General features: G+C 64.0%; 51 protein-coding genes (1 of these 51 only partly in view). 40 read left to right on the forward strand and 11 right to left on the reverse strand.

What is annotated here, in order from left to right:
* Positions 1-2 precede the first annotated feature (2 nt).
* The 8 genes from cysK to VGN72_13705 all read left to right on the forward strand — a co-directional run bounded on the left by cysK (position 3) and on the right by VGN72_13705 (position 8,892).
* On the forward strand, positions 3-968 hold the full coding sequence (gene cysK, locus VGN72_13670; GenBank protein HEV7300410.1) for a cysteine synthase A: 966 nt from the start codon (positions 3-5) through the stop codon (positions 966-968).
* Entirely contained in the window at positions 965-1,576 is a 612-nt protein-coding gene (cysC, locus tag VGN72_13675; GenBank protein ID HEV7300411.1) for an adenylyl-sulfate kinase, read from the forward strand. Before cysK ends, cysC begins: the two co-directional genes overlap by 4 nt.
* A 126-nt stretch (positions 1,577-1,702) precedes the next feature.
* Entirely contained in the window at positions 1,703-2,569 is an 867-nt protein-coding gene (locus tag VGN72_13680) for a PHP domain-containing protein (protein HEV7300412.1), read from the forward strand.
* A gap of 25 nt (positions 2,570-2,594) precedes the next feature.
* A complete protein-coding gene (locus VGN72_13685; GenBank protein HEV7300413.1) occupies positions 2,595-3,335 on the forward strand; it encodes a phosphoadenylyl-sulfate reductase in 741 nt (246 codons plus the stop codon).
* 415 nt (positions 3,336-3,750) lie between these two features.
* Entirely contained in the window at positions 3,751-4,221 is a 471-nt protein-coding gene (gene ndk / locus VGN72_13690) for a nucleoside-diphosphate kinase (GenBank protein HEV7300414.1), read from the forward strand.
* 314 nt (positions 4,222-4,535) lie between these two features.
* On the forward strand, positions 4,536-6,629 hold the full coding sequence (locus VGN72_13695) for a hypothetical protein (GenBank protein HEV7300415.1): 2,094 nt from the start codon (positions 4,536-4,538) through the stop codon (positions 6,627-6,629).
* Between the two features lie 161 nt (positions 6,630-6,790).
* The gene (gene ccsA, locus VGN72_13700; GenBank protein HEV7300416.1) at positions 6,791-8,656 is read left to right on the forward strand and encodes a cytochrome c biogenesis protein CcsA; all 1,866 of its coding nucleotides are present in this window, start codon (positions 6,791-6,793) and stop codon (positions 8,654-8,656) included.
* Between the two features lie 35 nt (positions 8,657-8,691).
* A complete protein-coding gene (locus tag VGN72_13705) occupies positions 8,692-8,892 on the forward strand; it encodes a zinc-ribbon domain-containing protein (protein ID HEV7300417.1) in 201 nt (66 codons plus the stop codon).
* Between the two features lie 10 nt (positions 8,893-8,902).
* On the opposite strand, the gene VGN72_13710 is transcribed toward VGN72_13705, so the two are convergent.
* The gene (locus VGN72_13710) at positions 8,903-9,490 is read right to left on the reverse strand and encodes a TetR/AcrR family transcriptional regulator (GenBank protein HEV7300418.1); all 588 of its coding nucleotides are present in this window, start codon (positions 9,488-9,490) and stop codon (positions 8,903-8,905) included.
* 153 nt (positions 9,491-9,643) lie between these two features.
* Here VGN72_13710 and trpS point away from each other — a divergent pair, with 153 nt between their 5' ends.
* The 3 genes from trpS (at position 9,644) to VGN72_13725 (ending at position 12,103) form a co-directional block, all read left to right on the forward strand.
* A complete protein-coding gene (gene trpS / locus VGN72_13715) occupies positions 9,644-10,735 on the forward strand; it encodes a tryptophan--tRNA ligase (GenBank protein HEV7300419.1) in 1,092 nt (363 codons plus the stop codon).
* A gap of 477 nt (positions 10,736-11,212) precedes the next feature.
* Positions 11,213-11,665: a hypothetical protein gene (locus VGN72_13720; GenBank protein ID HEV7300420.1), complete on the forward strand. Its 453-nt coding sequence runs from the start codon at positions 11,213-11,215 to the stop codon at positions 11,663-11,665.
* Between the two features lie 165 nt (positions 11,666-11,830).
* Complete coding sequence (locus tag VGN72_13725) at positions 11,831-12,103, forward strand: hypothetical protein (GenBank protein ID HEV7300421.1); 273 nt, start codon at positions 11,831-11,833, stop codon at positions 12,101-12,103.
* A 263-nt stretch (positions 12,104-12,366) separates the two neighbouring features.
* Here VGN72_13725 and VGN72_13730 read toward each other — a convergent pair whose 3' ends face one another.
* From VGN72_13730 to VGN72_13745, 4 genes are all read right to left on the reverse strand, one after another.
* Entirely contained in the window at positions 12,367-13,257 is an 891-nt protein-coding gene (locus tag VGN72_13730) for an HAD family hydrolase (protein HEV7300422.1), read from the reverse strand.
* A 246-nt stretch (positions 13,258-13,503) separates the two neighbouring features.
* Positions 13,504-14,322, reverse strand: coding sequence for a phytanoyl-CoA dioxygenase family protein (locus VGN72_13735; GenBank protein ID HEV7300423.1), 819 nt, complete (start codon positions 14,320-14,322; stop codon positions 13,504-13,506).
* Positions 14,323-14,455: 133 nt separating this feature from the next.
* The gene (locus tag VGN72_13740; GenBank protein HEV7300424.1) at positions 14,456-15,382 is read right to left on the reverse strand and encodes an AraC family transcriptional regulator; all 927 of its coding nucleotides are present in this window, start codon (positions 15,380-15,382) and stop codon (positions 14,456-14,458) included.
* A gap of 55 nt (positions 15,383-15,437) precedes the next feature.
* Positions 15,438-15,833, reverse strand: a complete 396-nt coding sequence (locus tag VGN72_13745; GenBank protein ID HEV7300425.1) for a response regulator — start codon at positions 15,831-15,833, stop codon at positions 15,438-15,440.
* Positions 15,834-15,932: 99 nt separating this feature from the next.
* On the opposite strand from VGN72_13745, the gene murI reads away from it, so the two are divergent.
* From murI to VGN72_13775, 6 genes are all read left to right on the forward strand, one after another.
* Positions 15,933-16,823: a glutamate racemase gene (gene murI / locus VGN72_13750; GenBank protein HEV7300426.1), complete on the forward strand. Its 891-nt coding sequence runs from the start codon at positions 15,933-15,935 to the stop codon at positions 16,821-16,823.
* A gap of 173 nt (positions 16,824-16,996) precedes the next feature.
* Positions 16,997-17,773: a HEAT repeat domain-containing protein gene (locus tag VGN72_13755; GenBank protein ID HEV7300427.1), complete on the forward strand. Its 777-nt coding sequence runs from the start codon at positions 16,997-16,999 to the stop codon at positions 17,771-17,773.
* A 124-nt stretch (positions 17,774-17,897) separates the two neighbouring features.
* Positions 17,898-18,854 (forward strand): alcohol dehydrogenase catalytic domain-containing protein, encoded by a 957-nt coding sequence (locus VGN72_13760; protein HEV7300428.1) that lies wholly within the window; start codon positions 17,898-17,900, stop codon positions 18,852-18,854.
* Positions 18,855-18,913: 59 nt separating this feature from the next.
* Entirely contained in the window at positions 18,914-19,570 is a 657-nt protein-coding gene (locus tag VGN72_13765) for a 7-cyano-7-deazaguanine synthase (GenBank protein HEV7300429.1), read from the forward strand.
* Between the two features lie 267 nt (positions 19,571-19,837).
* Positions 19,838-21,337, forward strand: a complete 1,500-nt coding sequence (locus VGN72_13770; protein ID HEV7300430.1) for a GGDEF domain-containing protein — start codon at positions 19,838-19,840, stop codon at positions 21,335-21,337.
* A gap of 562 nt (positions 21,338-21,899) precedes the next feature.
* On the forward strand, positions 21,900-23,690 hold the full coding sequence (locus VGN72_13775) for a SulP family inorganic anion transporter (GenBank protein HEV7300431.1): 1,791 nt from the start codon (positions 21,900-21,902) through the stop codon (positions 23,688-23,690).
* A 295-nt stretch (positions 23,691-23,985) separates the two neighbouring features.
* Here the strand turns inward: VGN72_13775 and VGN72_13780 are convergent, their stop codons facing one another.
* Positions 23,986-25,323 (reverse strand): tetratricopeptide repeat protein, encoded by a 1,338-nt coding sequence (locus VGN72_13780; GenBank protein ID HEV7300432.1) that lies wholly within the window; start codon positions 25,321-25,323, stop codon positions 23,986-23,988.
* A 369-nt stretch (positions 25,324-25,692) separates the two neighbouring features.
* The gene (locus tag VGN72_13785; GenBank protein HEV7300433.1) at positions 25,693-26,610 is read right to left on the reverse strand and encodes a hypothetical protein; all 918 of its coding nucleotides are present in this window, start codon (positions 26,608-26,610) and stop codon (positions 25,693-25,695) included.
* 259 nt (positions 26,611-26,869) lie between these two features.
* Here VGN72_13785 and VGN72_13790 point away from each other — a divergent pair, with 259 nt between their 5' ends.
* Entirely contained in the window at positions 26,870-27,895 is a 1,026-nt protein-coding gene (locus VGN72_13790) for a prolyl oligopeptidase family serine peptidase (GenBank protein HEV7300434.1), read from the forward strand.
* A gap of 126 nt (positions 27,896-28,021) precedes the next feature.
* On the opposite strand, the gene VGN72_13795 is transcribed toward VGN72_13790, so the two are convergent.
* On the reverse strand, positions 28,022-29,539 hold the full coding sequence (locus VGN72_13795) for a hypothetical protein (GenBank protein ID HEV7300435.1): 1,518 nt from the start codon (positions 29,537-29,539) through the stop codon (positions 28,022-28,024).
* Positions 29,540-29,775: 236 nt separating this feature from the next.
* Between VGN72_13795 and VGN72_13800 the strand changes: the two genes are divergently transcribed.
* From VGN72_13800 to VGN72_13825, 6 genes are all read left to right on the forward strand, one after another.
* Positions 29,776-30,462 (forward strand): PEP-CTERM sorting domain-containing protein, encoded by a 687-nt coding sequence (locus tag VGN72_13800; protein HEV7300436.1) that lies wholly within the window; start codon positions 29,776-29,778, stop codon positions 30,460-30,462.
* Positions 30,463-30,550: 88 nt separating this feature from the next.
* Entirely contained in the window at positions 30,551-31,474 is a 924-nt protein-coding gene (locus tag VGN72_13805) for a type II secretion system protein (GenBank protein ID HEV7300437.1), read from the forward strand.
* Between the two features lie 71 nt (positions 31,475-31,545).
* On the forward strand, positions 31,546-32,067 hold the full coding sequence (locus tag VGN72_13810; GenBank protein HEV7300438.1) for a ChuX/HutX family heme-like substrate-binding protein: 522 nt from the start codon (positions 31,546-31,548) through the stop codon (positions 32,065-32,067).
* Between the two features lie 169 nt (positions 32,068-32,236).
* On the forward strand, positions 32,237-33,460 hold the full coding sequence (locus VGN72_13815; protein ID HEV7300439.1) for an energy-coupling factor transporter transmembrane component T: 1,224 nt from the start codon (positions 32,237-32,239) through the stop codon (positions 33,458-33,460).
* Positions 33,461-33,735: 275 nt separating this feature from the next.
* Positions 33,736-34,965 carry a hypothetical protein gene (locus tag VGN72_13820; GenBank protein HEV7300440.1) on the forward strand — a complete coding sequence of 410 codons (1,230 nt, stop codon included), beginning with the start codon at positions 33,736-33,738 and terminating at the stop codon, positions 34,963-34,965.
* The gene (locus VGN72_13825) at positions 34,965-35,450 is read left to right on the forward strand and encodes a hypothetical protein (GenBank protein HEV7300441.1); all 486 of its coding nucleotides are present in this window, start codon (positions 34,965-34,967) and stop codon (positions 35,448-35,450) included. The genes VGN72_13820 and VGN72_13825 overlap by 1 nt, the downstream gene beginning before the upstream one ends.
* A gap of 27 nt (positions 35,451-35,477) precedes the next feature.
* On the opposite strand, the gene VGN72_13830 is transcribed toward VGN72_13825, so the two are convergent.
* The gene (locus tag VGN72_13830) at positions 35,478-36,521 is read right to left on the reverse strand and encodes a deiodinase-like protein (protein HEV7300442.1); all 1,044 of its coding nucleotides are present in this window, start codon (positions 36,519-36,521) and stop codon (positions 35,478-35,480) included.
* Between the two features lie 330 nt (positions 36,522-36,851).
* Here VGN72_13830 and VGN72_13835 point away from each other — a divergent pair, with 330 nt between their 5' ends.
* Both VGN72_13835 and purH read left to right on the forward strand, forming a co-directional pair.
* Positions 36,852-38,048, forward strand: coding sequence for a PQQ-binding-like beta-propeller repeat protein (locus VGN72_13835; protein ID HEV7300443.1), 1,197 nt, complete (start codon positions 36,852-36,854; stop codon positions 38,046-38,048).
* A 376-nt stretch (positions 38,049-38,424) separates the two neighbouring features.
* Complete coding sequence (purH, locus tag VGN72_13840) at positions 38,425-40,032, forward strand: bifunctional phosphoribosylaminoimidazolecarboxamide formyltransferase/IMP cyclohydrolase (protein ID HEV7300444.1); 1,608 nt, start codon at positions 38,425-38,427, stop codon at positions 40,030-40,032.
* A 706-nt stretch (positions 40,033-40,738) separates the two neighbouring features.
* On the opposite strand, the gene VGN72_13845 is transcribed toward purH, so the two are convergent.
* Together VGN72_13845 and VGN72_13850 are read right to left on the reverse strand one after the other, a co-directional pair.
* Positions 40,739-42,178 (reverse strand): hemolysin family protein, encoded by a 1,440-nt coding sequence (locus tag VGN72_13845; GenBank protein ID HEV7300445.1) that lies wholly within the window; start codon positions 42,176-42,178, stop codon positions 40,739-40,741.
* A 246-nt stretch (positions 42,179-42,424) separates the two neighbouring features.
* Positions 42,425-44,125: an ATP-binding protein gene (locus VGN72_13850; protein ID HEV7300446.1), complete on the reverse strand. Its 1,701-nt coding sequence runs from the start codon at positions 44,123-44,125 to the stop codon at positions 42,425-42,427.
* A 323-nt stretch (positions 44,126-44,448) separates the two neighbouring features.
* On the opposite strand from VGN72_13850, the gene VGN72_13855 reads away from it, so the two are divergent.
* The 14 genes from VGN72_13855 to VGN72_13920 form a co-directional block, all read left to right on the forward strand.
* Positions 44,449-46,797 carry a tetratricopeptide repeat protein gene (locus VGN72_13855; protein ID HEV7300447.1) on the forward strand — a complete coding sequence of 783 codons (2,349 nt, stop codon included), beginning with the start codon at positions 44,449-44,451 and terminating at the stop codon, positions 46,795-46,797.
* A 52-nt stretch (positions 46,798-46,849) separates the two neighbouring features.
* Positions 46,850-47,350: a hypothetical protein gene (locus VGN72_13860; GenBank protein ID HEV7300448.1), complete on the forward strand. Its 501-nt coding sequence runs from the start codon at positions 46,850-46,852 to the stop codon at positions 47,348-47,350.
* Between the two features lie 16 nt (positions 47,351-47,366).
* Positions 47,367-48,230 carry an ATP-binding protein gene (locus VGN72_13865; GenBank protein ID HEV7300449.1) on the forward strand — a complete coding sequence of 288 codons (864 nt, stop codon included), beginning with the start codon at positions 47,367-47,369 and terminating at the stop codon, positions 48,228-48,230.
* 12 nt (positions 48,231-48,242) lie between these two features.
* A complete protein-coding gene (locus VGN72_13870; protein ID HEV7300450.1) occupies positions 48,243-49,613 on the forward strand; it encodes a sigma-54 dependent transcriptional regulator in 1,371 nt (456 codons plus the stop codon).
* Between the two features lie 126 nt (positions 49,614-49,739).
* Positions 49,740-50,141: a hypothetical protein gene (locus tag VGN72_13875; GenBank protein ID HEV7300451.1), complete on the forward strand. Its 402-nt coding sequence runs from the start codon at positions 49,740-49,742 to the stop codon at positions 50,139-50,141.
* A 32-nt stretch (positions 50,142-50,173) separates the two neighbouring features.
* Positions 50,174-50,578 (forward strand): flagellar basal body rod protein FlgC, encoded by a 405-nt coding sequence (gene flgC, locus VGN72_13880; GenBank protein ID HEV7300452.1) that lies wholly within the window; start codon positions 50,174-50,176, stop codon positions 50,576-50,578.
* Positions 50,579-50,687: 109 nt separating this feature from the next.
* On the forward strand, positions 50,688-50,996 hold the full coding sequence (gene fliE / locus VGN72_13885) for a flagellar hook-basal body complex protein FliE (GenBank protein ID HEV7300453.1): 309 nt from the start codon (positions 50,688-50,690) through the stop codon (positions 50,994-50,996).
* Between the two features lie 231 nt (positions 50,997-51,227).
* Positions 51,228-52,877, forward strand: a complete 1,650-nt coding sequence (locus tag VGN72_13890; GenBank protein HEV7300454.1) for a hypothetical protein — start codon at positions 51,228-51,230, stop codon at positions 52,875-52,877.
* 87 nt (positions 52,878-52,964) lie between these two features.
* Positions 52,965-53,978 carry a flagellar motor switch protein FliG gene (gene fliG / locus VGN72_13895; GenBank protein HEV7300455.1) on the forward strand — a complete coding sequence of 338 codons (1,014 nt, stop codon included), beginning with the start codon at positions 52,965-52,967 and terminating at the stop codon, positions 53,976-53,978.
* A gap of 95 nt (positions 53,979-54,073) precedes the next feature.
* Complete coding sequence (locus VGN72_13900; GenBank protein HEV7300456.1) at positions 54,074-54,802, forward strand: FliH/SctL family protein; 729 nt, start codon at positions 54,074-54,076, stop codon at positions 54,800-54,802.
* Positions 54,799-56,172 carry a FliI/YscN family ATPase gene (locus tag VGN72_13905; GenBank protein HEV7300457.1) on the forward strand — a complete coding sequence of 458 codons (1,374 nt, stop codon included), beginning with the start codon at positions 54,799-54,801 and terminating at the stop codon, positions 56,170-56,172. The genes VGN72_13900 and VGN72_13905 overlap by 4 nt, the downstream gene beginning before the upstream one ends.
* A 69-nt stretch (positions 56,173-56,241) precedes the next feature.
* Complete coding sequence (fliJ, locus tag VGN72_13910; GenBank protein HEV7300458.1) at positions 56,242-56,712, forward strand: flagellar export protein FliJ; 471 nt, start codon at positions 56,242-56,244, stop codon at positions 56,710-56,712.
* Positions 56,709-57,374 (forward strand): hypothetical protein, encoded by a 666-nt coding sequence (locus VGN72_13915; protein ID HEV7300459.1) that lies wholly within the window; start codon positions 56,709-56,711, stop codon positions 57,372-57,374. Before fliJ ends, VGN72_13915 begins: the two co-directional genes overlap by 4 nt.
* A gap of 6 nt (positions 57,375-57,380) precedes the next feature.
* Positions 57,381-57,671, forward strand: the 5' portion of a protein-coding gene (locus VGN72_13920) for a flagellar hook-length control protein FliK (protein HEV7300460.1). Its footprint extends 1,113 nt past the window's final position; 291 of the gene's 1,404 nt are visible here — the first part of the coding sequence; the start codon lies at positions 57,381-57,383; its stop codon lies beyond the right edge, outside the window.

Below are 57,671 nucleotides of genomic sequence, written 5' to 3' on the forward strand. Positions count from 1 at the left end.
GTATGCCCCTGAAACCCCAAGGCCGTATCTTCAACGACATCACCGAAACGATCGGCGGCACGCCGCTGGTGCGCATCAACCGGTTGATCCCGAAAGACCACGCGACCGTGCTGGCCAAGTGCGAGTTTTTCAACCCGTTGGCGAGCGTGAAGGACCGCATCGGCCTGGCGATGATCAGTGCCGCCGAGCGCGACGGAAAAATCGACCACGACAGCACGATCATCGAGCCGACCAGCGGCAACACCGGCATTGCGCTCGCCTTCGTGTGCGCAGCCAAGGGGTACAAGCTGGTGCTGACGATGCCCGAGAGCATGTCGATCGAACGCCGGCGGCTGCTGAAGGCGCTGGGGGCGCAGGTCGTGCTAACGCCCGCCGCCGACGGCATGCGCGGGGCGATCGCCAAGGCCGAGGAACTGGCCAGCCAGAACCCCAAGGCGTTCATCCCGCAGCAGTTCATGAACCCGGCCAACCCGGAAATTCACCGGCAGACGACCGCCGAGGAGATCTGGCAGGACACGAACGGCACGGTCGACATCATGGTGTCGGGCGTGGGCACGGGTGGGTCGATCACCGGTGTGTCGGAGGTCATCAAGAAGCGGAAGCCCGAGTTTAAGGCGATCGCCGTCGAGCCAGTGGCGTCGCCGGTCATCACGCAGACGATGTCGGGCCAGCCGTTGAAGCCGGGCAAGCACAAGGTGCAGGGCATCGGTGCGGGGTTCGTTCCGAAGAACCTGAACACTGGCATTGTGGATGAAGTGGTGCAGATCACCGACGAGGAAGCCTTCGAATGGGCCCGCCGGCTTGCGAAGGAAGAGGGCATCTTCGGTGGCATCAGCAGCGGCGGCAACATGGCCGCCGCCGCCAAGGTTGCGGCGCGACCGGAGAACAAGGGCAAGGTCATCGTCACGATCATGTGCAGCTTCGGCGAGCGCTACCTCAGCACGCCGCTGTTCGAGGACGCCGAGTGAGCGCCGACCGCGTCGCCACCAACATCACGTGGCACGGCGGGGCCGTCACGCGCGACGACCGCCATCGCCTGCTCGGTCAGCAGGGCGTCACGCTCTGGCTGACGGGTTTGTCCGCCGCGGGCAAGTCGACGATCGCGGTGCTGCTCGAGCAGATGCTGATCGCGCGTGGCCGGCTGGCGTACCGGCTGGATGGCGACAACATCCGCCATGGGTTGAACAAGAACCTCGGTTTTTCCGCCGACGATCGAACCGAGAACATCCGCCGAATTGGCGAGGTGGCCAAGCTGTTTGCCGATGCGGGCGTGATCACGATCGCCAGCTTCATCAGCCCGTATCGTGTTGATCGCGCCGCGGTGCGGGCGTTGCATGGTGAGGGCGACTTCCTCGAGATCTACATCAAGGTCTCCGTGGCCGCGGCCGAGCGGCGCGACCCGAAGGGGCTGTACAAGAAGGCCCGAGCTGGCGAGATCAAAGGGTTCACGGGAATCGATGATCCGTACGAGGAGCCGGTTGAGTCGGAGTTGGTGATCGATACGGAATCGTCAACGCCCGAGCAATCCGCGGCGCGGATTATGACGATGCTGGTGGAACGCAACTACGTTACTTGAAGCCCATATAGCCGCCGGCTTGCCGGTGGTCCTTCTGACTTGCCTTCAGTCGGAGAGAAAATCACCGGCAAGCCGGCGGCTATATGGGGAGCGTCACGACGCACTCGATCGTCCTACAATCCTTCAATGGAAGCATCCTTCGTCGATCTTCATTGCCACTCCACCGCGTCGGACGGGACGATGCCGCCGCGCGAGGTGGTGCGGGCTGCGCACACCGCGGGGCTGACCGGTCTTTCGCTGACCGATCATGACACGATCGCCGGCTGCGCCGACGCGGCCGACGAGGCTGCCAAGCTCGGCATCGATTTTATTCCGGGCATCGAGATCTCCTGTGAGTATCCGAGGCCCGGCACCATGCATTTGCTGGGGTACGGCATCGATCCGCAGTCGCCCATCCTGCACGACCTGACGCGCCGGTTGATCGACGGCCGCAGCCAGCGCAACGTGAAGATCATCGAATCGCTGCGCGCGCAGAACGTCGCGATCACACTCGACGAAGTGCTGGAACAGGCCAAGGGTGGCACGGTTGGCCGGCCGCACTTTGCGGCCATCCTGGTGCGCAAGGGGTACGTGCGGACGGTCCAAGACGCGTTCAACAAGTACCTCGGCCAGAGCGGCAGCACTTACGTCGACAAGGAGACCGTCAGTCCCAAGCGAGCGATCGAGATGATCCGCGAGTCTGGCGGCCTGCCCGTGCTGGCCCACCCGGTGCAGCTAAAGAGGGAGAACTTCGCCCAACTGGAAAACACGGTCAAGGAGCTAGCCGACTACGGCTTGGCGGGCGTCGAGACGATCCACAGCGACCACCGCGAGATTCTGATCGAAGAACTGTTCGACCTCGCGCGGCGGTACAATCTCATCCCGACCGGTGGCAGCGATTTTCACGGCTCCAGCAAGCCGCACATTCGTCTGGGCCAGGCTGGGCCGCGCAAGGTGCCGCGCGAGCTGTTCGACCGGTTGCAGGCGTCGATCGAAACGTTGCAGGCACAATAACACCGACCGCGAAGCGAATTAATCCATGTCTACCGTTCAAGAACAACTCGACCTCGACGCGCTCAACACGATGTTCGAGTCGGCCGACCACGTGAAGATCGTCGAATGGTCGGCGGCGCAGTTCGGCGACGAGCTGGTGATGTCTTCGTCGTTCGGGGCCGAGTCGGCGATGCTCATCCACATGGCGATACAGCATCGGCCGAGCATCCGCATCATCTTCACGGACACCGGCTATCTGTTCCCGCAGACGTTCGCGCATCTGGAAGCGCTGCGCAAGCGGTTCAATTTGAACGTCTGGACCTACCGCACGCACAACGATCCGATCGCCTACCTGCAGGCCGCCGGCGAGACGGACTTCACCTGGCGCAAGGACATCGACGCCTGCTGCGCCGTCAATAAGAACGAACCGTTCGACCGGGCGATGAAGGAACTGGCCCCGAAGGCGTGGCTGCGCGGCATTCGGCGGAACCAGGCCGACACGCGCAAGGCCCGGCAGTTCATCGAATGGAGCCCGCGCTACAACTGCCACGCGATCAGCCCGCTGTTGAACTGGTCGACGAGGGACATCTACGGCTATATGAAGCGGCACGACCTGCCGTACCACCCACTGTACGAAGAAGGGTACCTGTCGATCGGCTGCAACCCGCTCAGCTGCACGCGACCCGTGATGGCCGGTGACGACCCGCGGTCGGGCCGCTGGGCCGGTTCGGGCAAGGTCGAGTGCGGTCTGAACGTCGACGTGACGCCACCGGCGGCGCGGCCGTGAGGGGGCTGGTCCCTCTCCAGTGTACCCGTGGTATCCTAGACCGTGTCATCCCGATGGGAGCCTCGACGACCTGGGGGATCTCGAATGGCCGAGAGTCGCCAGGACGGTCGAGATCCCTCCCGTCGCCTTGGGCTCTGCTCGGGATGACAACCGTGGGTGCATGGGCACTTGTTCTGGATCGTTCCAAGTTCCGTCTGAAAGCCCGCGCGTAGGGGCCGGCCTCCGTGCCTGCCCTCTTTGTTGCGTGGAAATGCGGAAGAGGGCAGGCACGGAGGCCTGCCCCTACGTGGCCTTTTCAGACAGGACCTAGCCCTTCCCGGCATACCGGGGTGGGTCGGTTATCCTCCCGCGCAATTTGTGCCCGCGCGCACGTGCGGGTATAACCCCACGCCCTGAATTGGAGAGGAACAACAATATGGAACGCACGCTCATCATCCTGAAGCCCGACGCCGTCCAACGTGGTTTGATCGGCGAGATCATCACACGGTTCGAGAAGAAGGGCCTCGTCGTCGTCGGCCTGAAGTTCACGAAGATCCCGCAACAGCTGGCCGAGACGCACTACGAGGCCCACAAGGCTCGCCCGTTCTACGCGGGCCTGGTGGCGTTCATGACGAGCTCGCCGGTGGTTATCGTGGCGCTGGAAGGCAAGGACGCGATCACGATCTCCCGCAAGATGATGGGCGCCACGTTCGGCTCCAAGGCTGAGCCCGGTACGATCCGCGGGGATTACGGCGTGTCGAACGCCTTCAACCTCATCCACGGTTCCGACTCGCCAGAAGCCGCCCAGCGCGAACTGGGCCTGTTCTTCAACACCGGCGAACTTGTGGATTGGACGCCGGACGGGCTGAAGTGGGTGTACGACTACGCGAAAGGGTCGCCGGAATAGGCTCCGGTTTCCCGGTTCCAAGACTCCAAGAACTGGCATGTCTCTTCCAAGCGAGCGTGCCAGAACTCCTCGTGTCATCCCGAGGGGAGCGGTAGCGACCCGAGGGATCTCGACTTACGGACATCGCTCGGCAGTGGTAGATCCCTCAGGTCGCTACCGCTCCCATTCGGGATGAAACCCGCTTCGTCGCGCTCTCTTCTATTCCCTCCCACCACGCCTGCTTTCATAATCTGTGAAGCGCTCACGATTCACTGTTAATCGCGGGGGCGTGCCGTACAATTCGTCGTCTCTTTCCAGAGGACGAACCCCGGGCCATGCAGATTCTGAAAACGCTTTTCAATAAGACGATCAACAACGTGATCTTCGGCATCACGCTGATGGTGTTGGTGGCCGGTTACATCGCGATCGGTTCGGGGATTCCCGAGGTGCGCGAGCACTTCGAGATGAACGAGCTGCAGTTCTTCGCGGCGTGGCCGATCAAGGTGCTGATGGTGCTGCTGGTGATCAACCTGCTGACCGTCACCTGGACGCGCATCCCGCTCACGCCGCCGCGCTACGGCGTGTGGTGCATCCATCTCGGCATCATCACGTTGATCTTCGGTTTGGCCGGCTACTACGCCAACAAGATCGAAGGCCAGGTCCGCATTCCGCTGGGCGCGAAGGTCGATCACTTTTACGACAACTTCGAGCGTGCGCTCTACGTGAAGCTGAACGGCGAGTGGAGCGACACCTTGCCACTGCACAACCTGCCGCGCTTCAACGAGTATGGCGAGGAACACCGCAACGTCGCGTCGCTGAACAAGTCCGGCCTGCGCGACATCGTGCTTGGATCCATGATGCGCGACGGTGACACCGGTGAAGTGAAGCGCGTGCCGTTCCACGAGGCGTACGGGTGGAAGAACGAGCTGAAGGTCGACATCGTCGGCTATTGGCCGTACGCCAGCGTCGCGACGTCGTTTGCGACCGATCCGGAGTCGAAGGACGTCGGCCTGCGACTGGCCATGGTCGAGCCGCACAGCAACCAGCCGCAGGAAACGTGGCTCATGGGCTCCGACGCCCGCCACCGCCAGCGCACGCTGGGCGACGGGGCGGTCGAGGTGGAGCATCGCCACCAGGAAGACGAGAACATCGTCGAGGGGCTGAAGAACGCCGCCAGTCAGGTGCTGCAGGTCACCTTCAACGTTGGCGACAAGAAGGGGGACACGTTCGTCGAGGTGGGCAAGACCTACCCGCTGGGCGACACGGGCTACGCCGTTCAGGTGGAAAGCTACAACCCGTCGTGGCCGATGTTCGGCACGAACGAGATGGTGCGGGCGATGACGTTCATGGTGATGTCGCCGACTGCCAAGTACCGCCGTATGGTGCTGGAGGGCAAGCCGGTTCAGACCGACTTCAAGCTCGACGAGCCCGGCGGCGGCCCGATGGGCAAGCGACAGACGGAACCGCTCGATAAGGCGCTCACGCTGGGCTTCGCCGTCACCGATCCGTTCCGCCTGATGCCGCGCGAGGCGACGAAGAAGCACACGTTCATCACCACCGGAGACGGCAAGATGTTCGACGTCGCCGTCGCGGCCGATGGACCGTCCAAGATCACCGAGATCCCCGGCGGCCGAGGCACGGTCGACGTCACGATCGACCACAGCGGTCGCGGGCCGTTCCAACCGCCACCGGAACCGGGCACTTCTGATAGCGGCCACATGCACACGCTGCCGCTGAGCGTGGCGCGGGTCGACCAGATCGTCAAGGATGACATGATCATCCCGGTGCCGAGCGCCCAGCGCCAGCGCGACCTCGGCGCCGCCGGCCTCGTGCAGGTGGTGCGGGCGAAGCTGTCGATGGGGCAGTGGTCGAAGACCGTGCTCGTCCCGTTCATGCCCGACGCCGGCGAGAACATGGACTGGAACGCGCCGATCATCAACCTGCCCGAAGGCGGCGCCACCGTGCAGCTGACGCTGTGCAACAGCCGCCTGCGCCTGCCGGCCGAGCTGACGCTGGAACACTTTGAACTGGTCCCCTATCCCGGTGGCGATGCGAACGCACCCAACGCGCTCATCCGCGACTTCCGCTCGACGCTGATCGTGAACGACCCGAACACGAAGGTGACGACGACCGCGGTGGCGCACATGAACAACCCGGTCTACTTCGACAGTGGCCGATGGCTGTTCTTCCAGGCGGCGTACGACGGTGATGGCAAGCAGTGGACGATCCTCGGCGTCGGCAACCGGCCCGGCGTGTGGGTGATGACGATCGGCTGCGTGATGATCTTCGTCGGGCTGATGTACGCGTTCTACCTGAAGCCGATCATCATCCGCCGAATGAAGGCCAACGCGATCGCTGAGGCCGCCGACCGAAAAGCCAAGGCCGCCAAGGCGCAGCAGGTCGCCGAGCCGGAGTTGGTCGCGACGTAACGTCTGGTTCCCTCTCCCGGTACGCCGGGAGAGGGTTAGGGTTAGGGTGAGGGTGATTTCGTGCTCCTGACGGCTCTCGAGAGAACAAATCACCCTCACCCAGCCTCTCCCGGAGTACCGGGAGAGGGGTAAGCAGGAAAATCACCGAGTCCCCAATGTGCATGTTCCGTTACATCGTTCCCACGCTCCTGGTCCTGCTCGCGATCGTTCGTCCCGCGCTGGCCGACGACTTTGCTAAGCAGTTGAAGCTCGACGAGATCCGCAAGATCACTGTCCAAGACCGCCAGACGCTGAAAACGCTCGACACGTTCGCGCGGCAAGCGCTGTCGACGATCACGGGCAAGTCGAAGCTGGACGGCCAGGACGCGGTCTACACGGTTCTGGACATGGCCAGCCGCCCCGAGCTGTACACGGGCCGCAACCTGATCAAGATCAAGAACGTCCCGCTGCGACAGGACTTCATGCGGCTGAAGAACCTGCCGGCGGACGAACGCCAGCGCATCGTCGAAGAGGGCACGATCTCGCTCGAATTCTGGACCAGCGCCGAGGTGGGGCAGCTCATGCGGTCGCTTCAGTCAGAGGCGATCTTCAAAGCCAACGCGATCGGGCAGGTAAACCAGGCCGCCGGCACGCTGCAGAACCTCACGCAGAACATCGCGGTCATCGGGTTGATCCCACCACCGCCCGGCGCTGCGGGTGATAAGAAGTGGCGCGGGTTCGGTGAGGTGTCGGGCAATGTCGCGGTGTGGAACGAGCTTGCCAAAGCCGATGGTCGCACGGCACCGCCGGCTGTGGCGGGGTACGACGATCAACTCGTCGGCGAGGCTGCGATGCGCCTCGTGCGCGTGCTGGTGATGTGGCAGAAGCAGGACGCAGCGGCCGTCAACGAAGAGTTCGGTCACCTGGCCGAGGTGTTGCCTGCCATCAATCCAACTGCTTATCCGTCGCCGCTGAACCGCAAGGTCGAGATCGTCTACAACAAGCTGGCCAAGCTGACGATTCCCGGCGCGTTCCTCTACTTCGGCGCGTTCGTCTGCTTCCTGGTGTCGGCCCGATCTGGGTTGAACGGCGTGCGCCTGTGGGGGCTGCGGTTGTTCCTGCTGGCGTTCGCCGTGCACACGGTCGGCATCGGCATCCGCTGGTGGCTGGTGGCGTCGCAGCATGGCAGCTGGTTCGACGGCATACCGATCAAGAACCAGTTCGAAAGCGTGCTGTTCAGCGCCTGGTTCGGTGCACTCATTGGCCTCTACTTCGAGATGCGCCGAAGCCGGGCGATCTTCGGCGCCGCTGCCAGCTTTGTCGGTTGGTTGTCGCTGGTCGCGATCTTCGCCACGCCGTACGTGACGGGCGTCGAGATCGGTGGCGAGATCGGCCACGTCGCCGGCGTGCTGATGAGCTACTGGCTCTACCTGCACGTCACGCTCGTCGTCGCCAGCTACGCGCTGATCGCGATGGGCTTTGCGCTCAGCATCTGGTGGCTGGTCGGCTACTACCGCAACTACGGCACGCTCAACCGCGAGCCCGCCCGTCGGCTGTCGGCCGACGTGGTGGACCTGGACGATCTGCCCGTCATGGGCGCAAGCGGTGGGGCGATGCAGCTCGGCTTCGCCCGCACGCTGGCGATGATGCTGTTCGTCCCCGGCGCTCGACCTGCCGCCACCCGATCGCAGGCAGCGGTGGTGACGACTGAAGATGTCGAATCCCCCAGTGCCGGCGCCAAGTTCTTAGCGACGCTCGACGCGTGCAACCTCGTCATCCTTCAGCTGGCGTTCTGGGTGTTGGGCGTCGGCATCATTCTCGGTGCCGTGTGGGCTGACCAATCCTGGGGCCGGCCATGGGGCTGGGACCCGAAGGAGACGTTCGCGCTCGTCACTTGGATCGTCTACCTCGTCGTCGTCCACGTACGCGTCGCGACCGTCCACAAGGCCTGGTGGACGGCCATCCTCAGCATCGTCGGGTTCTTCGTGATGCTGTTTAACTGGATCGGCGTGAACTTCTTCCTCGTCGGATTGCACAGCTACGCGTAAGCTAGCACTGGTTCGAGGATGAGGAGGGCGCGCCAATGATCCTGCTGGACACCATCGCACAACACGGGCGAGGCACTTCGTGGTTTGCGATCCTTTGCGTGGCGCTGATCGTCGTATTCCTCGTTCGCTTGGCGATCCCGCGTCGTTCCACCTATGCCGGCCAATGCGATATGTGCGGCGCTGAGAACCCCCACATTGCGAAGTTCTGCAGGCAATGCGGTCAGCGCGTGCGTTAACACTGATCGTTCACTCCTTCAGGCAATCCAGGATCAAATCGATCATCGCTTCCGGCTCGATCGACCCATACAGCCCGGGCAGGTTCAGCCAGATCATCGCGTACCCGATGCCGAGGTTGATGATCTCCCACGCGGGCAGGTTGGGGTCCAGGTCTTTGCGAACATGCCCGGCCTCTTGCCCGGTGCGGATGATCTTGGCGAAGAAGGCCTGCTTCACCTTGTAGTGTTCCCGAACGACCGCCAGCACCTGCTCGTTGCTGCTGCTGGCCAGCGCGCCGTGCAGCACGTGGTAGGCGTCGCTGAGGTGTTCGATCTGCTCGGGAAACTGCCGCGCGATCCTGCGAATCTGTTCCATCGGGTCGGACGTGCCCTCGATCAGCACCTCCCAATGACGGATCGTCTTCTCGCTCATCGCCTGCACGATCGAGACGAACAACGCCTGCTTCCCCTGAAAGTGACGATACAGGATGGGCTCGGTTACACCAGCGGCCTCGGCAATCGCAGCGGTCGTGGCGCCGTCGTACCCATGTGAGGCAAACAGCTTCGTCGCGACGGCCAAGATTTGATCGCGCCGTTGCGGCGCCTTAAGACGTGCCATAACCACTAACATAGACCATTCTCGATAGTCGGGCGACCCCAATTTTGCGATATCCCCTGTCGGGCTCGCGACTTCAGGCCTTAGATGATCGATCCCCACAGGCACCGCCTCCACCTCCTCGAACATCCGCGCCCGTTCAGCTATAAATCCCGCATGAGCCAAAAGCAGCGCATCCTGACCGGCGACACGCCCACCGGGCGCCTCCATTTGGGCCACTACGTCGGCAGCGTCGAAAACCGCCTGGCGCTGCAGGATGCGTACGACTGCTACTTCATCATCGCCAACAAGCACGCCTTCACCACCCGCGCCGATCGACCGGCGGACATCCGCCAGAGCGTGCTCGATATCGCCACCGATTACCTGGCCGCCGGCATCGATCCCACCCGCTCGACGATGTTCATACAGAGCGAGGTGCCCGCGATCGATGAGCTGACGTTCTTCTTCTCCATGCTCATCCCGTTCAACCGCGTGATGCGCAACCCCACGCTCACGCAGGAGATCAAGGACAAAGACCTCGGCGACCACTACCCCTTCGGCTTCCCGCTGTACGCCGTCGGGCAGTGCGCCGACATCCTCGCCTTCCGGCCGGAACTGGTGCCGGTGGGGGAAGACCAGTTGCCGCACCTGGAACTCACGCGCGAGGTCGCCCGCCGGTTCGACCAGCTCTACTGCGGTGTGGATTCGCACACGTTAGATAAGGACTACGTCGCCGCCGGCGGCATCTTCCCGATCATCCAGCCGAAACTTGGCCGGGTGAAGCGCCTCGTCGGCCTCGGCGCGCCAAGTCCCGATGGCACGCTGCTGAAGATGAGCAAGTCGCTCAACAACGCCATCTTCCTCTCCGATGATTCCGACACCGTTCAGAAGAAGGTGATGGGGATGTACACCGACCCCAAGCGTCTCCGCGTCACCGACCCCGGCGAGACCGATCCCACGAAGAACCCCCTCTGGGCCTTTCACGAGACCTTCAACCCCGACACCGCCTGGGTCGACGAGCAACGCGACGCCTACCAGAACGGCAAGGTGGGCGACGTCGTCATCAAGCGCAAGCTGGTCGAGATCCTGAACACGCTCATCGCCCCCATCCGCGACCGCCGAAAAGCCTTCGAAGCCCGCCCGGATGACGTGATCGACGCCCTCCGCGTCGGCACGCAACGGGCGAACGTCGTGGCGGAGGAAACGCTCGCGATGGCGAAAAAGGCGATGAAGCAGGACTTCTTCCCGCGCAAACTGACGGTGGGGTGAGCGGTGGGGTGATGTTCTGTACACCTCTTCTGTAGGACAGGCATTCCTGCCTGTCTCTCCCCCCGTATTCCTCTCTCCCTGTCTTCTGTCTTTATCTTCTGTGGCACAGACATTCTTGTCTGTGTCTCCCCCCGTCTTTGAAAACAAAATCTAGGCCCCAATGCGCAAATGACCAAATCCCAATCAGAGGATGCTTCTCTGTGCTCTCTGTGGTTCATGTCCCTTCTTCGCGTCCGTCTTCGCAACCTTCGCGCCTTCGCGTTCTCTTGGCTTCTGCCTGCCACAACATGCCAAGGTAATAGGAAAACAGGGGGGAGACAAAGACAAGAATGTCTGTGCCACAGAAGAGAGTGGAGAAGACACCAGACGGGGGGAGAGACAGGCAGGAATGAGCATTCTGCGCCTGCCGGTTAAAGGCTTGCGCCAAAAGCAGTTGGCCTCCATGATTGAACTTACTCTTGCGAAGGGTTCAATACGATGGAGGCCAAACTGTTCGCCCACGTGTACCAACTGATCTTCTCGCTCGCCCACCCGCCGAGGCGGCGTCACCAGTTTGCCGATCAGTGGATCGTGCTGATCTACCTGTGGGCCACGCTGCACGACCGTCCGGTCGTCTGGGCCTGCGACGCTCGGAACTGGCCCGGCACGATGGAGGCGTCGCTGCCGGTCGACAGCACGGTGTCGCGCCGGCTGCGCACGGTCGGCGTGCTGCAGCTGCTCGAGCGTGCCATGGCCCGTGCCGCCGACCTGTTCGGGCCGCCGCCGCTGGTCAAGCAGCTCGACTCCAAGCCGCTGTTCGTCGGCGCGTGCAGCGGCGACCGCGACGCCAAGCGCGGCCGCGTCGCCAACGGCATCATGGCCCGCGGGTACCGCCTGCACTCGCTGAACCACGGGCGGGTCGTGCGCGCCTGGACGCGCTGGACACGATGAGCGCGCACGACAGCCGGAGCGGCGCGACGCTGCTGGGCCGCAGCCTCGACGGCGGCGGCGGGTACGTCGTGGCCGACAACGCCTACGACACCAACGACCTGCACGCCCTGGCGCAGGGCGGGCGGGCACCAGCTGATCGCGCCGCCCAAGGCGTCGGAGCGACACGTGCGGGACGCCGGCTACAACAACGTCCACCGGCTGCGCGCGTTGGACGCGCTGGCCAGCCCGCTGGAGTTCGCCGGGCAACCGGGCCGGTTCGGCGTGAGCCTGTACGGCCAGCGCGGGGCGATCGAGTCGTGCTACGGGGAACTGACGACGATGGGCCTGCACTACTTGCCCGCCTGGTCGCGCGGCCCCCGCCGCGTCGCCCTATGGACCGCCGCCAAGGTCCTGCTTTACCAGTGCCGGTGTGCCATACGCAAAGGACTTATGGCGTAGATGCAGAATGCTCAGGAATGCCTGTCCTACAGAAGAGCCAGGTGCGCGCGGCGAGAAGTCACGCACCTGCCCCCCACAACGAAAACGGCCGGCACGCTCCTAGCGTGCCGGCCGTTTAGAGCCTGCGATTCCTTTCGCACCTTCCCTGAACCACTCTGGCCGCCCTTAGCAGGGGGAGCGGCACCATTCTCACGCGCGTCGCTTGTCCAACCCAACCTTGCGATTGGCCCGGTAGCCCACCGGCAAGCGTCGCGTGGCGTCTCTCAAACGTTCGTCTCGCCGCCGTCCACTTCGGACAGGGGCTGCACCGTGTGGTGCGTCACCAGTTCGTCCAGGAACGCGGCCAATCCTTCCTCGCGATTCGAGCCGATCACGCGCTTGGCGACGGCCTTCGCTTCGGGTCGGGCGTTGCCCATCGCCACGCCCAGGCCGGCCTCGCGCAGCATGGGCAAATCGTTCATGTCATCGCCGATCGCGATGATCTCGCTCGCTAGAATGTTGTGCCGTTCGGCGACCTTTAATATGCCTTGCCACTTGTTCACCGCGGGGTCGAAGACCTCGACGATGTTCACGTTGCCGCTCGCGACGTAAATGCTGTGCGTCACGATGCGTTGCCCGAAGTGCTCGACCATCTCGGCGGCCACGGTGTCGGTCACGTCCCGGTCGCCCACGATGCTCACGCGGGCCGTGTGCTCGTGACCGAACTCGCTCAGCCGCGGGAAGCGTTCCACCTTGATCTTCGCGTGGCTGATCCAGTATTCGGTCGACGGGTGGAGCGGCGCGTCACCGCTGATCACGTAGTCGATGCCGCCGCTGGTGGTGACGTCCTGCACCGCCATCACACCCTGCCCGCGATCCTCAAAAAACCCGCTCACCTCGCGGGCCAGGGCTGGGTCCATCAACATGCGATGCAGCGCGACCTCGTTCTTCGTGTCCACCACCATCGCGCCGCCCACGAACACGGCACAGTCGTAGTGGGCCACTGCGTCGAGGATCGGCTTGCTCTCGGTCCAGTTCCGACCCGTCGCAAAACAGATCAGGATGCCGGCATCCAGCGCCCGTCGCACGGCAACTCGCGACCGCTCCGACACGTTGCTCGACGGGTCGAGCAAGGTGCCATCGAGGTCGATTGCTACCATTTTGAACTGCCGCATGGGGTGTCACCAACCTCGTGTGTGAAAATAGCGAACCTATTCCTGTCGTGCAACAACAACATTCGCAAGTGACGAGATATCCACACAACCTGTAGGTGCGGCTTGGTAGAAGGTAACTATCGGTGGATAGCGGCTGCTCCTCAGGATGACCGGCTATCCGAGTGGCTTATCGCCAGTCCAATGAAGAAAACCACCGGCGGCAAGCCGGTGGTCTTGTTAGGAGTAGAAGCGCATCGGAAGTCAGCGTCACACGCCGACCGCGTCGGGTTGGGGAGCTTTCCAAACGATGGGGAAGGCGTCGCCGGTCAGTTCTTCACCATCCCGTGCCGAGACGAACTGCTTCATCAGGTGCGTTCCACCGGCGAGGTAGCGGGTTTTTTCGGTCATGTAGTGCAGCGCGATTGCCCGCCGGGGGCGCTGGCTCAGGTTGCGGTTGCTGCCGTGCCACGTCAGCGAGTGGTGGTAGTGGACGTGGCCCTTCTTCACGGGGCAGGTGACGACATCGACTTTGTGCCCGTTGAAGTCCTTTACGGCCTCCATGTCCTCGAACGTCTTGAGCGTGTGGAGGAAGTCGATCGCGTTGCCCCACAGGTGCGATCGCGGCACCATGCGCATGCAGCCGTTGTCGGTGTCGACGTCGTCCAGTGCGACCCACGCCGTCACTTGCGCGTGCTTGGGCGTTAAAATGCCCCAGTAGGGCGAATCCTGATGCCACATGTTCACGCCACCCCCGGCCGCGGGCTTGAACTGGATCTGGTCGTGCCAGATGCGCAGGTGTTCGGCCCCCTCGTGTAGCTGCGCGACCTCTTCGCAGATCGTGGGACTGGCGATCAGATTGTAGAAGCCGTTGCTGGCCATCCACGTGTTCACGATTTGCCAGATCGGCGCTTCGGCCGATCCCATGTTGTGGACCAGCACGGGCTGCTTCACGGCCCTGTTCTCGCGGTCGGCGATCACGCGCAGGACCTCGGCCCGCAGTTCGTCCACCTGAGCGTCCTCCAACACGCGCCCGCCAAGCACGTAGCCGTTCTCATTCCAAAACGCGATCTGTTGTTCGTTCAGCATTGCGCGATCTCCTGTTCGTGTCTGTCGTACGTTCGACTTCGAAACAACAATGCCTCACGAATGGGCCGCCGCCCATGGCGGCGAGGCCGATGTCATGTCGAAAACAACTGCCGACGGAGTTGAGGCGGTTCCTTTACGAACGCCGGCCGGCGAGCAGGGCCTCGCGGAAGTGCGTGGGAGGCAGGCCATCGACGGCCCGGAAAACCTTGCTGAAGTGGAAGGGATCGGCGAAGCCAAGCTGGTGGGCAATTTGCTTGATCGACAGGTTAACGTTTGCCAACAGCCGCCTGGCTTCGGCGACGCGGGCCCGGCGGACGTACTCCATCGGCGCCACACCGGTGCGCCCGCGAAACAGGACGTTGAACCGGCTGGTGCTGAGGCCCGCGACGCCCGCGAGCTGTTCGACCGACATTGCTCTGGCAAGGTCGGCCAGCACGAAGGCAATCGCGCGGTCGATCCGCGCATTTGCCACGGGGTCGTCCTGCGTTTCGGGCATGGGTCGCAGCAATCGTGCGAGCAGGACGATGAGCTCGGCCGATGCCTCTACGGGACCGAGGATGGGGTCACCGGCGTAGGCCTTCACGATGCGAAGCAGGCGCGGTTCGGCCTCGTTCGCGGGGTTGGCGTACGCGACGCGCGGCACGGCGAGGCCGCCGGTCAATCGCACCGTGTAAGGGGTGCGGTCGCGCAATCCATGCTGGGGCGGCGGCACGTCGGGCGCGAGGTCGAAGTGAACGGCGACGTGTTCGACCACGTCGCTTCCAAGCTCGAACCGATGGGGGGCGAAGGGTGGGATGAACAGCAGCGTTCGTGCGGCACCGTCGTAGGAGATCGACTCGTCGCGAAAGACGAGCCGACCGCGGCCACGGAGGATGAGCACGAGTTCGTGATCGCGGATAATGCGTTCGTCGAGCGCCAGTCGCCCGATGACGCGATGGGCGATGCGAATGACGGGGCTCAGCCTGCCGGGCGACAGCGTCAGCAAGCGCGGGTGGCCCATCTTCGCAAATGGGGCCGACCGCTGTACGTCCACCGCGGCGGCGGCGGCGGTGTTGCGCAACCTTACTTGGGAAGAACTTCGCGGCATTCTCAGGCGTACCGCCAGTGCGAGCCCGTTACGCCGCCGGGGCGGCCAGCAGTTTCTCGGCGGTGGCGATCAGCTTGTCGAGCTTCACGGGCTTGTTGAAGTACTCGCTGACACCGAGGCTCTCGGCGTACATCTTGTGGCGGGCGCCCTGGTTGCCCGTGATCATGATGATGAACGGCTTGGCGTTCTTCGGCTTCTTGGCCTTGATCTTTTCGAGGACGAGGAAGCCGCTTCGACCGGGGAGCATCATGTCGAGGATGACCAGGTCGGGCGTGTTGCGCTCGGCCAGCTCGACCGCCTTGTTGCCGTTGCTGGCGGTCTCGATGGAGGCGCCGGTCGGTTCGAAGGCAGCCTGGATGGAAGCGAGGATGTCGCTGTCGTCGTCGACGAGCAGCACGCGTTTGCCTTCTAAATTCGTGGCCATGTTAGTGAGTGTCAGCCTGCTTGCGCGGATTGTCAAGGTAGACTCCCGCAACACCCGATAAAAGGCTCTGGAACCCCCGTACTTTTCACAGGGACAAGGATGTCCGTTCACGCGTCTAGCCATTCACCCCTCGGTTCGCCGATCGTCGTGCTCGATAGCGGGCTCGGCGGTTTGACGGTCGTGCGCGCCTTGAGGGCGGCGCTGCCGTTGGAACAGATCGTCTACTTCGGCGACACCGCGCGCCTGCCCTATGGTTCGAAGACCGCCGGCACGGTGCAGACGTTCGTGAAGCAGATCGTCGCCCACCTGCTGCCGTTGAACCCCAAGCACGTCGTCATCGCCTGCAACACCGCCACCGCTCTGGCCTTGCCGGCGGTTCGCGCGGAGTTTCCGACGTTGTCCATCAGTGGCGTGATCGACCCTGGCGCAAAGGCCGCGGTGATGGCAGCGGGGGCCAAGGCGGTGCCGGTGATCGGCGTGATGGCGACCGAAGCGACGGTGAAGTCGAAGGCCTACGAGCGGGCGATCCATCGCAGGCGCAGTCACGCGAAGCTGTTGCTGCGTCCCGCGCCGTTGCTGGTGCCGATTATCGAGGAAGGCCGGTTGCGCGAGGACCCCTTGGTGCGGCTTGCACTACGGCAGTACCTGAAACCCCTGATGGACCGCGGGCTGGACGTGCTCGTGCTGGGGTGCACGCATTATCCGATCCTGAAAGATGAGATCACGGCGATCGTGGGGCCATCGGTGCGCGTGATCGATTCAGCCGAGCAGTGCGCTGCCGACGTTGCCCGGCGGTTGCAAGCGCGCGGCCTGCGCCGCGCGGAAGAACCCGCGGGCGTGCCGTTCAAATGCTTCGTGACGGATGACCCCGACCGGTTCGCACGGTTGGGATCGCGATTCTTAGGCGTGCAGATCGAGCCGCCGACGCTCGTGAGTCCGGACGATCTGTACGCGACGCCGGGTTTGGCGCCGGTTCGGGTCGCGGGATAGTTGGACGCGCCCACATAGCCCCGGCTTGCCGGGGTTCTTCCTCCCAATCGAACGGAAAACCCCCAGCAAGCCGGGGGCTATATGGAGAGGTACCCACACACGAACCCATCCCGACGGAAATCACCTCGTCGGACGCTTGCGATTTGATCGCGTTCCGCCGACAACAAGGCTTGATGCGACGGACGAAACTACGACTGATCCTCCTTCCCACGCTACTGGCGGTTGGTTGCGCAACGCGATCACCCGACCAGTTGGACCCCATCGTCTACTACACGCAAAAGGACGCCGCCGAAGCGAAGGTGCAGGAGCGTCGCGCCACCGACGCGGCGGAGGACGACAGCAACCTGTTCGGCGCGATCGGCAGGCAGTTTTCACTGCTAAGCGAGCGGATGAACTCGCGCACGCCGATCGAGCTGGTGCGCAAGATGGAGAACGCCGAGTCGCCGCAACAGCGGTGGCAAGCGATCGACGAGCTGGTGGAGCGGGAGTTCGCCAAACGCGCGCCCTACACCGACCGGTATGCCGAGATCGCGATGGACGATCCGGACTATCTGGTGCGGGCCGTCGCGATTCGCGCGCTGAACCGATCCCGACAGGCCGGCAAGACGGACGTCTTCATCCGTGGCTTAAACGAACGCAGCGACGTGGTGCGCCTGGAGGCCGCAAAAGCGTTGAACAACCTGCCCGACCCAGCAGCGGCGCCGCCGTTGGTGGCACTGCTGACGAGCGACACGGAGATCGCGGACGTCCGCATCGCGGCAGCCGAGGCGTTGCGACATTACAAGCGCATCGAAGTGGCCCGCGCGCTGATCGCCGCGCTGACCGACCGCGACTTCGGTGTCGCCTGGCAGGCCCGCCGAAGCCTGCACCGGCTGATGGAGACGGACCTTGGGTACGATCAAGGCAAATGGCTGGCGTACATCACCGGCCCGGCGAAACCGTTCGGATGATCGGGTAGACGTCGATAGTTAGACCCCGTCATTCTGAGGTACGCCGAAGGATCTCCCCCCGTATTCGCTTTGGGAAGAAGAGATCCACCGGCGTCCCTCCGGATGACGATGAACCGATAACGCCATGCGCGCCCTCGTCTTCAACAACACCCTCGCCTACCAACCGCGTCACCCGGAACCGGCAGCAACGCTCGGCGATACCCTCGTGCGCGTGCGTCAGGCGGGCATCTGCGCGACGGATCTGGAGATCACCCGCGGCTACATGAACTTCACCGGCGTGCTCGGTCACGAGTTCGTCGGCGAGGTGGTGTCGTCGCCGCAGAAGGAACTGGTGGGCCAGCGCGTGGTCGGCGAGATCAACGTCGTCTGCGGACGGTGTGACCTGTGCCAGTCGGGATTATCGAGCCATTGTCGCAATCGATCAGTGCTGGGGATCGCTAAGCATGATGGTGCGTTCGCCGAACTGGTGCGTTTGCCCGCGATGAACCTGCATGTGGTGCCGAAGGGCGTCGATGATGACGCCGCGGTGTTCGTCGAACCCTTGGCAGCGGCGTTTCAGGTGTTGAAGCAGGTGAAACTGGATGGCCGCAAGTGGGTGACGGTGCTCGGCGACGGGCGTTTGGGACTACTGGTGGCCCAGGTGCTGCGGAACGCGGGTTGTCCGGTGCGCGTGATCGGCAAACATGCTGACAAACTGGCGATCTGCGAGAAGTGGGGCATCCGCAGTCGACCACTCGCTGACATCGTCGGTCGGCACGACCAGGACGTGGTCGTCGACTGCACCGGTAGCGCCAGCGGCTTTGAGATGGCGATGCAGATGGTTCGCCCGCGCGGCACGATCGTGCTGAAGAGCACCGTGGCGCAGGGCAAACCGTTGAACCTGGCGCCGCTGGTGATCGACGAGATCAACGTCGTCGGCAGTCGCTGTGGCCCGTTCCGCGAAGCACTGGCGGCATTGGCGGAAAAGAGCGTCGACGTGACGGGTTTGATCAGCCGGCGCATGCGGCTGGAGAACGGTGTCGAAGCGATGGACTACGCTGGGCGACCGGGCGTGCTGAAGGTGCTGTTGACGGTCGACTAGATCGATGAATCTGAACGGGACCATCAACGGCAGGTGAGGCTGATCTCACGGTTACCATTATGGCCAAAGAACTCGCGATCATCCTCAACAGTGGCAGTTTGAACAGCGCGGTCGTCACGGCGCTGGCGGTGCAGAAGTATCGGCCGATCATGCTGCACTGCGACGCGCTGGGGCGCAACGGCCCGCGGTTGCGGGTGGCGTACGACCAGCAGGTGGCGCACTTCAAGCCGTACCGTGAACATGCGCTGGCGATGCCGTTCCTGTCGACCTTCGAGCCCACCAGTAAGACGCCCACCGGTGTCGCCGACCCGCGCCAGCAGGCCGCGGTGGCGCCCACGGTGCTGCAAATGCTCCCCCTGATGGCGGCCGCGGTGCGGTTCGCGGCGCATTACCAGGCGGCGGCGATCTTCGTCGGGCTGCGCGTGGGCAGTGAATCGGACGGTCTGGCGCAAGCCAGCGAGTACATCCAGATCTGGAACGAGATGATCAACCAGCCGCTGGCCAACCCGGATCTGGAGGTCCAGGCTCCGCTGTTGGAACTGGAACCCTGGCAGGTGATCGACATCGGCGTGAACGTCAGCGCCCCCTTGGAGCGCGGCTGGAGCTGTCTGGAAGATGCCGACCAACCGTGCGGCGCCTGCCGTGGCTGCCGCGTTCGCGAACTGGCCTTCCAACAGTCCGGTAAAGCCGATCCCGCGATCGCGGTGCGCAAGTAGTGCGAGCGACCGTCTCGTCACGTCCGGTAAGCTCGTGCGTCCACGTCTACCAGAACCAATATCGCTCCATCCGTCACCCGCTTCACTCCATTGGCAGCCGTCTTCCAGTTGCTTCCCGCACGAATCGCACGCCTCTCGAACGGCCGCAAATTTTACGTGAGGAACGTTGCTGAGGCGTAAGTGGTCGGCCCAAATAGTCGATACATCTTCTGAGCGAGACCACCTCCAGCGATGGTGCTGCGGCAGGTCCGGACGGGCACAATCCTGATGAACGCAGCACTAATCGAGAAGATCCGCCAGTGTCCCAACCTGCCGTCGTTGCCGACGATCGCGATGCAGGTGCTGAACCTCGCGCAGCGGGCCGACGTCGACATCGCCGAGATCGCGCGCATCATCTCCAAGGATCCCGCGCTCAGCGGCAAGATCCTCCGCACGGTCAACAGCAGTTTCTACGGGCGCAGCCAGCACGTCAGCACGATCAGCCAATCGCTTGTGATCCTGGGCCTGCAGAGCGTGAAGACGCTGGTGCTGGGCTTCTCGCTGGTCACGAACCTTGCCAAGAGCAAGAGCAAGGGCTTTAAGCATTTAACCTACTGGAAGCGCAGCGTGTACGCGGCGACGGCGTCGCGCACGATCGCGGCGAAGATCAACCTGGTGCAGCAGGAAGAGGTCTTCCTGATCGCGCTGTTGATGGACATCGGCATGCTCGTGCTGGACCAGGTGATCGGCGAGGAGTACGGCGAGATCCACGCGGGCCTCACGTCGCACGGTGGCCTGTCTGCCGCCGAGCATGCGGCCCTGGGCCTCACGCACGCCGACGTCAGCGGCATGATCGCCGAGCAGTGGAAGCTGCCACCGATCCTGACCGAACCGATGGCCAAGCACCACACGCCCGAGCGGGTCGAGGACCCGGCGTTGCGTAAGCTGACCGAGGTGGTGGAGGCCGCCAGCCGCTGCGCCGACGTCTTCGTCGACGACTCCGCCGCCGGCGCCATCGCCGACGTGCGGGCGCGCTGCATGTCGCAGTGGTCGATGACCGAGGCCGATGCCGACGCGCTGCTGAACGAGATCGGCACGCGCACGAAGGAGGTCGCGTCGCTGTTCGACATCAACATCGGCACCGCCGCGTCGTACGAGGCCATTTTGAAGCGCGCCAACGAGGCGCTGGTCGAGATCACGCTGGCCAGCCAGCAGCAGGTCAGCACGCTGGCCGAGCAGAACGTGAAGCTGAAGAAGGCCGCTACGACCGACGCCCTGACCGGGCTGGCCAACCGCGCGACGTTCGACGAGTTCCTCGCGACGCGCTTCCAGGAAGCGATGGCGGGCGGCGCGCCGATCTCGCTGTTGATGCTGGACATCGACAAGTTCAAATCGGTGAACGATCGCTTTGGCCACCCGACCGGTGACGCCGTCATTCGCCACGTCAGCAAGCTGCTGCAGAGCGCGGCTCGGGCGACGGACCTTGCGGCCCGGTACGGCGGCGAGGAGATGACGCTCGTGTTGCCCGGCACGCCGCGCGGCGTGGCGACCGGCATCGCCGAGAGCATTCGCCGTGCGATCGCGGCCAACCCGTCGAACGTGGACTCGGGCAAACTACCGGTGACCGCCAGCATTGGCGTCGCGACGTTCGAACCCAGCGGACCGCTAAAGTCACCCGCGCACCTCATCAAGGCCGCCGATCTTGCCGTGTATGCCGCCAAGAAGGGCGGGCGCAACTGCGTGAAGGTCTTCTCGGTGCCCGCCCCCGCCGCCAAGCCGGCGGCGTAGTTTGGGGCTGACAAGTCAGGGAATCGACGCCAAATGACCTCACGGGTTGTTTAGAGCTTCTCAATTAACCTGACACGTCATCCTGAGGTACTCCGAAGGACCTCATTGATTCCGCGGGTACCAAGAGATCCTTCGGAGTACCTCCGTATGACGGTCCGGCGGTATTTTAGAAGTTCCTATTAGGGCCGGTCCCTCTCCCATGTACTCATGGGAGAGGTTAGGTGAGGGTGATTGGTTCTTTCGAGAGTCGGCAGCAGTTCGAAATCACCCCCACCCAACCTACCCCGGAGTACCGGGAGAGGGGCCGGAGTGAGCCTGTTATGACTACGGGCACGACTCTGTACGCTCAATCATCCGTTCGTTTGCGGTCGCCCGCCTCTTCGCGTACCCTCCCTGGCCCATGAACTCCGCGATCGTTTTCATCACACCACCGTGATAGGCTATACAGCCGTTTTGCCCGTGCGCCAGTGTCCGCTGCTGCGCATCTCCCGTTATTCCAGTGCTCACCATCGTCCCCGGCCCAACGGTCGCGGGATTGCTTTTCCCCATCGGATGCTCACCCATGCTCAATTTTTTCCGTTTCCGGCAGGGCAATGTTAAAGACGATGTCCTCTCCGGCCTCACCGTAGCGTTGGCCCTGGTGCCCGAGGCGGTCGCGTTCGCGTTTGTCGCAGGGGTGTCGCCGATCATCGGGTTGTACTCGGCGTTCTTCCTTGGGTTCATCACCGCGATCGTGGGTGGCCGTCCAGGCATGATCAGTGGGGCGACCGGCGCGATGGCGGTGGTGATCGTCGGGCTCGTGGCGACGCACGGGATCGAATACATGTTCCCGGCCGTCCTCCTCTGCGGATTGTTTCAGTTGGGCGCCGGCATCGCGCGGCTTGGGAAGTTCATCCGCATGGTGCCTTACCCGGTCGTCCTTGGTTTCGTGAACGGCTTGGCGATCGTGATCGGCATGGCGCAGCTGGGCAGCTTTAAGACCGTTAACCCGATCGGCGAGTTAACGTACCTGAACGGCCCCCCACTCTGGATCATGCTGGCGCTGATGGCGCTAACGATGGCCATCATCTGGCGGCTGCCGAAGCTCACGCGCGCCGTGCCCGCGTCGTTGGCGGCCATCCTGATCGTCTCGGGCATCGCGGTGGCAATCAATAAGACGGCCGGGCCATCGCTGAAGCCGCAGGGGAGCGATAATGCGGTGCTTACCGTCGGCGACATGCTGGTGAGCAACGCCAAGGCCAAGGCCGTTGCCGACCTGAAGGGCACGACGCTGCTGGCCGAGGGGCAAACGCCTGCCGGCCCGGGCGGCGCGATGACGCGCAACAAGCCGGTCGCCGCGATTACCGGCACGAATCAACCGGTCGATGAAGCGCCCGTTCCCAGCGAGGCGGTCGTGGCGGCGATGAACAGCGTAACGAAGGAGTCGGCCGGCATCGCGGCAGGCCTGCCACGCCCGTTCTTCATGCAGTACGCGTTGCCGCCGATCACGCTGGAGACGCTCTGGATCATCCTGCCGTTCGCGCTCGTGCTGGCGGGGGTGGGGCTGATCGAGTCGCTGATGACGCTCACGCTGATCGACGAGATCACCGAAACGCGCGGCCAGGGCAACCGCGAGTGCATTGGCCAAGGCACCGCCAACCTCGTCTGCGGTTTGTTCGGTGGCATGGGTGGCTGCGCGATGATCGGCCAATCGCTGATCAACGTGAACTCCGGTGGCCGGGGGCGCCTGTCGGGCATCACGGCGGCGGTCTGTTTGCTGGCGTTCGTGCTCTTCCTGTCGCCGTGGATCGAGATGATCCCGATGGCGGCGCTGGTGGGCGTGATGTTCATGGTCGTCATCGGCACGTTCGAATGGGCGTCGCTGCGCATGTTCGGCAAGGTGCCGGCGAGCGATCTGCTCGTCATCTGGCTGGTCGCCGGCTACACCGTCGTCATGCACGATCTGGCGACGGCGGTCATCCTCGGCGTGGTGGTGTCGGCGCTGGTCTTCGCGTGGCAGCACGCGACCCACATCGGCGCGGAAGTGAAGATCGACCCCGCGACGGGCCGCAAGACGTACCAACTGCATGGGCCGTTGTTCTTCGCGTCGACGCAGTCGTTCAAGGAGATCTTCGACCCCAAGAGCGACCCGGACGACGTCGTGATCGACTTCTACTACACGCGCGTCTACGACCAGTCTGGCATCGAAGCGATCAACTTCCTTACCGAGAAGTACACGCAGGCGGGCAAGCGCCTTCACCTGACGCACCTCAGCTCCGAGTGCCGCCAACTGCTGACCCGGGCGGGTGATCTGGTCGAGGTGAATTATTCGGAAGACCCGCAGTACCACGTGGCGACGGACAGGCTGGGGTGAAAGGCGAGTCGCGCTCCGGTCCCTCTCTCATGTACTCATGGGAGAGGGTAGATGAGGGTGAATTTCGAGATGCGAATGACCAATGCCCAAACCAGAATGACCAATGAAATCCCAATCACCAATGTCCAAACGGCACCGGCGCAAGTAATAGTCTTCGTTGGACATTGGTGCTTGGACATTCATTGGTCATTCGGATTTGGTCATTGTTTTTTCTCACCCGTTCGTCATTCGAAATCACCCCTTCCCTAACCTCTCCCAGAGCATGCGGGAGAGGGACCGGAGGGACGCCGGGCCGTTACGCCTTCCAGAACAGCAACTTTCGACCGGCGCGGAGGACGTTCGAGCGGATCTTCAGGACGCGCACGCGAAGCTCGAGCTTTTGCAGCGCGAGGTCTTCGGGGACGATTTGCAGCGCGGTGTGGACGGCCGAAAGCGCGTCATCGTGGCGGCCGAGGCGTTCGAGGGCGATGGCGAGGTTGTAGTGCGAGCTGATGTTCGACGGCTCCAGTTCGATCGCCTTCTGGCAGCTCTCGATGCCGTCGGTGAACTGGCGGCGCATGAATTGCGCGATCGCCAGGTTCTGCCAGCCGCTGACGCGGTTCGGTTCCTGCTGCACCAACCGGCGCAGGCAGGCGACGGCGGCGCGGGGTTGGCCGGCGTCCATCAGCAGGTTGCCCAGCTCAAGCAGCGTGGTGGGATCGGTCGGCCGAAGCAGGATCTCGGCCCGCAGGTGCTTGCGGGCGGTTCGGCGGTTGCCCCAGGCGTGGTACACCTCCGCCAGCCGTAGGTGGGCGGCGGGATAGGTGGGGTCCAAACGCAACGTCTGTTCGAACGCGGCCGCGGCATCGTCGTGCCAGCCTTTGCGCGCCAACCAGCGGCCAAGGCAGTAGTGGGCCGATGGATCTTCCGGTGACAGCTCGATCGCCCGGCGAAACTTCTCACCGGCCTCGTCCAGCCGATCCATGTCGATCAGCAGTTCGCCGAGGTCCAGCAGCGTCTCGGTGTCGCCGGGGTTCCGCCGCAGGCTTTGCAGGTAGAACTGGCGGGCCTGCTCGAACTCGCCCTTGTTCCAAAGCGCTTCAGCGATGCAGACGCGCACGTGCGGGTGGTTGTCGTCCAGCTCCAGCGCGCGGCGCCAGCACCAGATGGCCTTGTCGAACAAATTGCGGTCGGACAGCGAGCAACCGATGTTGTAGAAGCAGTGCGGGCACTCGTCCTTGATCTGCCGCGCGAGGTAGAACATCTCCTCGGCCTTCTCGTGGTCGCCGAGCTCGGTGTAGGTGATGATGCGGTTGCAGTAGCTCAGTTCAAAGTTCGGGTCGACCTGCTCGATCTTCTCGAACGACGCGAGCGCGTCCTGATGCTTGCCGACACGTGTGAGGTCGACGCCGAGATGATTGAGCGATTGCAGGTCGTTGGCGTCGATCTCGATCGCCTCACGGTAGGCCTCGATCGCCTCGTCGTACCGCTGCATCTCGTCGAGCGTGAGGCCGACATTGAACAGCCAGGACCCGTTGTAGGGGTTGATCGCGATGGCCGCGCGTAGGTGGTCCAACGCCTCCTGCCAGCGCTGTTGTTCAAACAGCTCCTGGGCCTTCTCCACCCGGCGCTCGGCGTCATCCCAATCGTTCATAGGCACGTCATCAGATGGGCATTAATCTCTGCCTGATGTCCGATAATGTAACGGGCGATGCGCCGGAATGGCAAGCGCTATGGGCAAGGCATTTCCGGCCCCTCGTTGGGTGTGCCGGGAGCAGAGTTCGTCAGGGTTCCGTCGAACTGGCGACAATGACCAATGACCAATGACCAATGACCAATGACCAAACCCGGATGACCCATCAAAACTCAATGACCAACAACCAATGACCAGGAAGAAGCCTCTTCATTGGACATGGGGACTTGGTCGTTCATTGGTCATTCGGGTTTGGTCATTAGTCATTTCAAAATCTCCCGCTCCAAGCGTCACGAGGAGAACGGTCGAACGCGGATTGAAATTCCACGCCTACCGTGCCGGTTCGGCGCCGCGCCACTTGTAGGCGCCGGGCGCGAACTGTTTGAACTTGCTCTTGCCGGCGAACTTGGCGCTGACGAGATCGATCGACTTGATGTAGCGGTCGAACTCGGGGTTGTTGCGGATGCGGTCGAAGCCCTTCGTGCCGACCACGCTGAACCACGTCTTGGTGCCAGCCCAGTTGGGCAGCCCACGGATGACGGTGGCCTCGATGTTGTTGTCGGCGAGCTTCTCGACGGCGGCCATGGCGTCGTCGGCGTTGGGGTAGCTTTGGATGACGACGTAGTTGTAGCCAATGACGCGGGCCTTATCCTGCACGATCGAGGTCGCTGGCGTCCGACCGTTCAGCGCCGCCGTCGCGTCGACCTTCGGCGCCGTGAACGCCGATGCGTTGGCCGCGACGTTGGCGACGGCGGGTGACGATCCGTCGTCCTCGTTGCCGTGCGCGGGGGTCAGGGGGCTGGCGCTGGCCAGGTCCAGCACGTCGGGCCGGGCCTGGCTGGAGAGCAGGTCGGCCGACGATTCCTCAGCGATCACCGGTGACGGGTGCAGCTGAAACCGCTGGCCGGTGACGAACCCCACCCCGAACACCGCCATGAACATCAAGCCGAACGCGACCGTGTGCGATGAGGGCAGCACGAGCTTGAACGCGCTCAGGCCGCCGGACGGCGACCCGCCGCCATCGTCGCGCGGGCTGGGCGCGACCGAGACGGGCGCGTCGGAAAAGCGTGGCGTGGGGGCAGCCATCGCGCGGGGCGCGGAGGCCTCCATCAGCGACGACAGGCCGCCGTCGCGCTTCTTCGACTTGAACCACCATCGGGGGGTATCAAGCTTAGATTCCTTGGATTTTTCACGGTTTTTACCGTGAATTACCTCAAACAGCGCCGCTGCCTGCTTGCCTCTGGCCATCCTTGACCTCGCAGAAGTATCGGCAGCGCTCCGCGCTACCGGGTGAAGCGGAACTTCACCTTTGCCCCAAGTTACTCGTCAATCGACCTCAAGCCCCACAGCATCGTTACGACCGCACCGCCTTGCCCGTTCGTTGCAATCGTTATCGAGTGACAAAGCGAGGGTACGGTGCGCGCGAATCTGGGTCAAGGGAACGGGCTCGGCTGGCAAAACAATCGTACGGTTGGCGCAGCGGTTCGCGAAAACGGAAAGAGGAGCCATGCAACGACCCGTGATGAACCCCAACTATCTGGACGACGCCGCCCAGATTGCGCCACCGAAGCGAAACCGCGCACTGGGCCTGTTATGGCGCGGCGTGCGGTTGGCGTGGCGGTTCCTGATGAGCCGTCCGTTGGCCAGGCGGTCGCGCGGGATGAACCCGGACGACGCCCAGCGACCGATCTGGCGGCTGGCGTGGGGGCTGATGTACCGCGTCGCGTTCCTGCCGTTCGCCGCCGCGGTCGTCGCGGCGCTGACGGTGTACGCCGGCACGCACCCGACGGTCCCCCCGATCGAGCGCGACCCGATCACGGTCGGCGTCTACTACGACCCGGTGGTCTTCGTCACGCGCGACGACCACCGGCTGGAAGGATGGCTGGCGCCTGTGCTCGATGCCCGCACGGTCCTCGAACAGAAGGAAAAGGTCTTCGGCTCGAAGTACCCGGCCGTCGTGCTGGTGCACGATCATGGCAACTCGCGCGAGCAGATGTTGCCGCTCGTGCGCCCGCTGCACGAGGCGGGCTACGTGGTGCTGACGATCGGTCTGCGCGGTGACGGCGCGCTAAGCGATAGCGGCAGCACGTTCGGCCTGAACGAGTCGCTGGACGTCGCCGCGGCGGTCGAACTGTTGCGCCGCCGACCGTTCGTCGACCCGTCGCGCATCGGGGTGATCGGCGTCGGCACCGGCGCGCTCGCCGCGACCTTGGCGACCACACAGGACCCGAACGTGCGAACGTTGATCGCGCTGCGGCCGCCGGCAAGCCTGGACGACCTGCTGTACGACCACGTGGTGCCCGAGCGGCTGCCGTGGATTGGCTCGCTGTGCCGCTGGACGTTCGAGATCGCCTACGGCGTCAACACCGGCGACGCCGCCAGCGACCGCCTGGCCGCTACGCTCGACCGTCCGAGCACGCTCGTGCTGCGCAAGGTGGGTGGCATGGATGATACGACGCTGAACGAGAAGATCATCGACCACCTGTTCCACCACCTGCACAAGCCGCAGACCGCCATGGTGAGTGAGAAATGAATTGATGTCGGGAAACTGGGCCCCCTTCCAACATATAGCCACCGGCTTGCCGGTGGTCTTTCTTTCAATCCAACAGAAGACCACCGGCAAGCCGGCGGCTATGTGAGGGGGAGGCCAGATTCCGCATCACCCGAAGGCCATGCCCGCAACGCGATGCCCGGCTTGCGCCGCGACGTTGATCTCGGCGATCGGCGCGCTGCCAGCGGCGGCGTGCCAGAGGACGAGGCGCTGGCGGTCGGCGGTAATGGCGGCGACGTGCGTGGCACTGGCAGCCACGGCGCGCAGGCCGACGTGCCGGCTGACGTATCGCGTGACGAGCGTGTCGTCGAGGCCCAGGCAATCGATGCCGCCGTCGCGCCGCGCCAGCAACAGCCGCGAGCCACCCAGCCAGGGCAGCGTCGCCGCGGCCGCGATGGGGCCACCGGTGGGGCGGGTGTCGGTCGCGCGGAACGTGCCGACGGCCAGCAGGATCAACAGGCCACCATCGGTCAGCACGAGCAACCGGTCACCGTCCGGCAAAAGGTCGGCGATCGCGTCGCCGGCGTCGTACGCCTCGCGCAACCCAGCGGGGCTGGCAACGTAAACGCGCGAGCCGGCGAAGAAGGCGTGCGTGCCGTCGCTTAGTCGCGATAGTCCCCCGGCACCGGCGTACTCACCGTGCCGCACCACCGGTGCCGTAAGTTCACTGTTGCGCCAGCAGACGAGGCCGGCCTGCGAATGCGTGGCCCACAGTTCCTGCGTCTCGGGAAACTGCGCGATCGCGTTGAAACCCAGCGGCGACGTGGACTGCGGGTCGCTATAGATATCGACCGTTGAATCAGCGGATATGTCGGAGAAGCATTCAACACCGCGCTGGCCACCCAGCGCAAAGCGGTCGCCATCGATGCGTTGCACGCATCGCAGCGCGCCGATCGCCTCGTCTGCTTCCCGAACGAGCTTGACGGCGTTCGCCGCGTCGTTGGTAAGGTCGACCTGAAGCAGTTTTCGACCCGCCACAATGTGCAACGGCGTTCTGGCGCGCCCTTGTCCCCCAGCCCCGAGGGCGGCGGCCAACGCCGTCGGGCGGTCATGCGGCGCGATGGACTGCAGAAACGCCGGTGGCAGGGCGGTCGCGCTCGCCATCACGCTGGCCAACTCGGTCGCGCGGCGGAGGTGCTCGGCCCGCTCGGTGGCGTCGGTCTCGGCACGCGATCGCTCGGCGGCCCGTTGATTGGCCAGCTCCAGCGTGGTGCTGCGCAGTCGCAGGTCGAACGGTGGCAGTACCTCTAAGCCGCTGGCGAACGCCATTTTCTCGCACGCCTTTGCCAAAGCCGCCGCCGCGTGGTCGGCGGCGGGTTCCGTGAGCGCGTCGGTCACCGTCTGCGTCGCGAAATGCGCCGTCGCGGCTCGCGTTAGCACATCCGAAAAGTGCCGCACGACGTCGGCAACGGTCACCGCATCGCGGTCGTGCATCAGCACCTCGACCACCATCCGCCGATCGTGCACGTCCTGCGGCACCGCGACGCTGAAGCTCCAGGCGCCCTGGAGCGTGTGGCCATCCTGTGTCGTCACCCCGTCAAACTCCCAAACCGCCCGCCGGGCTTCGGTGGCGAACGTGACGCCCGTTTCATCGCGCCGACTGAGTTCGTTGTTGCGCAGGTCCATCGTCGTTTCAGCTTAACAGACGTCGGTGGGAAATCGCGTTACGGACCGACGTCGCCTTTCGAATCACCCGGCGAGGTTCGAGTCATCGAAAAAAACGAAACGTCACCTATTGACGAAAGTAACAGCGATTGTAGAGTGAGACTCAATCTCAAGGAGTTTGCTTGATCCGTTCTTTTAGTCTCGTCCTCACCTTAACCTGCATCTCCGCCGCATCCGTTCGGGCGGATTTCATCGACGTGAACCTTTCCGGAAACACGAGTTACGACGGTTGGGACACGTTCAACAGCACGGCGTACCCCAACTACGGCGGTTACCCGGGTACGACCGTTTGGCCGGCGCCTATCGGTTCGTCGATGGCCGGCTCGGGTGACGCGGCGTTGAGCAAGATCGGTGGCAGTGGCTATCCGTCGACCTCAACCGGCCAGAACTACATCTACTCGACCCGCTCCGGCGCCGCGGCGGCGAGCACGGACCCGTCGGTCGTCGTCGGCACGTTTGGCCTTGGCGATGCGTCGCCCGTCGCCGACCTGGAAACCGTGGTCTTCCAACTCCGCATCTCCTACTGGACCTCGCTCGGCCAGCCCTTCCCGACCGGTGTGATGCCGACGATCAGCTACAACAACGGTACGCAGGCGCTGCCGGCGACCCTGTCGACGCTGGTGGACTCTGGCCCGTTCTCATCGACGTACGGTGACGGCATCGCCGACGACTGGGCGTTCCAGTGGGACCTGAGCGGCATTCAAGAGCCGATCACGTCGTTCCAGGTGAACTACTCGGTCACCAATCACGCCCAGCAGTACGAGATGCGGCTCGACCAAAGCGACGCGTTCGCGGCGGTCGTGCCGGAACCGGGTTCGATCGGTTTGGTGGCGATGGCAACCTTCGCGCTCGCTGTGTGCCGTCGACGGGCTGGGGCACGCTAAGCGTTGATCGGGATGCGGGTCTGCATCGGGAGGGTGCCACGGTGCCGCGCGCCGGTGGCAATGGTCGACAGTAAAGCGGGAACACAGGATGGTCATCCATCAGTACATCCCATCGTCGCCGGTCGGCTTCGATCGGCCTGCCCGTACGGCACGGCGGACGAAGCGCCGCAACTGGCGAGCGTTCACGCTCGTTGAGCTGCTGGTGGTCATCGGCATCATCGCCGTCCTGATCTCGCTGTTGCTGCCGGCGATGTCGAAGGCGCGGGCCAGTTCCCAGCAGCTGCGCAGCGCCAGCAACCTACGCCAGATGCTTCTGGGTTACACGATGTATCACCAGGAGAACAAGGGCTGGTTGTTGTGGGGCTATCCGCCCAACACCGTCAGCGGCGTGCCGGTGACGGTGTACCACCCGCAGTCGGAGCAGACCCTTGGGGCGCTGGTCGCCGACCGGTATCCTTGGCGGTTGCTGCCGTACGTGTCGGAGGTGTGGCAGATCATCCATGCGCACGACGAGTGCCCGCCGATCCCGCAGAAGACGGACCCGGACAAGTGGGACAAGGCCTACATGCTCAGCCTTAGCCCCACCTTCGGCATCAACGCGACCTACCTCGGTGGGCACAAGTACTTCGGTGGGTTCGATGGGGCCAACGACAATCGGCCGATCACGCGAAAGCATGTGGCGTTCAAGTCGTCGGACGTTCGACGGACGTCGGAGATCATCGTCTTCGCCGACGCCCGCTCGTTCACCGAGGGCCAGTGGGACGGCATGGGCCTGAGCTACCTGACGCCCCCGCGGTCCAACGGACTGAACTGGGTCGTTGCGAACAACAAGTTTCAGGTGCTGAACGTGGCTCCCGGAATCCCGCTGGGCATTCCGCAGGGTTGGTTCACCAATCGCACCGTTACCGGGTTTTTCGATGGGCACGTCGAGGCGTTGCTTCCATCGGAACTGACCGACATGCGTCGCTGGGCCGTGCGGGCCGAGACGCCGGATTACGATTACGTACCATAAGATGGAGCTGCCGCGACCGGCGTTGCACCGGGCTCAGTGGTTCGCTTCTTTTCAAAAACTGGAAGGACGCTATGTCTTCGACTGCTACATTGACCGATCAGGGCGCCCGCATTCGCGAGGCTTACCTTGCCAACCCGAACCAGATGACCGTCCTGCTGGCGCGCCAACTCGGCGTGCCGGAACTGGAGGTCATCCGCGCCATTCCAGCCGAGAGCTGCACCGAACTGGATGCCAGCAAGTGGGAAGACCTGATCCGTTCCTTCGACGTGCTGGGGAACGTGCACGTGATCGCGACCAACTCGGTCGTCACGCTGGAGGCCTTCGGCACGTTCGGCAACTTCAGCCTGACCGGGCCGTTCTTCAACGTGCAGACGAAGTCGCTGGACATGCACATCCGCCACGCGTCGCTGCGGCACGTCTTTGCGATCCAGAAGCCGGGCCATATGGACGGCGTAAACACGCTGAGCTTCCAGTTTTTCGACGAGCGCGGCGCCGCTGGTTTCAAGGTCTTTCTCACCTTCGGTGGCAAAGCGCCACCGGCGGAGAAGGTGGCGCAGTTCGAGGCGATCCGGGAGCGGTTTAAGCTGAGGTGAACCGCCGGCGGAGATTCGGGTGAATACGCAGTCCGGTCCCTCTCCCATGTACTCATGGGAGAGGTTAGGTGACGGTGATTTGTTCTTCCGAATGTCATCAGCAGATCAAAATCACCCTCACCTAACCTCTCCCGGATTACCAGGAGAGGGACCGGAGAGACCGCGACAGATGAATCCGTCGTTGCCGCCATCTTCTGCACCTCGCGACGCGTCGGCCGTTGTCGACTCCTCGCGCTTCACCCGCGATGAAATGCGGCGGGTTGGCACCGCCACCCTCATGCTCGTGGTGGGGGGATACGCGATCATCCTCGGCATCACCATTATGATGGGCTTCTACAGCTCGCTGGCCCACAGCGGGCCCAAGGCGGTGCTGGACGGGGCCGTTATCGCGCTGCTGTTGCACCGCGGGCGATGGCGTTGCTGGACATTGGCAGGGGTGGTGTACGCGTTCACGCTGTTGCTGCTGCTGGGCAATCCGTACGTGTTCGGTGTCATCGTGATGGCGGGGCTATTCAGCGCCGCGATCGGTCGCGCGACCGACCCCCTGGGCCGCACGACTGCGATCGCGGTGGCGGCGGTGGCGTACGAGATTCTGGCCGGATTCGGCATGCCGATCCGCATCCTGCTATCCACCACTGGCGACGAGCCGATCCTCTGGGGCCTGTGGTTCGCCGAGTGGCCACTGCGGGCGATCGGCGCGCTGCTCGGCGTCTGGCTGGCACTGCGGTTCCTGCGCCGGCGGACTTCGGAATCTCCCGGAGCGATTTCCGAATCAACCACTTCAACCGTTCCGATCGATGCTGCGCGTGCGTTGAAGACCCAGCCGATTGCAACCGCATACGTTAAGGGTGCGCCAGCCGCGGGCCTGCGGCTGGCGATGTCGATAGTGGCGTGCTTCCTGCCGGTGATGATCGAGTCGTGGGCCGTGCTCGGCGCGATTGCCGGCGCGTACGTCATTTATGCGTTGTGGGCCGGCCTGCGGTGGCGGGTGCTGCACACGCTGGCGGGGCTGGCGTACGGCTGGCTGGTCTTCGCGATCGCCAGTTACGCCTGGCATCGGGATCTGGATCGTTCGATCGACATGCTGCGCACGTTCGCGCTGCGATTCGCGCCGTTGGCGCTGTCGTCGGCCGTGCTGGTGACGACGGTTCGCCCGGTGGACATGGTGCGCCTGTTGCGGGCGTGCTTCGTGCCAGCGGTGGTCATCTTCCCGCTGTCGCACGTCTTCCGCGGCATCCCACAGAGCCGGCGCGAGTTTGGCCACAGCATCGCGCAGATGCGCCGCGACGGCACCTGGCGCGGCCCGCTCTCCTTGTTCCGCCGCCCCCGCGCCATTGCCCGCGGGTTGCTCGGTCCGCAGTTCCGCAGGTGGGCAGACCAACTTGCGGAGTGAATCTCAGACAGTCGGAACCCGATTGGCGTCATCCTAAAAGTACGTGGACGGATTTCTTCATCTCGCGCGAGACTGGTGTGCTGTACTGGCGATACGCCTTGCCACTGAAGTGGCAAGGCCGCGTGGGCGTGTGCGGTAACTGAATCTGAACCACGCACCCGAAGCACACCGTGTCATTGAATCGCCCCAGCCTTCTACCTTCTCCCCGAGTTCTCCCTTGCCGCCCTCCGCCGTGCAACATACGATGCGGGCTCACCTTGGCGAAGGAGCCCTTGATGTTGCGACGCGTCATTCTCAGTGGAACAGCGATGATGTTGGCGGCGTCGGTCCTCGTGGCCAAGCCGGGCGTCGTGAAGACGCCCGACGGCGCGACCTTTCAAGGCGACGTGACGACCGACGAGCGCTCGGTCACCATTACCAACAAGAGCGGCATCGAGACGAAGCTCGATCGGCGGAACGTCGCGTCGATCGAGTACCTCGCCAGCCCGGCCGAGGAATTTCAGCAGCGCATGTCGCAGCTGAAGCCCGACGACGTCGAGGGCCGCATCCAGCTGGCCCGCTGGGCCTACGACAATCGGCAGTACGCGCAAGCGCGCGACGCGCTCGACGCGGCGTTGAAGATCGACCCCAACAACCGCGACGCGACCGACCTGCTTGAAACCGTGCAACGGCAGGTGCGCCTCGAACGCAGCACCGGCAACAATGGCAATGCTGGCAACCCGGCGCCTGGCGCTGGCCAACCTGCGGCGGCGCCCGCTGGTGGGGCTGGCGGTGGCAACGCTGAACCGGCGGCCGAGGCGCCCCCGGAGCCGCCGCAGCGGGAGGGGGAAAAGTTCCTCTCGCCAGAGCAGGTCAACGCCATCCGGCAGTTCGAGTGGAACCGAAACGATACGCGCGTGCGCGCTCGCCTGAAGGGTGACGTGAAGAAGCGCTACGTCGACTACACCGCCGGCAACCTGCGCGACTTCAACGCGATGAACGTGATCGACCAGGCGTGGGAGATCTTGACCAAGGGCACGCCCGAGATGCGGAAGGACGTGGAGATTCTGACCGATCCGGCGTCGATGATGGAGTTCCGCAGGCCCAACGTGCAGGGCAAAATCCTCGCCGGCTGCGCGACCGCCGGTTGCCACGGCACCGCGGGCGCGGGTGGGTTCCAGCTTTACACCGCCGGTGACAACGAGGCGGTGGCCTACACGAACTTTTACATTCTGCAGAAGTACCGCCAGAGCGTGGACGGGGTCGAGCGGAAGATGATCGACCGCGCCAATCCCGAGAGCTCGCTGTTGATCCAGTACGGCCTGCCCGCCGATCTGGCCGAGACCGATCATCCTGCGGTCGGCACGTACAACGGCATCTTCCGCAATCGCTCGGATGCGACGTACAACGCCATCAAGAGCTGGATGGGCCAGTCGCTGGCGTTGATTCAGCCGAGCTACGGCATCGACTTCACACCCCCCAGCACGCAACCCGCCACCACGGCGCCGGCCGACGCGGGGCAGTAATGTCACCGCTGGTTCACCTGTACCTGATCGTCGCGGTGACGGTAGCCGCGTACCTGATCAGCCGGTTCGACCGTCGCCGCCACGGCCGCGTGCTGCAGCGCGTCGCCGCCGAGTTGGACATGAACTATTCGGCCGCCGATCCGTTCGGCCTGGCCATCCGCATCGCCGACCGCTTTCCGGTGCCCGGCGCGGCGCGGCTGTCGATCGGAGACCTCGTCTACGGCATCCAGGGCAACCGCTATCGCTACATCTTCACGGCCCATTACACCGTTGGCGCCGTGCGGATGAAGAAACGCGCTAGCCGGGTCGTGCTGTACTCCGAACCCGCCAACCAAGGCCCCCGCGGCACCACCGAAGGCGACATCCGCACCGCGTCGCAGGCGCTATCCTGGGCCGACCAGTACCGCGCCTTGGGCCGCTTACAGGCAGTTGATGCCCCTGGCGCATCGGTCGCCTCTGCCCCCGCTTCGCACTTACAGCTTTGACGGCACCCGCACCCGCCTGCCGAGCATTTAAGGTTTCGGCGTCACCCGTTGCGCCGTCGCGGCGTCGATATGACGGCGGAGGCCGTCGGGGTCGCACCATTGTTGGCGGGCGACGATCACGCCGTCGCGGCCGATGACGAACGCGCTGTGCGCGCCGGCCCGGAACTTCACCGCCACCGGATCGTCCAGTGAATCGACCGCGACCGCGCGCAGAGGCTTGAGGATCGCCCGCATGTTCTCGGCGGCGCTCATGCGGGCCGCCTCGTCGGGGTGGCGGGGGATCGAGACCTTATCGTCGCGATTGCGCGCCACGTCCCACTCGCCGGCCGGGTAGGCCTCTGCGGTGTAGATCGTGATGAACTCCGCTCGCCCTGAGTATTCCTTCGCCAGCGCGTCCATCGCGATCGTCCGATACCGGAACGGCGGCGCTGAATAGCTGCCGAACTCGATCACCACCACGCGATTGGCAAATGCTGCAGACTTCACTAGTCCCGATGGCAGACGCTTCAGCGTGAAATCGGGGATCGCGGCGCCCACGGCGCCGGTGAACGGGCCATCCGCGTTATCGATCGGCTTGTCGCTCGCGGCCGGTGTTGCGGCGGGGGCCGGTGTTTTATTCGCGATGGCGTCGGTGGCGACCGGTGGGGTCGCGGGCGGGGCGGTTGGCCGTACTTTCGGGGGTGGCGTTGGCGCCTGGGCCGCTGGTCGCGCCTGAACCTGCTGATGGTCGCGCAGGACTTTCTGTTGGTCGGGCGTCAGGATCTCCGCGAGCTTTCGGCGACCATCGCCCATCACCTGCCGATAGGTGTCGCGGCGATCCTCCGGCGCCAGGTTGGGCAGATCGCGCAACTGCGTGCGAAGCTCGGCCAACAGGGCGTCGGCCTTACTCTTCTGATCAGCCGACAGCCCCACGTGCGACAGGGCCGCCTCAAGCCGGTCGATGACCGGTTGTACGCTCACGCCGCGTTCGCTTGCGGGCACGGTCGCCGGTGCCGTGGTCGGCATCGGTTGCGCAGTCGCCACTGCGTTCAATAGCAACAGCATCGCGATGGCAACGGGAGTGGATCGCATTTGAATCCGGATTATACGCCACCGCGACCATGGCGGGCCAGCTCAAACGAAACGGGTCGGAAGAACGCGCAGGGTGGTTTCAAAGCCGACTTTTCCTTGTCCTCAAATGACGGTCTTCGAACCGCTTCTTGTCACGTCCCGACAGCTTCCGATCGGCAAACGAACCGCGATGCGCCCGTTATCGGTCGCAATTGTTCCTGTCCCTTACGCCACAGCAGTTTGACGCTTTCGCCCGACTGCGGCTATGCTGCCCAACCACCCAGCGTCTGACCGGTTCCATCGTCTTGGCGGAAGCGAAACCGGGGTCCGACCACAGCAGGAGCGCACCTGGTGAACAAGCATCTTTCGACGGTCGTCTCGGGCATCGTTCTGTTGGCACTTGGCGCAGCGGGGTGCGCCAACCGGCCCGAACCACAGGCCGCCCCTGAACGGCCCGTCGTCCCCGTGAATCCGCCCGCCCTCATCCGCGAGTGGCGCGCACCGCTGGACCTGGGCGACAACCGCGTCACCCAGTTGCACCTGAGCGACGATTACCTCTTCGTCTACACGAACAGCAACACCACCTACACGTTCGACCGCAAGTCGGGCACGCGCGTGTTCGTCACGCGGCTGAACGGTCGCCCGCAGCACGCGCCGGTCGTGTTAACCGACCTCATCGTCTACCCGACCGCCAGCACGCTTGAGGTGTACAACCGCCGGGGCCGGTTCGTGCGGTCGGTGGCGCTGGGTCACACGATTCGCACGGGCGCCGTGGTGGCCGCCAACCGCGTGGTGGTGGGCGTGGACGTCAACCGGCGCGGGCGCGTGCTGTTCGTCGACGTCACCCAGCCGTACCCGGACGTCACGCCGATCCTCACCATGGGCGGCCTGACCGCCCAGCCGGCAACCCGGCAAGGGCTGACGTTCATCGGTTCCGAAGACGGCAGCGTCTACGCGATCTCACCGGAACTGGACGGCGCTTGGGCGCTGCCCGGCGGCGCGTTCGAGACCGCCGGCTCGATCGTTGGCGATCTCGCCGCCGACACCGGCACCACGGGCAACGTGTACGTCGCCAGCACCGACACCAAGCTGTACGCGCTGGCCGCCACCAGTGGGCAACTGCGCTGGCAGTACTACGCCGGCGCGGCGCTCACCACCGGCCCGACGGTGACGGCCGAGATGCTCTACCAGTTCGTGCCGGGCACGGGGCTGGTCGCGATCGACAAGAACAACGGCGACGCGATCCGCGCAGCACGCTGGGCGATCATCGACGCCACCAAGCTGGTGGCCGAGGACGCGCAGCTCGCCTACGTGCTGGGCACGGGCAACAAGGTATACGGCGTCGACAAGAAAACCGGCAAGGTCCGCTTCGTCTCGACGCGCGACGACCTGAGCGTCTTCGCCGAGAACACGACCGACGGCACCGTCTACGCCGCCACCCCCGGTGGCGAGATCATCGCCGCCACGCCCGTGCTAACGCAGGGCAAGATGGGCGAACTGGTCCTGACGCCATCGCTGGATGGCACAGTGGTTTCGCGGGCGGAGTGATTGCCTTCGCGACATTAATTTGAACACACGAGCCGTGGATGAAAGTCCGCGGCTTTCTCATTTCGTGGCACGGGCGCGCCAGTTTCTCTCCCGGTACTCCGGGAGAGGTTAGGTGAGGGTGATTTCGAACTACTGACAGCTCTCGTTATTCGAAATCACCCTCACCTAACCTCTCCCATGAGTACATGGGAGAGGGACCGGAACACCCTTTCAGGATGACGAAGCACGCCGTTATTCTGTCATGTGCACAGGTTCGGACGGGATCGCTTCGATTTCTTGGCGATCTTGGCGGTTCAACTCCACTGCATTGAATGGCGCAGCGCCTTCTGCCGGTGCCCGTTGCGATCCACGGCACGCCGCTTATCATCCTCGACCTATGTCAGACCTCGTACCCGTCCGCCGTGCGTTGATTTCCGTCTCCGACAAGTCCGGTTTGGCCGAGTTCGCGACGGCGCTCGTGCGCGAGTTCAACGTTGAACTGATCAGCACCGGCGGCACGGCCAAGTTCCTGCGCGAGCAGGGGTTGGCCGTGGTGGACGTCTCCGAGGTCACCGGCTTCCCAGAAATGATGGACGGTCGGGTGAAGACCCTGCACCCCAAAATCCACGGCGGCCTGCTGGCGCTACGCGACAACGCCGAGCACGCCGCCGCGATGAAGGCGCACGACATCAAGCCGATCGACCTCGTCGTCATCAACCTCTATCCCTTCGAACAGACGATCGCCAAGCCCGGCGTGTCGTTCGAAGAGGCGATCGAGAACATCGACATCGGTGGGCCCAGCATGGTGCGCTCGGCGGCCAAGAACCACGGGTTCGTGCTCGTGGTCACCTCGCCCGATCGCTATGAGAAGGTGCTCGGCGACCTGCGCGAGCACAAGGGCAGCAGTTGCGGCAAACATCGCTTGAAGCAGGCGCAACGCGCGTTCGCCCATACCGCCGAGTACGACGCGAAAATCGCCGGCTACCTTGCGACGCAGGTGCCCGGGGCCGCCGAGTCACCCTTGGCATGGGCGGGCACCACGTTGCCCGGCGCGCTGTGCGGCAACTACGCGCGGCAGCAGTCGCTGCGCTACGGTGAGAACCCGCACCAGCCGGCGGCGCTGTACGTGAACGCGACGCACCCGGCCCGAGAGGCGTCAGTGGCGCGGGCGACGCAGCATCACGGGAAGGAACTGAGCTACATCAACCTGCTGGACGCCGATGCGGCCTTGTCGGTGGTGAAGGAATTTGCCCAGCCCGCCGCCTGCGTGGTGAAGCACGCCACCCCGTGCGGCGTGGGGGCGGCTGACGATCTGGCAACCGCGTTCGAGCGAGCCTACACGTCCGACCCGCTGGCTGCGTTTGGGGGCATCGTCGCGCTGAACCGACCCGTGGACGAGGCGACCGCGGCCCGCATTGTGGACGGGAATAAGTTCCTGGAGGTTGTGGTCGCCCCCGGGTACACGCCGGCGGCGCTGGAGACGCTGAAGGCCCGCTGGAAGAACGTGCGCCTGCTGGAGGTCGCCGGCTCGTTCACGCCCGACGCTGCGGAACTGTCGATGCACAACATCGTCGGTGGCATCCTCATTCAGGCGCGCGATCTGACGGGTCTGAACGAGTCCGATTGGAAGGTTGTTTCCAATCGCCAGCCCACCGCGGCCGAGCTGGACGACCTGCGGTTTGCCTGGCTGGCCTGCAAGCACGTGAAGAGCAACGCGATCGTCGTTGCCCGTGGCGGGGCGACCGTGGGCATTGGTGGCGGCCAGGTCGACCGCGTGAACGCCGCCCGCATTGCCATTACCAAGGCCGCCGACCGCGCTAAGGGCGCCGCCGCCGCCAGCGACGCGTTCTTCCCGTTCCCCGACGGTCCGGCCCTGCTGCTGGATGCCGGCGTAACCGCGATCATTCAGCCCGGCGGATCGGTGAAGGACAGCGAGACGATCGACCTCGTCAACGCCCGCGGGGCCACGCTGGTGCTGACCGGCCAGCGGCACTTCAGACACTAATAATTTGCAGTCGAGCGTCAGCATGAAGTTCGGTCCCTCTCCCACGTACTCACGGGAGCGGCCAGCCGACGCTGCCCGGTTGCTTCTTCTGTAGGACAGGCATTCCTGCCTGTCTCTCCCCCCGTGTTCTCTCTTCTGTGGCACAGGCATTCTTGCCTGTGTTTCTTCTGTCTTCCCTTTGCTGGTGGGACGGACATTCTTGTCTGTCTCTCTTTACGTGTTGCGCTTCCATAAATGCAAAAGAGACGCGAAGTCGCGAAGGCGCGAAGCAGGACGCGAAGAAATGCGGAGGGCGTTGCGCCGGTTCCACCTCAATCGCGCAGCGCGTCCGTAGAGATGGATAGCGTGCTCTTTGACAACCGAATAGCTGAGGTGTGAGCTGTCGTGGATCCTCGTCGCCATCACCCGATAGTGCAAAATGGTGCATAATGGTGCACGGATTCGCGTTTTGACTTACCCAGACCGCCGCCGTGAGACGAGTTCGCGCTACTCTCTCCGTCTTCCTTCGCGTCCTGCTTCGCGCCTTCGCGACTTCGCGTCTCTTTTGCATTTGTGGAAGCGCAACGCATAGAGAAAGCCAGACCACCTAGAAAGGCAAAGACAGGAAGAGACACAGGCAAGAATGCCTGTGCCACAGAAGAGAGGATACGGGGGGAGAGACAGGCAGGAATGCCTGTCCTACAGAAGACTTGGCGCCGAAGTCACGCTACGCCACGCCCGGCCCATCGGCTTTAGCAGTGGCTTGGGTGCGGGGGCTGAGCATGACTTGGCCGACGCGTTTCTGTTGCACGCTGACCACGCGGGCGGTGTAGTTGCCGATGGGGACGCTGTCGCCGGCCCGGGGCAGGCGGCCGAGTTCCTGCACGACATAGCCACCGACCGTGTCGACCCCGTCGGCGTCCAGTTCTTCCAGGCGCAGCCGCTCGCGAAGGGTGTGAAGTGGGAAGAGGCCGCTCACGCGGAAGTTCTCGCCTTCCATCACGAATTGGTCGGGCGCGACGGAATCGAACTCGTCCTCGATCTCGCCGACAATCTCCTCCAGCACGTCCTCCAGCGTCACGATGCCCTGCGTGGCGCCGTACTCGTCGACCACGATCGCCATGTGCACATGACCCGTCTGGAACTGCCGCAACAGCTTCGGCACGGCCAGCAGTTCGGGCACGAACAGCACGTCGCGCTTGATCTTTTGCAGATCGATATCACCGGCGCCGATGACGTGCACCGCCGAGCCCGGCAGGCCACCGGCGATGGCGATGGCCTCCCCGGTGGGGGTGTGTTCGTCGCTGAAGCGCAGCTTGCCGGGCACGAGCTTTAAGTGCGTGAACAGGTCCTTCATGTGGACCAGTCCGATGACGTGATCGATGTCGCCGTCGCACAACGGCAAGCGGGTGAAGGCCGATTTCTGGACGGTGCGGAGGATGTCGCCCAGCGGTTGGTTCAGCAGCAGGTAGTCGACCTGCGTGCGCGGCTGCATGATCTGGCGGGCCTTCAGGTCGTTGAACTCGAACGCGCGCGTGAGCACGCTCACGTTGCCCTCGGCAATGGCCCCGTGCGAGACCGCCTGTGCCAGCAGGCCGCGCAGCTCTTCCTCGGTGTGCGGCAGCACGCCGTGCCCTCCGTGGTCGATCTTGATGCCCGAGACGCGCAGCAACTGGTTGCTGGCGGCGTTCAGCAGCCAGATCAACGGGTAGAAGAGGTACGTGAAGACGACCAACGGCAGGGCAAGCACGGGGAGCAGTTTGTCCGGGTAGTAGATCGCCCAGTTCTTCGGCGCCACTTCGCCCACCACGACGTGCAATGCCGTGCTGATCGTAAGCGCGATGCCGATCGCCAATGCCGTGTGGGCACCGGGGCCGGGATCCGGAACGCCCATCTGATACAGAAGCGGATCGATCAGCGCCGCCAATGCTCGTTCGGTCACGGCGCCCAAGCCCAGGCTGGCGATCGTGATACCCAGCTGGCAGGTAGAGAGGTAGAGATCGAGGCGCTTCTTGATGTTCAGCGCCATGCGCGACAGTAGGCTGGTCTTGGCCGTCGCTTCCAGCCGCGACGCCCTGGCCCCCACCGCGGCAAACTCGGCGGCGACGAAATATCCGTTCAACCCCACCAACGCGAACGTGATGAGGATATTCCATGCAATGTCCACCGCGGCACGTTACCGGAGGCAGGCGGGTGGGGGAAGGGGAGAGGAGGTGAGGCGGGTTGAGAGGTGGCCGTTTCAAGGGCGACCCAGAACGTGAACTGTCATCCCGAGCGGAGCCTAAGGCGACGGGAGGGATCTCGAACGGCCGAGAATCGCTTGTCGAGTCGAGATCCCTCAGGTCGCCAAGGCTCCCATCGGGATGACTACTCACGCAACAAGCCGCCGGGAACGGTAGGGCCGGTCGTCACCTCACCGCGTCGGCCCGTGCGTATGCGAGGGATCGGTCAAACTCTCGTGGAACGCCGGGAGCTTCACCGTAAACGTCGTGCCCTCGCTCGGCGTGCTGGTGACGGCGATCGTGCCCTCGTGTTCCTCGACGATCTTCTTCGTCACCGCAAGGCCCAAACCCGTGCCGCGGTTGCCCTTGGTGCTGTGGAACAGCTCGAACATGTGGTTCATCATGCTCGGCGGAATTCCGGAGCCGTTGTCGATCACCTCGAGCGTGGTCGCCTTTTCCACCGGGTCGTACTTGCAGACGACGCGGATCAGCCCCTCCTGTGGGGTGACGGCGTCCATCGCGTTGCTCAGTAGGTTCATCACCACCTGGTGCATGCCGTCGGCGTCCAACGGCACCGCGGGCAGGGAAGGGTCGATGTCGGCGACGACCATCACGCCTTTTTCGTTGGCGGTGCCGGCGATCAGCTCGACGCATTCCTCGATCACCGTACGCGGGTTGATCGGCGACAGCTTCGGCTCGCGCTCGCGGCTGTAGGCGAGCAGGTTCATCGTTAAGTTGTAGATGCGCTCCAGGTTACGGTCGACGATGCGCCACCCCTTGGTGGCCTGAACGAGGTTGGATGCTTTGAAGCCCATCTCGACCACGTCGGCGCCGCCGCGCAACGCTTGCAGGATGTTCTTGATGCTGTGCGACAGCGCCGCGGTCGTCTCACCGATGGCGGCCAAGCGTTCGGCTTCCAAGCCTTGGCGGTAAAGCTTTGCGTTCTGGATCGCCAGGCCGGCCTGCAAACCGATGGTGGTCAGCAGGCGAAGCTGGTCGGGGGCGTAGGTGTAGTTCTTGACCGAGCTGTCGATGTAGATGACGCCGATGATCTCGTCGCCCGGTTCCTTTTCGGTCAGCTTGCGCGCCTTGATCGGCACGCAGAGCGCGCTGCGGATGCCTAAGTCGTGGACGCTCTTGCCCTTGCTGAACCGCCGATCGGCCATCGCGTTGCTCGACAGCACGCCTTCACCGTTGGCGATGACGTGGTTGATGATGGTCCGGCTGGCGTTGATCTTCTCGGGCACGGCCGGCTTACCGTCGGCGTCTTTTTTTGGACCGCCTTCATCGCGCACCCGCACCACGTGGGGCACGAGCTCGTTCTTCTTCGGGTCGATCAGCAGGATAATGCCGCGGTCGGCCTTCAGGTTCTCGAAGACCAGGTCCATGACCACTTCGAGCACCCGGTCGACGTTGAAGCTGCTGCCCAGGGCCGCGCCGAGTTGATACAGCACCTTCAGATTGGTGACGGCGGCGGCGGCGGGCTCGGGGACGGCCAAGACCAGGCTGTCGTCGCTGCTGGCGACGGCGTGCATGATCGCGCTCTCCATGCCCGCCTCTTCACCGGCCAGCGTCACGTTGCGCCCGCTGGCCTTGTTGATGCCCGGCGTGCCACCGAGCACCAGCAGCGTCCGGCCGACGCGGACTTGGTCGCCGATCTTCAGCGTGGCCTGACCGGTCACGCGGGCGCCGTTCACGTACGTGCCGTTCGCACTGCCGAGGTCCTTCAGCAGCCAATCGCCGCCCTGCGGGTGAATCTCGCAATGGCGGCGCGAGGCGGTGTTGTCCGTTAAAGGCAATTGCTTGCTGTCGCGACCGATGGGCGTCGGCGCGTCGGGCAGTTCGAATCGGCGGCCCTTGTCGGGACCCTGTAGGACGAGGAGCGTGAGCACAGTAGGTGAGTTGTACCCGCCGTCGGTAGGTCAGGGAAGTGGCGCGGGTAGCGTTGGCGCGTCGCGAATCGCGTTGCATTCACTGTTGTTTAGCCAGCAATGCGTACCGTGCCGACGAAAAAGTAAACCTTGCATCCGTCATCGGCGTAGTTATGATCGACGCCAAGTCGTGGCGCGTTCATGGGCTGAGCGCGTCGCACTGGTGATTCAAATATGAATGGGCACCCGTTTCGGATGGCGATGGATCGCCGGCGAACGGGCGTGATGACGGGTTGTGAAGGCCTGCCGTCGCGTAACGAATTCGGGGAAAGGCACGGAAGCCAATGGCCACTCGGCACTCGAGCGGGCGGATTTCGCAACTCTGGCAGGTCCCTCTTCTATTGTCATCGCTGGGCTTGTTCGGGTACGCCGCGTACCTGTTTATCGACCCGAAGACCGGTCCGACGGTAGCGGAAAAAATCGTCGATGCGCGCAATTTCGTGAAGGTCGGTCGCGCCGAGGCCGGCATCGAACATCTCAACAAACTGCTGGACAGTGGCAAGCTCGATCGCGAGCAGGAGAGCCAGGTCCACCTCGCGCTCGCCGCCGCCCTCGATGCGGCCCAAAAAGAAAACCGCATCAGCATCGCGGCCAACCACCTGCGCATCATCGAGCAGATCCGCATCGGCCTCGCCCAGGGTGCCAAGCCCGACGCCGACGTCTACAAGCGGCTCGGTGAAAGCTACGACGCGATCGATCGGCCGGCCGAGGCGCTCGATAGCTTCCGCAAGGCCATGACGCTCGACCCCGAGCGCTCGATCGCGCTACAGCGGAAGGTAATCGACCTCCAACTGTCGCGCAACGACGTCGGCCCAGCCGAGGCAGGATTGGATGAGTACCTGCGCGATGCGCGCCTCAGCGACGCCGAGCGCGCCTGGGCGATTGGTGAGAAGGCGCAGCTGCTGATCGACCGGCAGAACTACGCCGAAGCCAAGGCGCTGCTGGCGCAGAGCCTGAAGCTCGATTCGAATCCACTGAATCAGGGTCAGGTGAACTACCGCCTTGGCTACTGCGCCTGGCGCATGGGCGACAACGCCGAGGCCGAGCGCCTGATGCGCGTGGCGCGCGAGCAGTTCAAGAACCGCCACCCGTTGGACGCCGACGCCGCCTACGCACTGGGCAAGATCTACGAGAGCCGTGGCGATGCGAAGACCTCGGGCTCGTTCTTCCAGGACGTGCTGACGACGCACCCGGACGCGAAGATCGCGACGCTGGCACGGCTGGGCCGCGCCACCAGCCGCGTGCAGATCGGCTCGGACGACGCTGCCATGGTCGACCTGAAGGAACTGGTCGCCGAGGTGTCGACGAAGGAATCGCGCAAGCAGTACAGCGCCGCGGTCGTCGGCGGACTGAAGGACGCGTCGCTACTCCTGACGACGCGCGGCAAGCTGGAACTGGCGCTCGAGTCGCTCGCGTACGAGCAGGAACTGACGCCTGACCCGGCCCCGAGCTTCTTCTCGCGGCTGGCGGTCGTTTACGAGCGCCGGGCCGACCAGTTGGAACAGAGCGGCGCCCCCGGCAACGCGGCCGACCGCATCAAGAAGGCCCAGCAGGTGCGCGAGATGCGCACGAAGGCCGGCGACGCGTACGTCGCGTTCAGTCGGTCGCTGACGATCACCGATGACGGTGGCTACGGCGACGCGCTCTGGAAGGGCATCGAGCTGTACGACCGTGCCGCCAACCTGCAGAGCGTGATGTCGGCGCTGGACCTGTTCGTCGCAGAACGTCCGGAAGATGCGCTGGCGCCCGAGGCGCTGCGGCGGCTCGGCTTGGCATATCAGGCTGCGGGCATGTTCGACAAGGCGGTGGCAGCGTTCCAGCGCAACCAGTTCCGTTATCCGCAGTCGCTTGCGGCCAGCAAGAGCGCGGTGCCGCTGGCGCAAGCGTACGTGTCGAAGGGGCCTGATTCGTACAGCAAGGCCGAGAGCGTCCTTCGCAGTGTGATCGAGAACAACCCGCTGCTGACGCCGGAAGCCGAGGAGTTCAAGCAGGCGCTATTCGAGTTGGCGCAGCTGTACTACCGCACGAACCGCTTCGAAGAGGCCGTGTCGCGGCTCGAAGAATTGGTCGAGCGTTACCCAAACGAAAGCCGCATGGGCCAACTGCTGTTCCTGATGGGCGACAGCTATCGCAAGAGCGCCGCGTTGCTCGATGTGCGCCTGGCGCTCGCATCCACCGAAGCCCAACCCGCCGGCGGCACCGATGGCGCCGAGGCGGCCGCTGCGAAGCGCGATCGCCTGAGCAAGGCACGGCAGCTGTACGATCGCGTCGTCGACCTCTATCGCGCCAGCACTGCTCAGCAGGACGAGACCGACAAGCTCTACCTGAAGCTGGCCCACTTCTACCGCGCCGATTGCCTGTACGACCTCGGCAGCTACGACGAGGCCATTCGCGCTTACGACGCGGCCGCATTCCGGTATCAGGAAGACCCGTCGGCACTGGCGGCGTACGTGCAGATCGTCAACAGCTACTGTGCGCTGGGCAAGCTGGACGAAGCCAAGACCGCCAACGAACGAGCCAAGTGGCTGCTTCGCCGCATGCCGCAGGAATCGTTCACCGACGGCTCGTTCGCCATGCCCAAGGCCTACTGGGAACAGTGGCTGAAGTGGACCAGTACGGCTGGCATGTGGTGATTAGAAGAAGTGCGGAGTTCGGAGCGTGGATTGAAAGTCAGGAGCTGACCCTATGAGCGCGTTCGCCTCTTCAATCCGGAATCCGCAAGCCGACATCCGCACTAGTCCCGATTCTCCCGCCGCCGTTCTGGCGGCGTTGGACGGGCAGGTCGAGTGCTATCGCAAACTGTCGAAGCTGGCGGAACAGCAGCACGAACACGTGCAGATGAGTCGTGTGGAGGAGCTGTTGACTGTGCTGCAAAGGCGGCAGGACGTGCTCGACGAAGTGGCGACGCTCGAGAAGACCGTCGGCCCGGCCAAGCGGCAGTGGAGCGCGTTCATCGCAGGGCTGGACGCCGTCAACCGCAAGCGGGCCGAGTCGCAACTGGCCGAGACCCGAAAGCTGCTGGAAGCGATCACGCTCGCTGACCGGAACGATGCGCTGGTCCTGCAGCAACGCAAGCTAAACATCGGCCGGCAGTTGACGCAGGCCAGCGGTGCCAAGCAGGTCAACCGAAACATCGCCGCCGCCGCCTATGGCGCACGGCCAGCGCGCATGGACGTCACCAGATAGCAGGGACCGGACAAGCATGACGTTGACGGCCGACCATGATCTCTCCACCACCGCTCCCACCGCCGCCGACAATGCGCGCCGGATCGAGGAACTCGGGCGCATCATCATGGCCTACAGCGACGTCACCGAACGCCTGCAGGCGTCGCACGACCAACTGCTGCAAACGGTCGGCCTGCTACAGCAGGAACTGAGCGAGAAGAACCGCCTGCTAGAACGCAAGCAGCGACTGGCAGCGTTGGGCGAGATGGCCGCTGGGCTGGCACACGAGATTCGCAACCCGCTCGGCGGCATTCAGCTGTACGCGTCGCTGCTGGCGCGCGATGTGGAGGATCGGCCGGCGAGCCTGACGACGGTTCAGAAGATCTCGAAAGGCGTGAAGCACCTTGAGTCGCTCGTCGGCCAGGTGCTTCACTTCACGCGCGAGATGAACGCAAGCCCGGCGGCGATGGATCTGGCCGACGTGTTGCGAAACACAGTTGACCTCGCGTCGCCATCGGCCGAAGCGAAGTCGGCCCAAGTCACGTTGATCGGCCCCGACGCGCTACCGGTCATCGCCGACGCCACGCTAATTGGGCAGGCCGTGTTGAACCTGGTGCTGAACGCGGTGGATGCGATTGCCGACGGTGGGCGTGTGACGATCGAGTATTTCGCACCGCCGGCCGGTTCGACGGCACAGCAGTTTCACCTGATCGTGACCGATGATGGGCCGGGTATCCCCAGCGGCGCGATCGACAGCATCTTCAACCCGTTCTTCACCACGAAGGACACCGGGACGGGCCTTGGCCTGTCGATCGTGCATCGCGTCGTCGAAGCGCACGATGGGACGATCGTCGTAACGAATCTCGACAGCGTCGGAGCGCGGTTCGAGATCAGAATTTAGTTGGGAGAGAATGTGGCACGGATCTTAGTCGTCGACGATACCGAAATGATGCGGGACTCGCTCGCGAGCATCCTCGTGCGCGACGGTCACGAGGTGATCGCCGCAGCCGACGGGGCCGCCGCCATGTCGCGGCTGACCGGGCCGGCTCGGTTTGACCTCGTCATTACCGATCTGAAGATGCCCAAGCTGACCGGCACCGAACTGCTGGCCGAGGTGAAGAAGCTACGGCCGGACCTGCCCGTCGTCCTCATGACCGCCTTTGCCACCGTTCAGACGGCGGTAGAGGCGATGAAGCTGGGCGCGTACGACTACATCCAGAAGCCCTTCGACGGCGAGGAGATCCGCCTGCTGGTCGATCGCACGCTGGAGCACAGCCGGCTGATCCGCGAGAACCAGGCGCTGCGCACCATGACCGAGTCGCTGACGCCAAAGGCCCTGATCGGCGACAGCGTGGTGATGCAGCACGTGAAGTCGACCATCGAACAGGTCGCCAAGAGCAACGCCACTGTGCTGGTGCGCGGCGAGAGCGGCACGGGCAAGGAAGTCGTCGCCCGTGCCATTCACGCGGCGTCACCCCGCAAAGATCGGCCGTTCCTGGCCGTCAACTGTGCGGCGCTTAGCGAAAACCTGTTGGAATCGGAACTGTTCGGTCATGAAAAGGGCGCCTTCACCGGCGCCGATCGCCTGCGTCGCGGCCGATTTGAACTGGCCGACGGGGGCACGCTGCTGTTGGACGAGGTGAGCGAGATCGCGCCGGCGCTGCAGGCGAAATTGCTGCGCGTGCTGCAGGAAAGCACGTTCGAGCGCGTCGGCAGCAGCATGACGATCGGCGTCGACGTGCGCGTGATCGCGACTAGCAACCGCGACCTGGAGAAGGAAGTCGAAGAAGGGCGGTTTCGGCAGGATCTGTTCTTCCGCCTGAACGTCGTGCCGATCGAACTGCCACCCCTGCGCAATCGGCCGGACGACGTGCCCGACCTGGCCCGGCACTTTCTGTCGCTGGTGGCCAAGAAGGACCGCACGGCATTCCGGCACATCGAATCGGAAGCCGTACGACTGCTGCAAAAGTACCTGTGGCCCGGCAACGTGCGCGAGCTGCAGAACATCATGGAGCGCGCCAGCGTGTTGGAGACGGCCGTCGGGGTGATTCGGGCGGACACGATCGAGCCTTGGCTGAAGACGCGCCTCGCCCCGGTGGAAAGCGCCGCGGCGTCGCTCGCAGGCAAGCCGCTGGCGGATATCGAGAAAGAAATCATCCTCTCGACACTGCAGCAGTTTAAGGGTCACCGAATCAAGACGGCGAGCGCCCTGGGCATCGGCGTGCGTACGCTGGGCATGAAGCTGAAGAAGTGGAAGGACGACGGCGAACTGGTGGAGGCGTAGCGCGTCCAACGCGCAATAGCTGCCCGTGTTGCGCAGATGCTGCGCAACGGGCGCAACAACAGGACGTTTTTCCGCGGAAATCGGGCGATTTCGGACTGGCACGGTGTTTGAACTGAGGACCGAGTGATGTTCATAGATCGACTGCTCAACCAGGGTAACGCTCCGCTCCTCGAGCGCGTGCTGAATTTCACCTCGGCGCGGCAACGTTTGATCGGTGAGAACATCGCCAACCTCAGCACGCCGAACTACCGACAGAAGGATTTGTCGGTTCAAAAGTTCCAAGCCCTGCTGCGGGATCGGGTGGACGTGAAGAAGGCATCGGCCCCGGGCACCGTCGTCTTCCGCGACATCGACGCTGCGATCGAAGAACCCGACCGCGGCCTGCTGTTCCATGACGGCAACAACCGATCGGTCGAAGGGTTGATGACCGAGAACGCGAAGAACGCGCTTATGCATAACTTGGTGGTCGAACTGCTTCGCAAGCAGTACGGCGCGCTGGAGAGCGCGTTGAAAGAACGGGTCGGCTAGCGGCGGAGAGCTGATCTTCTGAAGGAGCCTTTATGTTCGACATGCTAGACATGGGTGCCAGCGGCCTGACGGCTCAGCGGACGCGCATGGACACGATTGCGGGGAACATCCTCAACGTGAACACGACGCGCAACGCCGCCGGTCAACCGATTCCGTACCGCCGCCGGTTCGTCATGTTCGCGCCCGGGCAGGCCGGCGACACGTCGAAGCCTGGCGTGCACGTGCAGGACATCAAGCTCGACGAGGCCCCCTTCGCCCGCCGGTTCAACCCCGGCCATCCCGATGCGAACAAGGAGGGTTACGTGCTCTACCCCAACATCGATCTGGCCACGGAACACGTGAACGCCTTGGAAGCCTCCCGCGCCTACGATGCCAACATCACCATGATTGAAACTGCCAAATCCATGTTCAACGCATCGCTGCGGTTGTTGGCTTGATTTGTCCGGAGTGAGTCGTGACAACGGCTAATCTTGACATCGAAGGCGAAGCGACAGTATTCAACAACTGACAACTGACAACTGACAACTGACAACTGACACCGTCCCCATGATCACCGGTCCAGACAGCAACCTCGCCCGCATTGCCACCTCGGGTGGCCCCCGTTCGATCGGAGCGCCACCGGCGCAGCCGGAGGGCGCCAGCTTTTCGGACGTGCTGAAGAACAGCATCGACGAGGTCTCGCGCCTGCAGCAGGATGCAAGTCAGGCAGTTCAGGATCTGGCCACCGGCAAGACCGAGAACCTGAACGGCGTGATGACCGCGATGGAAAAGTCCGAGATGGCGTTCAAGACGCTGCTGGCGATCCGCGCCAAGCTGATGGACGCCTACGACGAAGTTAAGAACATCAGCGTCTAATGCGACGTACTCAACCGTAGGATGACGGTTGCCCGCGCGCAACGTGCCGATTCGATCCGCACCGTTGGCCTTCCCACTTCAGTGGGGAGGGCACTTGGATCGAGTTGAACATGATCGACTCGGATGCGACACGATTTCGCGTCTTGCAATTGAACGGTTGAACTCGACAATCAGCGTTCAACAAACGTCCGGCGGAGCCGGGCGTACATCCAGAAGCCAGGGACGGCGGACATGGAATTTCTCAAATCCCAAGTTGCGCGCATCGGGCAGCAGTTGAATGGCCTCAACGCCAGTCAGAAGATGCTCGCCGGCGCGCTCGTGGTCATCATGGTCATGACGCTGCTCTACAGCGCCCGCTTTGCGGGCGTTGCCGAGTTGACGCCGTTGCTCGACCAGCCCCTCACCCAGGAAGAAATCGTTCGCATCACCAGCACGCTCGACGGTGGCGCGATCAACTACCAGGTCGCCGGCGATAAGATCCTGATCCCCACCGATCGCAAGTACCAGGTCATCGCGCTGCTCGGCTTCGAACAGAAGCTGCCCTCCAACACGGTCGCCGGCTTCGACCAGATGGTGAAGCAGATGAGCCCGTGGGACTCGCAGTCGATGACCGAGACGAAGTTCAACGAGTACCGCGCGACGACGCTCGGTCAGATCATCCGTGAGTTCCCCGGCGTGCGCAGCGCGATGGTGCTGGTCGACGTCAACAAGAAGCGGATCATCGGCCAGTCGTCACCGTCGTCGGCCACCGTGCAGATCACCACCAACAACCCGGGCCAGCAGGCGAACAAGAAGATGGTCGAGGCCGCCGCCGCGGTCGTCGCCGGCGCGCACGCGGGCATGCAGCGGGCGAACATCGTGGTCGTCGTCGACGGCGTCTCGCAACGCGTGGGCGACGCCAGCGATGAGGCCGGCCTGTCGGGCAGCGACATCCTCGACGCCATCGCCGCCAGCGAACGGTTCTACACACGAAAGATCATGGGCCAGATCGACTTCATGGACCCCAAGGTCTCAGTGACGGTCGAGCTCGAGACGAACTTCTCGCGCGAGCGCACGCAGGAGTACGACGCCAAGAAGACGTTCACGAAGCCGCTGGAAGAGAAGACGCGCACCGACGAGAGCGAGACGACCACGCCCACCATCGCCGAGCCAGGCGCCGTGCCCAACACCAGCATGTCGCTGGCCGGGCCAGCCAGCGGCGGTGGCACGTCGACCAGCACGAACGAGGAGAACACGAAGCATGCGCAGTACCCCACGCTGCGCGAGGCCAACACCGTGAAACCCGCCGGCAAGGCGACCGTGGTGGCGGCCAGCGTGCGCGTGCCGCGCAGCTACTTCGCCAAGATCTGGATGGCCGCCAACCCCGGCGGCAAGGAGCCCACGGACGCCGTCATCGAGGCCATGGCCAATGCGGAATTTCCTAAGATCCGCGCCGACGTCATGATGTGCACGAACCTGAAGGACCCGGAGTCGGTCAGCGTTGAGATCTACACCGACGCGCTTCCCATCCTGACCAACGGCGGCGCCCAGCTGGCCGCCACCGGCACCGGTAGCCTGGCCGCGGGCGTCGGCAGTTATGCGAAGGAGATCGCGATCGGCGTGTTGGCGCTGGTCAGCCTGTTCATGGTCACCAGCCTCGTGAAGAAGAGCACGCCCACGACCGTTACGCTGGGCCCGATCGAGGCCGATCTGCCCACGCAGTTCCCCCCTGGCGAACTGATGGCCGGCGAGGCCAGCGAGAGCGAGCAGCTGCTCGACGGCATGGAGCTGGACGACGACGCCGTCCGCGCCCAGCAGATGCTCGACCAGGTCAGCAACATGGTGAAGGAAAACCCCGAAGGTGCCGCGTCGCTCGTGAAGCGCTGGATGAACAGAACGTAAGGAAATCCGCGCTGCCGGCCCCATGTTGCCCAGCTGCGGGCAACTGGTCATTCAGCATTCATTATCTGGCATTTGGCATTCGTACTCATGGCCTCCTCATCTGACATCAACGGCGTTCGCAAGTCCGCCATTCTTTTGCTCTCGTTACCGCAGGACGAGGCCGCGGAGATCCTCAAACGCCTGCCGCCCGATGCGGTGGAAGAGGTCAGCCGCGAGATCGCGTCGATGGGCGAGATCGGTATGAACACGCGCAAGGATGTGTTCAACGAGTTCTACACCGTCGCGCTGGCCAACACGTACGTTGCCGAGGGCGGCTTGGAGTACGCCAAGGCGCTGCTGCGCAAGTCGCTTGCGCCGGAGGATGCCGAGAAGGCGATCAAGCAGGTCACGCAGCAGGTCGCGACGACGCCCTTCAGCTTTCTGCAGAAGGCCGAGAGTGAGAACCTGCTGACGTTCATTCAGGACGAGCACCCGCAGACGATCGCGCTCATCCTCGCGCACCTGCCGAGCCAGAAGGCATCGGAAATCCTGGTGGGCTTGGCCAGCCAGAAGCAGGTGGAGGTGGTAAAGCGCATCGCCAACATGGAGCAGACCAACCCCGAGGTGATCAAGGAGGTCGAGCGCGGCCTGGAGCATCGCCTGAGCGACATCGTCAGCCAGACCTTCGAAAAGGCCGGCGGCGTCGACACGGTCGCCGAGATCCTGAACCTTGCCGACCGCAGCACTGAGAAGGGCATCATGGAAGGCCTGGAGGCCGAGGACCCGGACCTGGTCGAGCAGATCCGCCGGCTGATGTTCGTGTTCGAGGACATCCTGCTCGTGAACGACAAGGGCATCCAGAGCGTGCTGAAAGAGGTCGACAACGAGGAACTGTCGCTGGCGCTGAAGACGGCGAGCCAGGAGCTGAAGGACAAGATCTTCAAGAACATGTCCGAGCGCGCGGCCCAACTGATTCAAGAGGACATGCAGTACATGGGCCCCGTGCGCGTGAGCGACGTGGAGACCGCGCAGCAGAAGATCGTCGACATCGTTCGCCGCCTCGAAGACAGCGGCGAGATCATCATCGCCGGCCGCGGTGGCGAGTCGTCGATGGTGGTTTGATGGACATTGCCGAATGCCAATTGCCGACCGCCGAATGCTAGCAGTCGCAATTGTCTTGGATTCGGCAATCGGCATTTGGCAATCGGCATTCTCCAATGGGCCTGATCAAATCCACACACGCGCCGCCGACCATGTCGACGTTCTCGATGCGCGACGTGGAGGCCCATGCCAAGTCGATCCTGATCCGCGCGCAGCAGCAGGCCGACGCGCTGCTGGCGAGCGCGCAGGGTGAGGCGGCGTCGATGCGCGACACGGCGTGCCACGAGGGGTTCGTCGCCGGTCATGAAGCCGGCACGGCCGAGGGGCTTGCGCAGGGGACGAAACAGGGGCTGGAACAGGGTGCCGCTGCGGCGCTGGCGGAACATCGAGCGGCGCTGACGGCGGCGCTGAACGCACTGACGACCGCGATGGCCGAGATTGACGCATCGCAACGCGCGATGGAGACGGAGGCGCTGCGCGACGTGATCGAATTGGCCACCGCCATCGCCCGCCGGGTAACGAAACGGCAAGCGATGCTTGATCCTGAGGTGCTGCTGGCCAACCTGAACGAGGCAATGAAGCTCGTGGTGCAGGCGTCCGACCTGCGCGTCGCGATCAATCCCGCCCAACGGGCGACGCTGGACGCCGCCATTCCGCAACTGGGCATCGAGTGGCCATCGCTTGCCCACGCCACCATCGTCGACGATCCCTCGCTATCGCCCGGCGGCGTCCGCGTCTTCACACGGCAGGGGCGCGTAGAGGCGGACATCGACGGCCAACTTGAACGCGTCATCAACGAACTGCTGCCCGAGCCGAAACCAGACGCGGCCACGGGGGCAGCATGAGCCTATTGGCCGCCCAGATCGACGCGGTGGAAAACGCCATGCCGTTCCGCGTGGTTGGGCGCGTGCAGGCGATCTCCGGTCTTACCATCGAAGCGTGCGACCTCGCGCTGCCGCTCGGCAGCCTGTGCCGTATTCATAGCCTTGGTGGCAAGTCGAGCGTCGCGGAGGTGATCGGCTTCCAATCCGACCGCACGCTGCTGCTGCCACTCAGCACGATGGCCGGTGTCGCGCGCGGCGACACGATCGAGAACATCGCTGCAGCCCCGCGCATCTGGTGTTCGGAGGAACTGCTGGGGCGCGTGATCAATGGCCTTGGCGAGCCGATCGACGGCAAGGGACCGTTGCCGCTCAGCGAGTCGCGGCGCATCGATCAACCCTCCGTCGCCGCGCTCGATCGAGACAACATTCGCTCTGCCATCACCACTAGCGTCCGCTGCATCGATGGCCTGCACACCTGCGGTCTGGGCCAGCGCATGGGCATCTTCAGCGGGCCGGGCGTGGGCAAATCGACCCTGATGAGCCAGATCGCCAAGAACACGTCCGCCGACGTGTCGGTGGTGGCGCTGATCGGCGAACGTGGCCGTGAAGTGCAGGAGTTTCTGGAGAACAGCCTTGGGCCCGATGGGCTGCAGCGCTGCGTCGTCATCGTCTCCACGAGCGACGATGCGCCGATGTTGCGCGTGCGTGCCGCCAAGGTCGCCTGCACGGTCAGCGAGTTTTTCCGCGATCGCGGCCGGCACGTGCTGCTGCTAATGGATTCGCTGACGCGCATGTGTCAGGCCCAGCGCCAGATTGGACTGGCTGCCAAGGAACCACCTGCGACAAAGGGCTTTCCGCCGAGCGTGTTCGCGCTGTTGCCGCAGATCCTGGAGCGGGCCGGCAAGACGCACGTCGGCAGCGTCACGGGGTTCTATACGGTGCTGGTGGAAGGTGACGACTTCAATGAACCGATCCCGGACGCCGTGAAGGGCATTACCGACGGCCACCTGTGGCTCAGCCGTTCGCTGGCCAACAAGGGGCACTTCCCCGCCATCGACGTGCTCCAGAGCATCAGCCGTGTGCGAAGCGACGTGGCCGAGAAGGATCACGTGCGTGCCGCGCGTAGGGTGCTCTCGCTGACGGCCGTCTATCAGGAGATCGAGGACCTCGTGAACATCGGCGCGTACGTGCCGGGGGTGAACCCGGAGTTCGACCTGGCGGTGCAGAGCCGCCAGAAGATCGTCTCGTTCCTTCAGCAGGAGTCGGCCTCGCCGACCACGCTGGAGCAAGCGAAGAAGAACACGATTGACCTTTCGGCGTGGATCGACCAGATGGAGAAGGCGTTGCGCGCGGCGACGGCGAGCAAAGGAAAGGCGGCCGTGGTGCGGTGATGCTCTCCGGTCCCTTTTCCGGTACGCCGGGAGGGGGGACAAATGCGGCTCCCGAAGCCGTGAAATGTTATGGCCAAGTTCACCTTCAACCTCGACGGCGTCCTGCGGCAGCGCGAGCATGTCGAGAAGGAACGGCAACGCGACTTCGCGGTCGTGCAGCAGGAGCTGACGCAGCTTCAGGCCGACCTGCGCGAACTGGACGGCGTGCAACAGTCGGCCACCGATGACCTGCGTAATAACCGGCTCGTGGGGCACGTCGACCTGGCGTTCCTGGCAGCACATCGGCGGTTCATGTTTGCCATGCAGCGCAAGGGCATGGGCATCGTGCAACGCATCGCGCTGGCCCAGCGGAAGGTCGACGACGCCCGCGCCGCGCTCGCCGAGGCCGCCAAGGCGCGCAAGGCTATCGAGAAGCTGCGCGATAACCGCTACGAACAATGGCGGCGCGCCGAGGCGAAGAAGGAGGCCGATGCGCTCGACGAGGCCGGCATGCAGCTCAGCTACTACCACAACGATGAACCGCAGGTGACGACGCCATGAAGAAACTGCTCAACGCCATCCTGTTCGTCCTGGCGATCAACCTCCTCGTGCTGCTGGGCGGCGTCGGTTACCTCGTGCAGACCGGCAAGCTGGACAAGGAAAAGGCGTTGGCGATCAAGGAACTGATCTTTCCTGAGCCGCAACCGGAAACCGCCACCACACAGCCGGTCGAACAGCCCACCTCGCGACCGACGGCTCGGCTCGACGAACTGCTGGCCAAGCGCACCGGCATGACCACCGGCGAGCAGGTCGACTACCTCCAGCAGACGTTCGACGCCCAAACCACACAGCTGGAACGTCGCCGGCGTGAGCTGGACGATTTGCAACGGCAGGTGGAGCTGGCCAAGGCGCAGGTCGCGCGCGATCGAGTAACGCTCGACGCCGATCGTGCCGCGCTCGCCACTGAGCGAGAGGAAGCGCAACGGCTCGAGTCCGACCAGGGCTTTCAGGACAGCCTCGCGATGTACCAGACCATGCCGGGCAAGCAGGTCAAAACGATCTTCATGACGTTGGAGGATGAGATCGTCATTCGTTACCTGCAGGCAATGGGGCCGGCCGGCGCGAAGAAGATTCTGAAGGAATTCAAAACGCCAGAAGAAGTTGGCCGCGTTCAGTCGATTATGGAAAAGATGCGATTGGCTGAAGCATCGGTGAAGGAATAGGCAGCGATGACACACGCGGGTTTGAAGGTCGAGCTACGTCCGGTCCAATCACCAGCGGCCCGCCTTGGCGCCCGCCAGCCCGCGGGCAAGTCCGATTTCTTCAGCGAGCTGTCGCAGGCACGCCGAGAGGCCCCGCAGGAGCCCGCGAAGACTTCACCGAAGAAGGCGGAGCGCGAATCGCAGTCCGCCGACTCGGCCGCGTCGCGAGCGGACGTGAAAGCGGATCGCGCTCGTTCATCGCGACGCGAAGAATCCGAGGCGGCAGCCGAATCCATCGAACCCACCGCGGATAATGCC

It is taken from the genome of Tepidisphaeraceae bacterium, from assembly GCA_035998445.1.
Lineage (GTDB): Bacteria > Planctomycetota > Phycisphaerae > Tepidisphaerales > Tepidisphaeraceae > DASYHQ01.

Coding starts and splice junctions, on each gene's coding strand:
- VGN72_13825 (HEV7300441.1), top strand. CDS start 34,965: ATGTCACCGCTGGTTCACCTGTACCTGATCGTCGCGGTGACGGTAGCC.
- VGN72_13875 (HEV7300451.1), top strand. CDS start 49,740: ATGTTCATAGATCGACTGCTCAACCAGGGTAACGCTCCGCTCCTCGAG.
- fliJ (HEV7300458.1), top strand. CDS start 56,242: ATGGCCAAGTTCACCTTCAACCTCGACGGCGTCCTGCGGCAGCGCGAG.
- VGN72_13900 (HEV7300456.1), top strand. CDS start 54,074: ATGGGCCTGATCAAATCCACACACGCGCCGCCGACCATGTCGACGTTC.
- VGN72_13710 (HEV7300418.1), bottom strand. CDS start 9,490: ATGGCACGTCTTAAGGCGCCGCAACGGCGCGATCAAATCTTGGCCGTC.
- VGN72_13720 (HEV7300420.1), top strand. CDS start 11,213: ATGGAGGCCAAACTGTTCGCCCACGTGTACCAACTGATCTTCTCGCTC.
- VGN72_13755 (HEV7300427.1), top strand. CDS start 16,997: ATGCGACGGACGAAACTACGACTGATCCTCCTTCCCACGCTACTGGCG.
- VGN72_13890 (HEV7300454.1), top strand. CDS start 51,228: ATGGAATTTCTCAAATCCCAAGTTGCGCGCATCGGGCAGCAGTTGAAT.
- purH (HEV7300444.1), top strand. CDS start 38,425: ATGTCAGACCTCGTACCCGTCCGCCGTGCGTTGATTTCCGTCTCCGAC.
- VGN72_13760 (HEV7300428.1), top strand. CDS start 17,898: ATGCGCGCCCTCGTCTTCAACAACACCCTCGCCTACCAACCGCGTCAC.
- VGN72_13770 (HEV7300430.1), top strand. CDS start 19,838: ATGAACGCAGCACTAATCGAGAAGATCCGCCAGTGTCCCAACCTGCCG.
- VGN72_13795 (HEV7300435.1), bottom strand. CDS start 29,539: ATGGACCTGCGCAACAACGAACTCAGTCGGCGCGATGAAACGGGCGTC.
- cysK (HEV7300410.1), top strand. CDS start 3: ATGCCCCTGAAACCCCAAGGCCGTATCTTCAACGACATCACCGAAACG.
- VGN72_13695 (HEV7300415.1), top strand. CDS start 4,536: ATGCAGATTCTGAAAACGCTTTTCAATAAGACGATCAACAACGTGATC.
- VGN72_13745 (HEV7300425.1), bottom strand. CDS start 15,833: ATGGCCACGAATTTAGAAGGCAAACGCGTGCTGCTCGTCGACGACGAC.
- VGN72_13765 (HEV7300429.1), top strand. CDS start 18,914: ATGGCCAAAGAACTCGCGATCATCCTCAACAGTGGCAGTTTGAACAGC.
- VGN72_13730 (HEV7300422.1), bottom strand. CDS start 13,257: ATGCGGCAGTTCAAAATGGTAGCAATCGACCTCGATGGCACCTTGCTC.
- VGN72_13830 (HEV7300442.1), bottom strand. CDS start 36,521: ATGCGATCCACTCCCGTTGCCATCGCGATGCTGTTGCTATTGAACGCA.
- VGN72_13735 (HEV7300423.1), bottom strand. CDS start 14,322: ATGCTGAACGAACAACAGATCGCGTTTTGGAATGAGAACGGCTACGTG.
- VGN72_13780 (HEV7300432.1), bottom strand. CDS start 25,323: ATGAACGATTGGGATGACGCCGAGCGCCGGGTGGAGAAGGCCCAGGAG.
- VGN72_13815 (HEV7300439.1), top strand. CDS start 32,237: ATGAATCCGTCGTTGCCGCCATCTTCTGCACCTCGCGACGCGTCGGCC.
- VGN72_13685 (HEV7300413.1), top strand. CDS start 2,595: ATGTCTACCGTTCAAGAACAACTCGACCTCGACGCGCTCAACACGATG.
- VGN72_13855 (HEV7300447.1), top strand. CDS start 44,449: ATGGCCACTCGGCACTCGAGCGGGCGGATTTCGCAACTCTGGCAGGTC.
- VGN72_13810 (HEV7300438.1), top strand. CDS start 31,546: ATGTCTTCGACTGCTACATTGACCGATCAGGGCGCCCGCATTCGCGAG.
- VGN72_13680 (HEV7300412.1), top strand. CDS start 1,703: ATGGAAGCATCCTTCGTCGATCTTCATTGCCACTCCACCGCGTCGGAC.
- fliE (HEV7300453.1), top strand. CDS start 50,688: ATGATCACCGGTCCAGACAGCAACCTCGCCCGCATTGCCACCTCGGGT.
- trpS (HEV7300419.1), top strand. CDS start 9,644: ATGAGCCAAAAGCAGCGCATCCTGACCGGCGACACGCCCACCGGGCGC.
- VGN72_13705 (HEV7300417.1), top strand. CDS start 8,692: ATGATCCTGCTGGACACCATCGCACAACACGGGCGAGGCACTTCGTGG.
- VGN72_13865 (HEV7300449.1), top strand. CDS start 47,367: ATGACGTTGACGGCCGACCATGATCTCTCCACCACCGCTCCCACCGCC.
- VGN72_13790 (HEV7300434.1), top strand. CDS start 26,870: ATGCAACGACCCGTGATGAACCCCAACTATCTGGACGACGCCGCCCAG.
- flgC (HEV7300452.1), top strand. CDS start 50,174: ATGTTCGACATGCTAGACATGGGTGCCAGCGGCCTGACGGCTCAGCGG.
- ccsA (HEV7300416.1), top strand. CDS start 6,791: ATGTTCCGTTACATCGTTCCCACGCTCCTGGTCCTGCTCGCGATCGTT.
- fliG (HEV7300455.1), top strand. CDS start 52,965: ATGGCCTCCTCATCTGACATCAACGGCGTTCGCAAGTCCGCCATTCTT.
- VGN72_13915 (HEV7300459.1), top strand. CDS start 56,709: ATGAAGAAACTGCTCAACGCCATCCTGTTCGTCCTGGCGATCAACCTC.
- ndk (HEV7300414.1), top strand. CDS start 3,751: ATGGAACGCACGCTCATCATCCTGAAGCCCGACGCCGTCCAACGTGGT.
- VGN72_13805 (HEV7300437.1), top strand. CDS start 30,551: ATGGTCATCCATCAGTACATCCCATCGTCGCCGGTCGGCTTCGATCGG.
- VGN72_13820 (HEV7300440.1), top strand. CDS start 33,736: ATGTTGCGACGCGTCATTCTCAGTGGAACAGCGATGATGTTGGCGGCG.
- VGN72_13905 (HEV7300457.1), top strand. CDS start 54,799: ATGAGCCTATTGGCCGCCCAGATCGACGCGGTGGAAAACGCCATGCCG.
- VGN72_13785 (HEV7300433.1), bottom strand. CDS start 26,610: ATGGCCAGAGGCAAGCAGGCAGCGGCGCTGTTTGAGGTAATTCACGGT.
- VGN72_13775 (HEV7300431.1), top strand. CDS start 21,900: ATGCTCAATTTTTTCCGTTTCCGGCAGGGCAATGTTAAAGACGATGTC.
- VGN72_13860 (HEV7300448.1), top strand. CDS start 46,850: ATGAGCGCGTTCGCCTCTTCAATCCGGAATCCGCAAGCCGACATCCGC.
- murI (HEV7300426.1), top strand. CDS start 15,933: ATGTCCGTTCACGCGTCTAGCCATTCACCCCTCGGTTCGCCGATCGTC.